At 52.5% G+C, this 56,091-nt stretch carries 57 protein-coding genes (3 of these 57 cut by a window edge); 25 read left to right on the top strand and 32 right to left on the bottom strand.

Going from position 1 to position 56,091, the window contains the following annotated elements; all coding sequences use genetic code 11:
- Together C7T94_RS09400 and C7T94_RS09395 are read left to right on the top strand one after the other, a co-directional pair.
- Positions 1-348, top strand: the end of a protein-coding gene (locus tag C7T94_RS09400; protein ID WP_107215100.1) for a DUF4374 domain-containing protein. Its footprint begins 873 nt before the window's first position; 348 of the gene's 1,221 nt are visible here — the last part of the coding sequence; its start codon lies beyond the left edge, outside the window; it ends in the stop codon at positions 346-348.
- A gap of 32 nt (positions 349-380) precedes the next feature.
- Complete coding sequence (locus C7T94_RS09395) at positions 381-1,646, top strand: PepSY-associated TM helix domain-containing protein (protein WP_107215099.1); 1,266 nt, start codon at positions 381-383, stop codon at positions 1,644-1,646.
- A gap of 428 nt (positions 1,647-2,074) precedes the next feature.
- On the opposite strand, the gene treY is transcribed toward C7T94_RS09395, so the two are convergent.
- Both treY and treZ read right to left on the bottom strand, forming a co-directional pair.
- Positions 2,075-6,028 (bottom strand): malto-oligosyltrehalose synthase, encoded by a 3,954-nt coding sequence (gene treY, locus C7T94_RS09390; protein WP_107215098.1) that lies wholly within the window; start codon positions 6,026-6,028, stop codon positions 2,075-2,077.
- Between the two features lie 2 nt (positions 6,029-6,030).
- Complete coding sequence (treZ, locus tag C7T94_RS09385) at positions 6,031-7,842, bottom strand: malto-oligosyltrehalose trehalohydrolase (RefSeq protein ID WP_107215097.1); 1,812 nt, start codon at positions 7,840-7,842, stop codon at positions 6,031-6,033.
- A 155-nt stretch (positions 7,843-7,997) separates the two neighbouring features.
- Here treZ and C7T94_RS09380 point away from each other — a divergent pair, with 155 nt between their 5' ends.
- The 3 genes from C7T94_RS09380 to C7T94_RS19345 all read left to right on the top strand — a co-directional run bounded on the left by C7T94_RS09380 (position 7,998) and on the right by C7T94_RS19345 (position 8,937).
- Entirely contained in the window at positions 7,998-8,405 is a 408-nt protein-coding gene (locus C7T94_RS09380; RefSeq protein WP_107215096.1) for a response regulator, read from the top strand.
- Positions 8,406-8,537: 132 nt separating this feature from the next.
- Positions 8,538-8,762: a DUF3606 domain-containing protein gene (locus tag C7T94_RS09375; protein WP_107215095.1), complete on the top strand. Its 225-nt coding sequence runs from the start codon at positions 8,538-8,540 to the stop codon at positions 8,760-8,762.
- The gene (locus C7T94_RS19345) at positions 8,734-8,937 is read left to right on the top strand and encodes a hypothetical protein (RefSeq protein ID WP_162618635.1); all 204 of its coding nucleotides are present in this window, start codon (positions 8,734-8,736) and stop codon (positions 8,935-8,937) included. The genes C7T94_RS09375 and C7T94_RS19345 overlap by 29 nt, the downstream gene beginning before the upstream one ends.
- Positions 8,938-9,014: 77 nt before the next feature.
- On the opposite strand, the gene C7T94_RS09370 is transcribed toward C7T94_RS19345, so the two are convergent.
- From C7T94_RS09370 to C7T94_RS09350, 5 genes are all read right to left on the bottom strand, one after another.
- Positions 9,015-9,446 (bottom strand): Hsp20/alpha crystallin family protein, encoded by a 432-nt coding sequence (locus C7T94_RS09370; protein ID WP_107215094.1) that lies wholly within the window; start codon positions 9,444-9,446, stop codon positions 9,015-9,017.
- A gap of 149 nt (positions 9,447-9,595) precedes the next feature.
- Positions 9,596-9,799 carry a hypothetical protein gene (locus C7T94_RS09365; RefSeq protein WP_107215093.1) on the bottom strand — a complete coding sequence of 68 codons (204 nt, stop codon included), beginning with the start codon at positions 9,797-9,799 and terminating at the stop codon, positions 9,596-9,598.
- An 86-nt stretch (positions 9,800-9,885) separates the two neighbouring features.
- Positions 9,886-10,215 carry a hypothetical protein gene (locus C7T94_RS09360; RefSeq protein ID WP_107215092.1) on the bottom strand — a complete coding sequence of 110 codons (330 nt, stop codon included), beginning with the start codon at positions 10,213-10,215 and terminating at the stop codon, positions 9,886-9,888.
- 159 nt (positions 10,216-10,374) lie between these two features.
- Positions 10,375-10,902, bottom strand: a complete 528-nt coding sequence (gene idi, locus C7T94_RS09355; protein WP_239494971.1) for an isopentenyl-diphosphate Delta-isomerase — start codon at positions 10,900-10,902, stop codon at positions 10,375-10,377.
- Positions 10,883-11,749: a phytoene/squalene synthase family protein gene (locus C7T94_RS09350; RefSeq protein ID WP_107215090.1), complete on the bottom strand. Its 867-nt coding sequence runs from the start codon at positions 11,747-11,749 to the stop codon at positions 10,883-10,885. The genes idi and C7T94_RS09350 overlap by 20 nt, the downstream gene beginning before the upstream one ends.
- A 128-nt stretch (positions 11,750-11,877) precedes the next feature.
- On the opposite strand from C7T94_RS09350, the gene C7T94_RS09345 reads away from it, so the two are divergent.
- Positions 11,878-12,762: a MerR family transcriptional regulator gene (locus C7T94_RS09345; protein ID WP_107215089.1), complete on the top strand. Its 885-nt coding sequence runs from the start codon at positions 11,878-11,880 to the stop codon at positions 12,760-12,762.
- A gap of 15 nt (positions 12,763-12,777) precedes the next feature.
- Here the strand turns inward: C7T94_RS09345 and C7T94_RS09340 are convergent, their stop codons facing one another.
- Positions 12,778-13,137 (bottom strand): response regulator, encoded by a 360-nt coding sequence (locus tag C7T94_RS09340; RefSeq protein ID WP_162618634.1) that lies wholly within the window; start codon positions 13,135-13,137, stop codon positions 12,778-12,780.
- Entirely contained in the window at positions 13,130-14,707 is a 1,578-nt protein-coding gene (locus C7T94_RS09335; RefSeq protein WP_239494970.1) for an ATP-binding protein, read from the bottom strand. Before C7T94_RS09335 ends, C7T94_RS09340 begins: the two co-directional genes overlap by 8 nt.
- Positions 14,708-14,838: 131 nt before the next feature.
- On the opposite strand from C7T94_RS09335, the gene C7T94_RS09330 reads away from it, so the two are divergent.
- On the top strand, positions 14,839-15,075 hold the full coding sequence (locus tag C7T94_RS09330; protein ID WP_107215087.1) for a hypothetical protein: 237 nt from the start codon (positions 14,839-14,841) through the stop codon (positions 15,073-15,075).
- Positions 15,076-15,138: 63 nt separating this feature from the next.
- Here C7T94_RS09330 and C7T94_RS09325 read toward each other — a convergent pair whose 3' ends face one another.
- Positions 15,139-15,510, bottom strand: coding sequence for a response regulator (locus tag C7T94_RS09325; RefSeq protein WP_107215086.1), 372 nt, complete (start codon positions 15,508-15,510; stop codon positions 15,139-15,141).
- Positions 15,511-15,832: 322 nt separating this feature from the next.
- Between C7T94_RS09325 and C7T94_RS09320 the strand changes: the two genes are divergently transcribed.
- Together C7T94_RS09320 and C7T94_RS09315 are read left to right on the top strand one after the other, a co-directional pair.
- On the top strand, positions 15,833-16,243 hold the full coding sequence (locus C7T94_RS09320) for a DNA gyrase inhibitor YacG (protein WP_107215085.1): 411 nt from the start codon (positions 15,833-15,835) through the stop codon (positions 16,241-16,243).
- Positions 16,244-16,325: 82 nt separating this feature from the next.
- Positions 16,326-16,619: a SemiSWEET family sugar transporter gene (locus tag C7T94_RS09315; protein WP_107215084.1), complete on the top strand. Its 294-nt coding sequence runs from the start codon at positions 16,326-16,328 to the stop codon at positions 16,617-16,619.
- On the opposite strand, the gene C7T94_RS09310 is transcribed toward C7T94_RS09315, so the two are convergent.
- Complete coding sequence (locus tag C7T94_RS09310) at positions 16,616-16,849, bottom strand: hypothetical protein (RefSeq protein WP_162618633.1); 234 nt, start codon at positions 16,847-16,849, stop codon at positions 16,616-16,618. The genes C7T94_RS09315 and C7T94_RS09310 overlap by 4 nt on opposite strands.
- Positions 16,850-17,084: 235 nt before the next feature.
- Here C7T94_RS09310 and C7T94_RS09300 point away from each other — a divergent pair, with 235 nt between their 5' ends.
- Entirely contained in the window at positions 17,085-18,389 is a 1,305-nt protein-coding gene (locus C7T94_RS09300; protein WP_107215081.1) for a PAS domain S-box protein, read from the top strand.
- 38 nt (positions 18,390-18,427) lie between these two features.
- Here C7T94_RS09300 and C7T94_RS09295 read toward each other — a convergent pair whose 3' ends face one another.
- The gene (locus tag C7T94_RS09295) at positions 18,428-18,817 is read right to left on the bottom strand and encodes a VOC family protein (RefSeq protein ID WP_107215080.1); all 390 of its coding nucleotides are present in this window, start codon (positions 18,815-18,817) and stop codon (positions 18,428-18,430) included.
- Between the two features lie 306 nt (positions 18,818-19,123).
- On the opposite strand from C7T94_RS09295, the gene catB reads away from it, so the two are divergent.
- The 3 genes from catB (at position 19,124) to C7T94_RS09280 (ending at position 21,652) form a co-directional block, all read left to right on the top strand.
- Complete coding sequence (gene catB, locus C7T94_RS09290; protein ID WP_107215079.1) at positions 19,124-19,750, top strand: type B chloramphenicol O-acetyltransferase; 627 nt, start codon at positions 19,124-19,126, stop codon at positions 19,748-19,750.
- A 198-nt stretch (positions 19,751-19,948) separates the two neighbouring features.
- On the top strand, positions 19,949-20,950 hold the full coding sequence (locus tag C7T94_RS09285; protein WP_107216040.1) for an SDR family oxidoreductase: 1,002 nt from the start codon (positions 19,949-19,951) through the stop codon (positions 20,948-20,950).
- Positions 20,951-21,058: 108 nt separating this feature from the next.
- On the top strand, positions 21,059-21,652 hold the full coding sequence (locus tag C7T94_RS09280) for a DUF4142 domain-containing protein (protein WP_107215078.1): 594 nt from the start codon (positions 21,059-21,061) through the stop codon (positions 21,650-21,652).
- Between the two features lie 212 nt (positions 21,653-21,864).
- On the opposite strand, the gene C7T94_RS09275 is transcribed toward C7T94_RS09280, so the two are convergent.
- The 5 genes from C7T94_RS09275 to ligD all read right to left on the bottom strand — a co-directional run bounded on the left by C7T94_RS09275 (position 21,865) and on the right by ligD (position 28,853).
- The gene (locus tag C7T94_RS09275) at positions 21,865-23,406 is read right to left on the bottom strand and encodes an FAD-dependent oxidoreductase (RefSeq protein WP_107215077.1); all 1,542 of its coding nucleotides are present in this window, start codon (positions 23,404-23,406) and stop codon (positions 21,865-21,867) included.
- A gap of 32 nt (positions 23,407-23,438) precedes the next feature.
- Positions 23,439-24,245 carry an SDR family NAD(P)-dependent oxidoreductase gene (locus tag C7T94_RS09270; RefSeq protein ID WP_107216039.1) on the bottom strand — a complete coding sequence of 269 codons (807 nt, stop codon included), beginning with the start codon at positions 24,243-24,245 and terminating at the stop codon, positions 23,439-23,441.
- A 5-nt stretch (positions 24,246-24,250) separates the two neighbouring features.
- Complete coding sequence (locus C7T94_RS09265) at positions 24,251-25,408, bottom strand: zinc-dependent alcohol dehydrogenase (RefSeq protein ID WP_107216038.1); 1,158 nt, start codon at positions 25,406-25,408, stop codon at positions 24,251-24,253.
- A 115-nt stretch (positions 25,409-25,523) separates the two neighbouring features.
- A complete protein-coding gene (locus C7T94_RS09260; RefSeq protein ID WP_204353255.1) occupies positions 25,524-26,102 on the bottom strand; it encodes an arylesterase in 579 nt (192 codons plus the stop codon).
- Between the two features lie 3 nt (positions 26,103-26,105).
- Positions 26,106-28,853, bottom strand: a complete 2,748-nt coding sequence (ligD, locus tag C7T94_RS09255) for a DNA ligase D (protein ID WP_107215076.1) — start codon at positions 28,851-28,853, stop codon at positions 26,106-26,108.
- A 172-nt stretch (positions 28,854-29,025) separates the two neighbouring features.
- Between ligD and C7T94_RS09250 the strand changes: the two genes are divergently transcribed.
- Together C7T94_RS09250 and C7T94_RS09245 are read left to right on the top strand one after the other, a co-directional pair.
- The gene (locus C7T94_RS09250; RefSeq protein WP_107216036.1) at positions 29,026-29,529 is read left to right on the top strand and encodes a low affinity iron permease family protein; all 504 of its coding nucleotides are present in this window, start codon (positions 29,026-29,028) and stop codon (positions 29,527-29,529) included.
- Between the two features lie 104 nt (positions 29,530-29,633).
- Complete coding sequence (locus C7T94_RS09245) at positions 29,634-30,275, top strand: hypothetical protein (protein WP_107215075.1); 642 nt, start codon at positions 29,634-29,636, stop codon at positions 30,273-30,275.
- Between the two features lie 163 nt (positions 30,276-30,438).
- On the opposite strand, the gene glgX is transcribed toward C7T94_RS09245, so the two are convergent.
- From glgX to C7T94_RS09225, 4 genes are read right to left on the bottom strand one after another with little or no spacing between them, the layout of a single operon-like run.
- Entirely contained in the window at positions 30,439-32,574 is a 2,136-nt protein-coding gene (glgX, locus tag C7T94_RS09240; RefSeq protein ID WP_239494969.1) for a glycogen debranching protein GlgX, read from the bottom strand.
- 3 nt (positions 32,575-32,577) lie between these two features.
- A complete protein-coding gene (locus C7T94_RS09235; RefSeq protein WP_107215074.1) occupies positions 32,578-32,865 on the bottom strand; it encodes a hypothetical protein in 288 nt (95 codons plus the stop codon).
- Between the two features lie 43 nt (positions 32,866-32,908).
- Positions 32,909-33,586, bottom strand: a complete 678-nt coding sequence (locus tag C7T94_RS09230) for an MgtC/SapB family protein (protein ID WP_107215073.1) — start codon at positions 33,584-33,586, stop codon at positions 32,909-32,911.
- A 5-nt stretch (positions 33,587-33,591) separates the two neighbouring features.
- A complete protein-coding gene (locus C7T94_RS09225) occupies positions 33,592-33,945 on the bottom strand; it encodes a hypothetical protein (protein ID WP_162618632.1) in 354 nt (117 codons plus the stop codon).
- A gap of 369 nt (positions 33,946-34,314) precedes the next feature.
- Here C7T94_RS09225 and C7T94_RS09220 point away from each other — a divergent pair, with 369 nt between their 5' ends.
- Positions 34,315-34,584: a hypothetical protein gene (locus tag C7T94_RS09220; RefSeq protein ID WP_107215071.1), complete on the top strand. Its 270-nt coding sequence runs from the start codon at positions 34,315-34,317 to the stop codon at positions 34,582-34,584.
- Positions 34,585-34,615: 31 nt separating this feature from the next.
- Here C7T94_RS09220 and C7T94_RS09215 read toward each other — a convergent pair whose 3' ends face one another.
- A complete protein-coding gene (locus C7T94_RS09215) occupies positions 34,616-35,263 on the bottom strand; it encodes a response regulator (protein WP_107215070.1) in 648 nt (215 codons plus the stop codon).
- Between the two features lie 340 nt (positions 35,264-35,603).
- On the opposite strand from C7T94_RS09215, the gene C7T94_RS09210 reads away from it, so the two are divergent.
- Genes C7T94_RS09210 through C7T94_RS09200 form a run of 3 tightly spaced genes read left to right on the top strand, consistent with a single transcriptional unit; the run spans position 35,604 to position 39,338 of the window.
- The gene (locus C7T94_RS09210; protein ID WP_107215069.1) at positions 35,604-37,382 is read left to right on the top strand and encodes a carbamoyltransferase family protein; all 1,779 of its coding nucleotides are present in this window, start codon (positions 35,604-35,606) and stop codon (positions 37,380-37,382) included.
- Positions 37,324-38,295: a glycosyltransferase family 2 protein gene (locus C7T94_RS09205; protein ID WP_107215068.1), complete on the top strand. Its 972-nt coding sequence runs from the start codon at positions 37,324-37,326 to the stop codon at positions 38,293-38,295. The genes C7T94_RS09210 and C7T94_RS09205 overlap by 59 nt, the downstream gene beginning before the upstream one ends.
- Positions 38,292-39,338 (top strand): glycosyltransferase family 9 protein, encoded by a 1,047-nt coding sequence (locus C7T94_RS09200; protein WP_107215067.1) that lies wholly within the window; start codon positions 38,292-38,294, stop codon positions 39,336-39,338. The genes C7T94_RS09205 and C7T94_RS09200 overlap by 4 nt, the downstream gene beginning before the upstream one ends.
- On the opposite strand, the gene C7T94_RS09195 is transcribed toward C7T94_RS09200, so the two are convergent.
- The 8 genes from C7T94_RS09195 to C7T94_RS09155 form a co-directional block, all read right to left on the bottom strand.
- Positions 39,244-40,272 carry a glycosyltransferase family 9 protein gene (locus C7T94_RS09195; RefSeq protein WP_162618631.1) on the bottom strand — a complete coding sequence of 343 codons (1,029 nt, stop codon included), beginning with the start codon at positions 40,270-40,272 and terminating at the stop codon, positions 39,244-39,246. The genes C7T94_RS09200 and C7T94_RS09195 overlap by 95 nt on opposite strands.
- A gap of 47 nt (positions 40,273-40,319) precedes the next feature.
- Positions 40,320-41,804: a D-glycero-beta-D-manno-heptose 1-phosphate adenylyltransferase gene (gene rfaE2 / locus C7T94_RS09190; protein ID WP_107215065.1), complete on the bottom strand. Its 1,485-nt coding sequence runs from the start codon at positions 41,802-41,804 to the stop codon at positions 40,320-40,322.
- Positions 41,776-42,375 carry a D-glycero-alpha-D-manno-heptose-1,7-bisphosphate 7-phosphatase gene (locus C7T94_RS09185; RefSeq protein ID WP_107215064.1) on the bottom strand — a complete coding sequence of 200 codons (600 nt, stop codon included), beginning with the start codon at positions 42,373-42,375 and terminating at the stop codon, positions 41,776-41,778. Before C7T94_RS09185 ends, rfaE2 begins: the two co-directional genes overlap by 29 nt.
- Positions 42,365-44,278 carry a glycosyltransferase gene (locus tag C7T94_RS09180; protein ID WP_107215063.1) on the bottom strand — a complete coding sequence of 638 codons (1,914 nt, stop codon included), beginning with the start codon at positions 44,276-44,278 and terminating at the stop codon, positions 42,365-42,367. The genes C7T94_RS09185 and C7T94_RS09180 overlap by 11 nt, the downstream gene beginning before the upstream one ends.
- Positions 44,275-45,225 (bottom strand): glycosyltransferase family 4 protein, encoded by a 951-nt coding sequence (locus C7T94_RS09175; RefSeq protein ID WP_107215062.1) that lies wholly within the window; start codon positions 45,223-45,225, stop codon positions 44,275-44,277. The genes C7T94_RS09180 and C7T94_RS09175 overlap by 4 nt, the downstream gene beginning before the upstream one ends.
- Positions 45,222-45,485 (bottom strand): hypothetical protein, encoded by a 264-nt coding sequence (locus tag C7T94_RS09170; RefSeq protein ID WP_107215061.1) that lies wholly within the window; start codon positions 45,483-45,485, stop codon positions 45,222-45,224. The genes C7T94_RS09175 and C7T94_RS09170 overlap by 4 nt, the downstream gene beginning before the upstream one ends.
- A 282-nt stretch (positions 45,486-45,767) precedes the next feature.
- Positions 45,768-46,004 carry a hypothetical protein gene (locus C7T94_RS09160; RefSeq protein WP_107215059.1) on the bottom strand — a complete coding sequence of 79 codons (237 nt, stop codon included), beginning with the start codon at positions 46,002-46,004 and terminating at the stop codon, positions 45,768-45,770.
- A gap of 91 nt (positions 46,005-46,095) precedes the next feature.
- A complete protein-coding gene (locus C7T94_RS09155; protein WP_107215058.1) occupies positions 46,096-46,509 on the bottom strand; it encodes a response regulator in 414 nt (137 codons plus the stop codon).
- 351 nt (positions 46,510-46,860) lie between these two features.
- Here C7T94_RS09155 and C7T94_RS09150 point away from each other — a divergent pair, with 351 nt between their 5' ends.
- The 3 genes from C7T94_RS09150 to C7T94_RS09135 all read left to right on the top strand — a co-directional run bounded on the left by C7T94_RS09150 (position 46,861) and on the right by C7T94_RS09135 (position 51,821).
- Positions 46,861-47,067 (top strand): hypothetical protein, encoded by a 207-nt coding sequence (locus C7T94_RS09150; protein ID WP_162618630.1) that lies wholly within the window; start codon positions 46,861-46,863, stop codon positions 47,065-47,067.
- Positions 47,068-47,329: 262 nt separating this feature from the next.
- A complete protein-coding gene (locus C7T94_RS09140) occupies positions 47,330-50,233 on the top strand; it encodes a CheR family methyltransferase (protein ID WP_239494968.1) in 2,904 nt (967 codons plus the stop codon).
- A gap of 61 nt (positions 50,234-50,294) precedes the next feature.
- Complete coding sequence (locus C7T94_RS09135) at positions 50,295-51,821, top strand: PAS domain-containing sensor histidine kinase (protein ID WP_162618629.1); 1,527 nt, start codon at positions 50,295-50,297, stop codon at positions 51,819-51,821.
- 4 nt (positions 51,822-51,825) lie between these two features.
- Here C7T94_RS09135 and C7T94_RS09130 read toward each other — a convergent pair whose 3' ends face one another.
- Complete coding sequence (locus C7T94_RS09130) at positions 51,826-53,550, bottom strand: alpha-amylase family glycosyl hydrolase (protein WP_107215054.1); 1,725 nt, start codon at positions 53,548-53,550, stop codon at positions 51,826-51,828.
- A 28-nt stretch (positions 53,551-53,578) separates the two neighbouring features.
- The gene (locus C7T94_RS09125) at positions 53,579-54,229 is read right to left on the bottom strand and encodes a response regulator transcription factor (protein WP_107215053.1); all 651 of its coding nucleotides are present in this window, start codon (positions 54,227-54,229) and stop codon (positions 53,579-53,581) included.
- Between the two features lie 629 nt (positions 54,230-54,858).
- Here C7T94_RS09125 and C7T94_RS09120 point away from each other — a divergent pair.
- Entirely contained in the window at positions 54,859-55,383 is a 525-nt protein-coding gene (locus C7T94_RS09120) for an RNA polymerase sigma factor (RefSeq protein ID WP_107216034.1), read from the top strand.
- 16 nt (positions 55,384-55,399) lie between these two features.
- Positions 55,400-56,091: the 5' portion of a DUF421 domain-containing protein gene (locus tag C7T94_RS09115; RefSeq protein WP_162618628.1), read on the top strand. The gene runs 1 nt beyond the window's last position; 692 of the gene's 693 nt are visible here — the first part of the coding sequence; it begins with the start codon at positions 55,400-55,402; only part of the stop codon is in view: it crosses the right edge, with 2 bases visible at positions 56,090-56,091.
- Positions 56,089-56,091, top strand: partial view of a DUF421 domain-containing protein gene (locus C7T94_RS09110; RefSeq protein ID WP_107215051.1) — the 5' end (the start) only. It continues 693 nt past the right edge of the window; only the first 3 of its 696 coding nucleotides appear in the window; the start codon lies at positions 56,089-56,091; its stop codon lies beyond the right edge, outside the window. Before C7T94_RS09115 ends, C7T94_RS09110 begins: the two co-directional genes overlap by 4 nt.

Genomic DNA, 56,091 nt, shown 5'->3' with positions numbered 1-56,091 from the left:
TCCGGCGGCATGGTCATTACAAACTGGCTGTACATCGGCAATGACAATTTTGTGGTCACCGCCATTGAGAAAGCGCAGCGGGGCGCTTACACCGTTGGCAACCGCATCGGCATTCTGAACGTGGCCAACAAAACTTTTAAACTGGCAGCAGGCATGCCGGCTCCCGATCAGATCAGCAGCATTTCCGCGAACAACTATACGCCGAAAAACGGTCGCACGGCATACGTAGGTGTTAACATGAAAGACGGCAGCAGTTATGTGTACAAGATCGACGCTGCCAACCAGACGGCCGCCAGGGGCCTGAAAGTAGAAGGCGGAACCATCGCAGCAATCCAGTTCCTTAATTAGTTGCCACCCCAATAACCAGCACAATTGCGAACATGAACAGCAAGCCTGTAAAGAAGAAAAGCAAGGACTCCCTGTTTACCAGGGTTAACAAATGGCTGCACCTTTGGCTGGGGCTCGCCTCGGGCGTTATTGTCCTGATCGTGTGCCTGACCGGTTGTATCTGGGTCTTTAACGAAGAGGTTACCAGCCTGCTCGAACCCGAAACAAACGTAGTCAGGCAAAACCGGCCGGTTATCATGCCCTCCCGGCTTTACGAAACCGCTGCAAAGCTGTATCCCGACAAAACGCCGGCCTACGCGCAATACCAGCAGGGCCGGGCAATCACGCTTAACCTGAAAGGTGCCGGGGAACAGGGGCGCCGCGGTGGCGGCACAACGCTGAAGATCAACCCGTACACCGGGCAGGTGGTCAGCGTTACGGAGCGGAAAAAAGGTGAGGTAGACTTCTTCCGTCTGATGCTGAACGGGCACCGTTTTCTGTGGTTGCCACCGGCCATCGGCCGGCCCATTGTCAACTACGGCACGCTGGTGTTCGTCGTGCTGCTTATCACCGGCCTCATCTGGTGGTACCCTAAAAAGTGGAATAAATCCACCCGCGATAAAAGTTTCAGGATCAAATGGGGAGCCTCATTCAAACGGGTCAACCTGGACCTGCACAATGTGCTCGGGTTTTACGCGCTCATATTCCTGCTGTTTATTGCGCTCACCGGTATGGTGTATGGCATCAGCTGGTACAGCAAAGGCTTGTATTGGGTAACCACCGGCGGCGCTACACTGAGCGAGTTCAAGCGGTTTGAGTCAGATTCGCTTCAGGCGGGCCGGCACTATACGCCTCAGCAGGCTATGGACCTGGCCTGGCAGAAGGTTATTACCAGGCATCCGGAGTCTGAGGGCTTTTATTATACGTTTCCTGACACGTCAAAGGCCAGCTTAACCATCGGCGTCACCGTTTACCCAAGTAAAGGACAGTTTTACAACAACCGGAGTTACACTTTTGACCAGCACACCCTGCAGGAATTTAAGCAGAAAGGCATTTACGGAGAAGCTTATGAAAAGGCCTCGGCAGGCGGCAAACTGCGCCGTATGAACTATGACATCCATGTCGGCAGCATACTCGGTTTTCCGGGTAAGGTGCTCGCTTTCCTGGTCACGCTCATCGGTGCCAGCCTGCCTGTTACCGGATTTCTGATCTGGTATGGCCGCAAATTTAAAAAGAAGAAATCAGAGAAAGGACCGCCGGCCCAGCGCAGCGCCCAAGGCCGGCCAACTGCAAAACAGGTAGCCGAACCCGTCATCTAATTACGCAAAACCGATACGGGCCGGCAGCAATGCCGGCCTTCTTTTATTGTGCGGAGCACCCGATGTGACCAGAATACCAAACGCAACGCCGGCGCTTCCAGGTACCGGCAAAATAAAACCCGGGAGCGGTAAAAAACCAGTCCCGGGCTATGGCCTTGCGGCCAACCAAACAATACGAGCTGATGGAGGGCCTAATCATCCATCAACACGCGATGTTCAAACACCATGCCACGGGCACCAGTTATCAGGCAAAACCAAAAATAACGCCTGTGAACACTGCAGGTGATAAAGGAGCACCCGCCCCGCCCCAAACTGATTTTCCGGAAATTTCATCGGCTACAGTTCAGTCGTACTGGTCTGCATCCCGACCTTTAAAACGTACATATCCCCGGGCCGAACCCGTCCTGGTCTTTTAAGCGCCAGGGCAACTAGCCAATTCGACCGTACCGTCTGGCCAGCACAGCAATGGCCCTGGCCAGGTCAGCGTCAAGGCTGCCCGGACTAAGCCGCCATTTCCAGTTCTTACCCGTACTTCCCGGAAAGTTGATGCGTGCACTTTCGCCCAGCCCTAAAATATCCTGTACAGGAACAAGCGCAAGCCAGGCAACCGAAGCATAAGCCAGTTCAATCAGTCCCCTGACCTCTTCGCCGCCGGCTTGCCTCAGGTAACTGTTTAGCTGTTCGCGCTCCTTTGTGCCCAGGCTGTCCAGCCATCCCTGGCTTGTATTGTTATCATGCGTGCCGGTATAAACCGCGAGGTCCCTGGTACCGAACTCATGGGGCAGGTGGTCATTCAGTCCTTCCGCACCAGAAAAGCCAAACTGCAGAACCTTCATTCCTGAAAGCCCCCAACGGTCGCGCAGGGCATAAACGGGTTCATCTATTTCGCCGAGGTCTTCGGCAATAAAAGGCTGGTTCGGAAACCGGAGCTTGAGTGCGGCAAAAAGATCATCGCCAGGACCTTGCTGCCAGGCACCCGCGCGGGCATCGGGCGCTTCGGCAGGAATAGACCAGTAAGCTGAGAATGCACGGAAATGGTCCAGGCGCAGCACATCAACCATGGCCAGGTTGGCAGCAATGCGATCCATCCACCAGGCATATCCCAGCGTTTTCATGGCTTGCCAATTAAATACCGGCATGCCCCATCGCTGACCGCTGGCACTGAAAGCATCGGGCGGAACGCCGGCAACTTCTTTCGGCGTGTAGTCTTCATTCAGTTGAAAAAGGCCGGGATTCACCCAAACATCGCATGCATTGCCGGTTACATAAAACGGCAGGTCACCGATCAGCGCAATATGCCGGTCGCGTGCATAGCGGCGAAGTTCGCCCCACTGTTCAAAGAAAATATACTGGCACCAGCTGAAAAACAACAGGCGGTCGGCGTGTGCCTCGTGGATGCCTCCCAGTGCCACAGGATCCCGGCGCCGCAAATCGGCCGGCCATTCGGTCCATGAAGGGCCATGCAGTTCGCGCAAGACCTCAAAAAGTGCAAAATCACTTAGCCAGGATGCTTTCTCTTCGCAGAACTGTTCAAAAGGTGTTCGGTCTGCGCCTTTTTCTTTCCAGGCAAGGAAAGCGGTTTCCAGTGCAGCGCGCTTACGGCTGTCGACCTCGTCATAGTCGATGGGGCCGTCCGCTTTGTCCGCTGCTTCGTGCGCATGCGGCAGCAGGCCCCGGGCATGCAGCGCCGCCAGGTCGATCAGGAGCACGTTGCCGGCAAAACTACTTACGCTGCTGTAAGGAGAATAGTGGTCAGCACGGTCAACGGGATTAAGCGGCAGGACCTGCCAGTATTGTTGGCCCGCCTCGTGCAGCCAATCTACAAATGTACGTGCAGAGGCACCCATATCTCCGATTCCGCCGGCACCAGGCAGGGCATTCAGCGGAAGCAGCACGCCGGCTCCACGGGCTTTTTCGTTGATTTCGATCACGGCCAGCGGCAGTTCCCGCCCGAAGATTGTCTGCAGGTCGGTCTTCTCACCCAAATTGATGGACTGGCCTGACAAATAATTAAAAGCAGTAAGCGGACGGAAAGGCAGCTCCAGATAGGTATCAGCCAGTTCGGCGCCCGCCGGATCGAATTCCTGGCCCTGCACAAATGCACGGTGGCAAAGCGGAACCAGCACCAGGAAGTGCCGTTGTCTGAAACTTCTTCTGAACGCAAAAAAATCGGTAGCATGCGGGCCGCGCAATTCAACCGGCTCAAACGAGGCCAGGTGAAAAAAGTCTGGGAAACGGCGCCTCAGTTTTGACAGGATGGCTGTTAGCCTCACCTTTATCGCTCCGTCATAGCGGCGTTTCCAGAGTTCAACCGGCGCTGCATCTGACAGCAGGGAGGCGTGCAACGTGTAATCCACCGCACTGCGGTTGTCGGGATCGACAAAACTGAAATCCCAGGCTTCCCTGCCCTGGTAGATGTCAGGAATGCCGGGGCTGAGAAATTTGACCAGTACCTGGCTCAGGCTGTTCAGCAAACCAAGGTCCTGGAAAAGACGAACAGTTGCCCGTTCTTCTTCAGGCAGCTCTTCCAGCCGCTCAGGCAGGCTTTCGATCAGTTCAAAGATCCGTGCTTCATACTGTTCATCGGGTTCTGCCCAGTCTGAACTTACCTTTCCCTCGCGCAGGGATTTCTGCATTGCCGCTTTCAAACGTTCACGGTAGCCTTCGGGCGCAACGCCCGGTAAAGGCAATGACCCCAGATAAGTCTGGTAAAGGAAATACAGGTCCTCGCGCCGTATGTCGGCTGCCGCACCCCGCGCATTCACCCATTGTGCCCATTCGTCGGGCAGGGTCGAAATGACCAGCAGGCGGCTGCGGAAATCCTCACCCCTTTTCGTATCGTGCGTGGCGGTAGCGTTCATGGTTGCCGGCCATTCGGCCAGGCGCAGTTTCATCTCTCTGACAAACTCTCCGCTCCTGATGCCGAAGAAACCAGGCGAGTCGCCGACCTCATTATGGGCTATAAACCGGGCGAAGTCATACATCAGGGTATCTTCAATGCCCTTGGCCATAACCGGGCCACTGAACTGCATGAGCCGTTTAAAAAATACACTTGCCGCTGCGCTGTTGTCTGCCTGTTCCAGCATATCTTTTGCCCAGGCAGCGGCGGCCCTGCTTTCCGGATCCTTTTCCAGAACAGACAGCAGGGCAGAAAATTCCGTGCTCTGTCCGTTTTCGTCAAAATAATACCGGTATCGCGGCAGGTCTGTCATTAGCGCCGTAATGTGGGCGGCAACTTCCTCACCATCTGCACCGGCAGCCACCGCCAGCTTACGCAGCAGGCTCACTTCGCCCTGCATATGTTCACTTAAAATGAGGCGTTTTTTTTCCCGTGCTTTGAGCTCGGGGCTGCTTGGTTTCCCGGTAAAGCGGTCGTAAAGGGCATTGACCTGTCCAAGCCCCTCCCGGTCAGTGAGCAGGTTGTTCACCATGGCAAGGAAATCATAACCGGTGGTTCCCTCCATGGGCCACTTTGGGGTCGGTTCGTTTCTTGCCAGGATCTTTTCAATCACGATGTAACAATCCGCGCCGCAAGCCTCACGCAGCCATTTCAGGTAGGTACCCGGATCCTGCAGGCCATCGGCATGGTCAATCCTGACACCCTGGATGAGCCCGCGTTTAATGAGCTGCAGCAGGTACCGGTGATAGTCGTCAAACACCTTACGGTCCTGCATGTTCAGGCAGATCAGGCTGTTTACAGTAAAAAACCGGCGGTAATTGATATTTGCGGCCGTTTCCTGCCAGTTGCAGGGACGGTAATACTGCAAGCCAATCAGTTCAAGCAGCAGCCGGGTATTCTCATTAATGGTTTTCAGGCTCGACGCCCCGGCAGATTCAGGGTCGAAGTTCTCGTCCCGCAGCCGGACGAGCGTTTGCTGGTTAACAGGCCAGCGTTGTCCGCCGGCTTCAAGCATCAGCGCCCCATCCTGTAAAACCAGCCCGACTTCGCCATTGGCCGCGGCCACTTCCAGGTCAGCGCCTAGAAAAGGAAGCATCAGTTTCTCCTGTTCAAAATCGTCGAAAAAGAGATCAAAGTGTTGTTTATACGACGACGCATTCCCGTTTTTGAGCACATCGGTCAGCCAGCGGTTTTCTGCTACATAGGCCATGTGGTTCGGCACAAAGTCCTGTATCCAGCGCATGCCACGTTCGTGCAGCATGCCTGCCAACTGCTCCAGCTGCGCCTCGGTTCCAATTTCAGGCGAAATGGTCAGCGGGTCGGTCCCGTCATAACCGTGCGTACTGCCCGGTGTCGCCGTGAAGATCGGCGATGCATAGACCGTGTCCACACCGAGCGAATGCAGGTAGGGAATTTGGGCGATCAGGTCTGTAAAAGTAAATTCTTTGTGAAACTGGATTCTGTAAGTTGTCGTTGGACGCATGTTTAGTTCGTTAAGATAACCAGGCTCAGGGCCGGAAGGTGAATAATGTCGTCAGAACGCCTCGCGTCGGCACCAGCGCCGCCCCAGCGTATGTCATCAGAGCACAGTAACAGATTCAATGCTGCCTGGTCTTCCCGCTCGTAAGCACAAGCTTCAGTAGAAAAGTTAAAATAAAGCTCCCGTATACCGGCCCCGTGCTCGTAGCGGAGCAACAGCAGCTGGCGGGCCTGGTCATGCCTCACTGATAAGGCATTCCGGTCTGCCTTGCTGAAAACCTGGTCGGTTTTGCGCAGCCTGATTAACGTCTTATAATAGTCAAGCATTCGGCCATGGTCGCCGGAGTTATTGAAGGTAAGTTTACATGACGTGAAGGTCGACGCTGCTTTCGGGTCTGGCGGCTGCTGCCCTTCAGCAAAGCTGAACTCTTCGGCGCGGCCTTTTCGAACCGCCTCTACGAGTTCTTCGCCCTGGTGATCCATAAAATACAGGAACGGCCGGTCTTCGCCGTATTCTTCACCCATAAAAAGAAGGGGTACAAACGGTGAAAGTATCGTAGCTGCCGCCATGAGCTTGGCTTTATCTGGACCATACAGGGCAACGCTGCGCTCGCCAAACGGGCGGTTTCCTACCTGATCATGATTCTGGGAAAACACAACGAACCGATTGCCGGGAATGCCCGCGGTGTGTGTGCCGAACATCCTATCGCGGTGTGCAGAATAGCCTCCATCAAAAACGTAACCTGAACTGAACGCCTTGGCCAGATGCCCGAGCCCTGAAAAATCACTGTAATAACCTTCGCGCGGCTCGCCGCAAGTAACCCGCAGCGCATGGTGGAACTCATCGACCCACTGCGCGTCCATACCATAACCTGCCTGATCAAGGGGCTCGACAAAACGGCGGTCGTTGAGGTCACACTCTGCGATCAGGTGATAACTCCGCCCCGTTGCACTTTCAAGGTTGAGAACGGCCTCTGCCAGGCTGGCCAGAAAATGTTTGGGGCCGAAATCGCGGATGGCGTGAACTGCATCGAGCCGCAGTGCGTCAATGTGGAAGGAAGACAGCCACATGAGGGCATTTTCAATGAAATATTGCCGCACAAAATCTGAACCGGCATCGTCCATGTTCATCGCCTCGCCCCAGGGCGTGGGATACTTGGCAGTTGTGTAGGGCGCCAGCGAAGTAAGAACGTTTCCTTCAGGCCCGAGGTGGTTATACACCACGTCCAGGATCACAGCCAGGCCACGCTCATGGCAGGCATTAACCAGGCGTAGCAGGCCCTCCGGCCCGCCGTAGCTGGCCTGAACCGCATACGGAAATACGCCGTCATAACCCCAGTTGCGCTCGCCCGGAAAAGCCGCCACCGGCATGATCTCGATGGCCGTGACGCCCAGCTCAAGAAGGTAATCAAGCTTACGCTCTGCCGCCTCAAAGGTCCCCTCGTCGGTAAAGGTACCGGTATGCAGTTCATAAATAATGTATTGGCTTAATCCAGGATTGGACCAGGCGTGGTCGGTCCAGGCAACGGTGTTCAGATCAATTGCGCGCGAGGCCCCCAAAGGGCCTTCCGGCTGAAATTTCGCGGCCGGGTCGGCAAATGCCTTGCCATCGACCAGAAAACGGTAATCTGTTCCGGGCTGCAGTTCTGATGTGGTCAATTTCCAAACACCTCGGTCTTGTTTTTCCATTGGCAGCACTGCGCCGCTTGCCTCGAGCTCCAGGCTAACCTCCGCTGCGCCGGGCGCCCAGAGCCTTGCCGTAGCCATATTCTGTTCAAAGCTAACCCCAAAAGCAGGGTTGAAAGTGGTTTCGTTCATGTGCAACGATAACACCCGCAGCAGGATAAAGGTTTACGCCCCCGGGCATATTCCACCCTAAAAAAACACGCATTAAAATCCCGGCCCCGGGCAATCAGGGCTATTTGCATTTTGTTTAATATTTTATCATAAAAACTTATACATTTGAGAGCCTAATGATTCCTTTGAAGACCGTCGCGGTGGTCGATGACCGCGAAGACAACCTGGATGCCATACAGTCGATCCTGTACCTGGCAAACTATCGCGTTTTCGCCTGCCAGTCGGTCTGTGCCTTTGAACAGGGCCTTACGAAACTCCGCCCCGACCTGATGATCATTGATATCCACCTGGGCCCCGAAGATGGCCGCCTGCTGTGCCGCAGACTGAAACAGCAGCCGCACCTGGCACAAGTTCCGGTCCTGTTGCTCTCGGCCCGGCCGGGTTTTGTCGAAGCAGAATTGAACAATACGGTGCCGATGCCTTCCTGGAGAAGCCTTACGACATGGATAGCCTGCTGGCACTTGTTAAAGAGCTGGCCAGAGCCGCACACTGACCCAATCGTATTTCTAAGCAACACCTGTTGATTTCGTCGATTTTCGGTACCTCTTACGGGTATTTGACCCCATTGCCTACTTCAAAAACAGGTACTTCACCCAAAACATTCTCAGGCGAGTCCGGTTTATTCATATACAGTATTAATCTAACCAAATAATACCATGAAAACATCGGTCAGAGACACAAGAAGAGCTCCGGAGATGGTCGACATCTCGGACGAAACGGCCAGGCAATACTGGTCAAGGCGGTTAAAGGTAAGTGAAGAAACCCTGAAATCTGCCGTCAGGGCCATTCATCAGCTCGAATTTAGCAAACTTGAAGCCTATCTGAAGAATACCCGGTTTTTATCAAGACTAAATGGCAGCGCTAACCTGGGAGGGCATTGAGATGGAAATGAAACAAATTCAGCTTACCGGCTTTGAACAGCCGGAGGAGAGCAACCGTCCGCATTTAAGGCTGCTGAAAGACGAAAAAAAAATTGGCGCCAGGATCAAATTGCTTGGCCGTATCGAAAACCTGAGTTGTTATCAGGCTAAAAACGGACTCAGGCAACTGCTTTAAGCAATTGAGCCTGCAAACAAAAACCGCCCTGCCGGGCGGTATGTGATTTGAAACTTCTTAACATTTCTGCGACGGGATCAGCTGATCTCGATGCGTCGAGTCATTTGTTTTGCCTCTTCCTTCTTCGCTACGCGGATATCAAGGATTCCATTTGCGTAACTTGCTTCGATGTTGCTGTCATCGGCCGAATCAGGCAATGCAAACGACCGGACAAAGGAAGTGTAGCTGAATTCTCTCCTGCTGTAACTTTCCCTGTCGCTTTTTTCTGATTGTTGTTTTTCTACTGAGATGGTCAGCAACTTGCGGTCAAGCTGGATATGAAAATCTTCTTTGCTTAAACCGGGCGCAGCCATCTCAATGTGGTAACCATCTGCGGTCTCGGCTACATTGACCGCAGGTACACGTGCAATCAGGCGGTCAGAAAAAAATGAATCATTAAATACGGACTCAAATACATCGCTGAATCCATTGATAGCGGGCTTGTTGCCATTAAATTTGATCAGTGACATGATATTTCCTCCTTTAATTATAGTTGATTAAATCGGGTTGTTTCAAATCAAGACCAATAAATCAAGCTGCATGCCAGGGCATGCAGCCCGGTATACAGCCTGATTTTTTTTCAGCCAGCGCTGAAAAACTGTCAGCAGGAATGACAAATTTATTCCCTTGCGGTGGTCTCGCCATCAGTCTTCGCCGTATCTGCGGTATCTGACGTGGTTGCGCTCGTGTCTGAACGCGTAGACGAAGAATCGCCGGTCGGTCCTGTCAATGTCGGACTGCTGCTTTGCTGATGACCATCCTGGCTGCATGCTGCCAGGCCGGATACCAGCAGGGCAGCTAATAAAAAGTGTTTTGTTTTCATGGCTTTTCGTGTTAGGCAGGTACCCCTGCCTTCAACTAACGCCTGCGGGACCAAAAAGGTTGAAAAAGATTCGCCGGCCTGCTGACTTAGTTGCCCGGTTTGGCTGAATCCTGAACAATGGCATAACCGCGGTTCTGTTTGACCAGGACCAGTTTATGAAAGGTAAGCTGTTCCTTTAAGATGTCAGCTGCACTGATCAGGGTATAGGTTGCCGGTTTTACTGCTTTGTTGACCAGCAGCGCCGGTTTGTACGAGATTCGCAAGCCCAGTTGAACCTCGATACGGTTAACAACACTTGCAAGTGTTTCGATTTGATAGACCCGCATATTCAGCCGCTTTTCAAAAAGCGCAGCAGAATGGGCAGGAGCAGACAGGCCCGGCAAGGCCAGGAGCAAAAGTAGCGTAGCGAATCGCATATAAAAGATGGTTTTTGTGTAAACCAGCAAAAGGCCTGATCAGGCCGGGATAAGCTTCTCCTCTTGCGGGCGATAATCGAGGTTCATAACAGAAAAGACCCGCAAATGTTTGCGACATCTCTAAATTTTATAAAAAAAACTGCAGAGGTCCCGAAATGCTTACATCAGTCTTAACCAAACCGGAAAAGCCGCCTTAAACCAATAGGTATAATGATCGGGGTTAAGCTGGAGGTCTTCGTACAGGAGGCCTGTATCCATCCATTTCCATTCTGCCACCTCATCCGGATTGAGAACCGGGCTGCCTGTATAGCGTCCCGTCAGCACATGGTCGAACTCGTTTTCGGTCATTCCCTGGTCGAGGGAGGCGCGGTAGGAAAACTTGAAAGCCGGGCTGAGGCGGCAGGTGAAGCCCATTTCTTCCTGAAGCCTTCTGTTTGCTGCCTGCAGCACATCTTCGCCTGGCCGCGGATGGCTGCAGCATGCGTTCGACCACAAGCCCGGCGAATGGTATTTATTTGCCGCACGTTTGTGAAGCATCATCTGGCCATCTGAATTGAATATAAAAATAGAAAATGCGCGGTGAAGCCTGCCTTCCCTGTGCGCCTGCATTTTCTCCATCACGCCGATCTCCTGGTCCTGTTCATCGACCAGAATCACATGCTCAACCTCACTTGTCATCTGCTGCATAATTTATCTTATAGGATACACCGGGACGTCGCCTGATCAGGGCATAACACATGATCACCATTTTATGGACGTTGGCAACCCTGATCCTGGAACTCAAAATTCGCTGCGGAGGCAGCCGCCTGATCTTTTCAAACAGGACCTTATAATAAAGATAAGCCAGATAGACGCCTGGCCGTGCACCGGCGGGCAGTTGTTCAATGCCAACAAGCGCCGCATCAAAATCGGCCAGGATATCGGCTTCGATCTGTTTTTTTTCAGTTGCCGAAAAACCCTGCAGGTTTACTCCGGGAAAGTACGTGCGGCCAAGTTTGTTGAAATCTGCCCCCGCATCGCGCAGAAAATTAACTTTCTGGAATGCAGCGCCCAACCGCATGGCCGGTTGCCTGAGGCGTTCGTACTCCTGGTCGTTGCCGTTTGTAAACACCCGCAGGCACATCAGGCCCACTACCTCTGCGGAACCGAAAATATAACGTTCGTACAGTTCGCGTGTGTAGCACTGTCCATCCAGATCCATCTCCATGCTTTCGAAAAAACAATCCACCAGTTCTTTGGGAATCCCATAGGCATTGACCACCCGCTGGAAGCTGTTCAAAATAGGATTTAACGATATCCCATCGCAAATGGACCGGTCTGTCTGTCGCCTGAAATCAGCCAGCAGCTCAGCCTGATCAAAGCCCTGGAAAGAATCGACAATCTCATCAGCCAGCCGCACGAAACCATAGATAGCATACACCGGCTCACGCATCGGTGCAGCCAGTAGCCTGATTCCAAGCGAAAAAGAAGTGCTGTATGCATGGGTGGTCAGGCTGCTGCATTTTTTACTGACCCGGTCAAATAATGCTTTCATGGTGCGGAATTTCGCATATTCTCAAAATCTACTTGCTTCAAAACACAATAATGCAGATTTTTGTTTAACTTTCACAAAAAACATTAAGCAAAATAGTTGTAACACGTTGCAGCTGTTAACTATGGCCCATGACCTCCGAACATTATACCATTAAAGATCTGGAGCGCCTGAGCGGCGTGCGGGCGCACACGATCCGTACGTGGGAACAACGTTATGGTTTGTTTACGCCCGGCCGTACGCCTACAAATATCAGAAGGTACTCGGCAGATGACCTGAAGAATATCATCAACATCAGTCTGCTGAACCGTTCAGGATACAAGATATCGGTGTTATCTGCCATGACACAGGCAGAGCGCGAGCGGCTCAGCGCAGAGTTGCTGCAACTGGAGGATAAACCGAAACAGCACGACCAGGATTTACTACTTGCTTTGCTGGAAATGGATGAGCGGCATTTTGAAGAAACAATGAACCGGCTCTCGGCATCGCTCGGTTTTGAACAGACCATTTCATCTGTCGTTTTTCCGTTTTTCGAAAAGATCGGGCAGTTGTGGCAGGCGGGAACGGTAGATCCCGCGCAGGAGCATTTTTTTTCGAACCTGGTCAGAAACAGGCTGGCCGCTGAAACCTTGAAGCTGCCGCCCAACTACAGCAATGAAGAAATGGTATTGTTGTTCCTGCCGGCCGAAGAGCTGCATGAGCTTGCCCTGCAATTTTACAATTATTCCTTCCGGTTACGGGGATACCGCACCTGTTACCTGGGTGCAGCACTCCCCTTTGCTTCTGTTGAGCGGGCTGTAGAACTGCACCGGCCTGGCATCATCGTAACCGGCCTGACTACCGCCCTCAGCGTTAGCGATGAGCAGGCCTTTACTGCTGCGCTTTGCGCAGTGGCGCCCGCAGCGCGAATATTTTTTACAGGGCCGCGGTTTGGCTCAGGCCATGCGTTTCGCGAGCCGAATGCTTTTTCAACCAGTGCCCTGGTTGAATTTCTGAAATTAAATCCGGCCAACTGAGAAGGGCATTCTGCATTAACTGGCTTTCTCACTGATCTGCTGTAGCAGTTCGTCCAGATTGAAAGGTTTGCTTACAAACCCGTTTGCCCCTTCCCGTTCCGCAATTCCCTGGCCTTCCCTGCTGGCCGAAAACAGGATAACAGGAATGGAAGCGGTAGGTTCCTGTGCCCTCAGGCTTCTCAATATTCTGTCGCCCGAAATAACAGGCATCCAGATGTCAAGGATGATCAGGTTCGGCTTGCGGCTAGCCGCTTCAGAAAGCACATTGACACTTTCCCGAACAGCGATTACTTCATAACCGGCATCTTCCAGGAAAAGCTCCATCATTTCCAGGATGCCTTCATCGTCATCACATACGAGTATTTTTTTATTCATGACCCGCCTCCTTTCCTTCTGCATATACAGGCAAGGTGAAACTGAAAATTGATCCTTTGCCCAAGTCGCTTTCTACCCATAAGGTTCCGCCATGATTCTTGATAACCTGTTCGCAGATGTAAAGCCCGATGCCCATGCCCGGAAAATCTTTCTGGATTTTGTCTACCCTGAAAAAGCGTTCGAAAATATGCTTTTGGTCTGCCGGACTGATGCCAAGGCCATAGTCCTTCACCGAAAGTTTTACAAAATCGCCCACCCTGGAAATCCGGATCTCGATGCGCTGCTCATCAGGTGCATATTTGATGGCATTGCCGATCAGGTTGCTGATCACCTGCACCAAGTGCGATTCATCTGCATACACATCGGCATCTGAACTTCCTTCCAGGATGATGTTGTGCCCGGGCGAAGCGGTCTGCATGCTTTCTGCCACGCCGGCCACGAGTTCATCGAACGGAACACGGTCCTTGTGCAACTGGATATAACCGCTCTGAATTTTAGACATGTCAAGCAGTTCAGAAAGCAATTGGTTCAGCCGGTCTACCGCCCCGGAAAGTTTTCCCACCAGGCTGCGTACCCGTTCAGGCGAACCGGCCGGAAGGCTGCGCGATAAAATCTGCGTATATCCCTGTATCGTGGTGAGCGGGGTGCGCAGCTCATGACTGGCTATCGTGAGGAAATCGTCTTTGCGCTGTTCGATTGACCGGCGTTCTGTGATGTCTTCTATGGCCAGGAGAATGCGGTCTTTATACTCTCCTTCCAACTCCACACGGTGTGCATTGAGCAGCATCAGTTTCCGGCCTATATGCGGAAATTCATGATCCACCTCATAATTGAGCACCGGGTTGTTGCTGGGCAGAATCTCTTCCATTAAACGCCGCAGGTGCGGAATGTTCCACTGACCGTTGCCCAATTCATACAAGTTGAAGCCTTTGGTTTCGTTGATGGTAACCTTAAACGTGTTGAGGAAAAAGTTATTAACGCTAAGAACATTATAATCTTTATCCAGCACCACGAGGCTTTCGCGAATGGTCTGTACGATACTCTGCATGTACTCTTCACTTTCGCGGAGTGCAAGCGTTCGTTGCTCCAGCCGTTCTTCAGCTTCCTGGCGCTGAAACTGGAGATCAAGCTCAACCTGCCGGCGCCGGGTTACATCATTTTGAATGCCAATAAAATGCGTAACAACGCCGGTCTCGTTCTTAACGGGCGAAAGGTAAAGCTCATTGTAGAACAGCATCCCATCTTTATTGTAATTCCTGATCTCGGTAACGAGGTGCTTTCCTTCCCGTATCGCTTCAGCAATGCGGTGGCGTTCTTCCTGGTTACGGTCTTCGCGCTGTAAAAACCGGCAATTCCGGCCCATGATCTCTGCACGGCTGTAGCCGGACAGCTTTTGAAAAGCTGAATTGCAATAAATGATCGGATTGTCGGGCAGGCGGTTATCGGTAATAACAACACCGACATTGGCCGCGTCGAGCGCTTTAGGGAACAGGTGTTCTCCTACATCTTGCGACGCTAGTATGGATTTAATTTCCTGGTTATTCAATTCTCCCTGATTTGTTTTATCCACAAACGAACAGACTAACGTTTTGTTTGGCATACCCGCAACGGATATATTAAAAATTTAAAAATAAACGCCTGAACCTCAAAACAAAATAGCGGGCCGGGTTGTTGTCAATAGACAAAGAAAAGGATAAGAAGATGCAAGTTAACAGCACCCCCGCCGGTTTCGTCGTTGAAGCCAAAATTGACCACCTCCCCGAAGAACTCGTCGTATCAATAGACAGGTCATCAAACGAGACCGCTTACAATTGTTTTCTTGACGACAGAAAGCTGGCTGTTCTCTACAAAGATCCGTATGGTATCTGGATTCAGCGTTGGGGCCGCCTGGACGCCTATAGCCTTTCTTCACTTTCAGCTGCGCTGGAAGCACATTAATGAGGCGCACTTTACCCAAATTTATTCGCGTCAGGTTGTTTGCAGCCTGACTTTTTCATGCTGCTATCCCTGCTTTAACAAGCGGTCAATTGTTTTGACCAGCGTTGCTACCGAATACGGTTTTTGAATGAATGCCTCGGCCTTGCACCCGTACTCGGCAAGGTCGCCTGTGTCTGGCACCGCAGACATCATCACAACAGGGATGTGTTTAAATTTTTCGCTGTCTTTAAGGAATTTGCAAAGAAACCAACCGTCTGTATCCTGAAGCATTACATCTAACAGGATCAGGTCGGGCCGCGCTGCAAGCTTCACTGGTAAGTCCAGGCCATTGTCCAACACGTCGACAGTATAACCGACCAGTTCGAACAAGGTTGTCAGGGAATCAAGGATCCCTTTATCATCATCTACTATTAATATCCTCTTCACTGAATCCATGTCTTAAAAAGCTTTAGCCGGCCTTAATGTTTGTCATTTAACAAACATACAGGGAGTAAGCATGGTTTGAAAGGCCCTGCTTGCCTGTGTTGACCCGATGTTAACGGAAATAATACACGCATTCGAGCCGTCTTTTGTATTTTGCCGGCTACCAGATAATCAGGATATTAACTTGATCATTCGCAACACCGGGCTCTGGCAACCGGAATGCCAGGTTGGTTCGCTTCCCGGTGCTGTCAGGCAAACGGGATTTACACCCAGCATTTGAGCAGAAAATAACGCCGGATAATGGACGTTATGCTTACAAACCGCTGTAACCTGCATGAACCAGATACCTGAAAAAAATTGTCCGCACTGTGGCGCCCCGCTTGCCCAACGTACACACTCCCCCTTTTGCTCAGCACAATGCCGCGCTGCCGGCCCGGAAAACGCCGGCAACTCGCCGGCACTGGCTACAGCGCTTTCTGCGGTACATCAAAACTACCTGCTGTTAAAACGTTTTTTTGAAACGCCGGCCCGGGAGTTGTTCCGCCAGATCGTTCCCGAGCATGAATTGTTGGACAAAGGTTTCCGCCCGGAATTTTTTACGAGTATCTGCATCGACGCCCGCGGCACGGTGACACATTACTGTTTCGAGTTTGGCTGGTCAAAAAACAAACCCGGACAACTGGAATTATCAGTGGAGACAGACAGGCCGGGGGCGGTAAGGGACGTTATTTCTTATCCTTTCTAATAAGCCACCGCCTGATGTGCCTTGAAGAGCAAGCCGGACGGTAAACAAAAACTGCCTGCCCGCCGTTGCACCATAAACGGTTATGGAACAATATGCGATCTATATCGGCATGGCCTCTGGCATCTGTACAGGCATATCTGCGCTCCCCCAGCTGGTCAAAGTTATCCGGACACGGAAAGCCGATGATATTTCGTACTGGATGTTGTCGATTCTGGTCGCCGGTCTCGCGGGATGGGTCTGGTACGGCACCATTCGTGGTGATTATCCGTTGATCATTACCAATGGCTTCGGTTTCCTGGTTAACAGCATGATCATTTTATTTGCAGCAAGGTACCGGACTGCCGGCAAAAAGCACGGAAGCAATACCCCGGTTTAGCCGGGCTCCTGACGGACGAGGTGCTGTTCTACCTGTTTAATTACAAGGGCACCATCCTCCACTTCGTGTTTTCCCTCCCGAAGGTATTTCCAGCCATCGGCCTCCTTACGCAGCGTCGCCACAAGTTTATCTTGTACACGAAGGTCAAAGCTCTCCGGTCCGGTAGGAAGAACATCGGCTTCTACCGCAGAAGTGGCGCTGACTGCCAACTGAATTTTAAAAGGTTGCATAGTATTCTTGCTTTTTGCCTTTGTATACATGTTTTTCAGCAAAAAAGTTTTACACAACAGCGGTCTGCTGTGCGCAAGCTATATGTACACAAGATAGGGCCTGCAACAGGCAGATTAAAACGAACACCATTTGACCGTTCCTGGCGGTCAAGCGCAATTGTTTAACTATATTCGCCGCCGATAGCGCTTCGAGCCATTCCCCTTTAATGGTGAGCGGCGCATCAGCCCAAGAAAAATGATATTGGTTAAAAAGACTCATCCGCTGAACCGACTCTGGACCCGGTACAAACATTACATCTCTACTTCTCTCGAATCGCCCGGCACCAGCGAACCTGAAAAACTCGCAGACTGGCAAAATGGGCTGTTCGCCGCGCTTGTTGTATACGCCCTGCCGATCAGCCTGATTGCCCTGCTGCCCAGCATGATCCTTGAATTCCGCATGAACAATCTGGACGTGGTCCTTTTCGACATCCTGGCTATTGGCAGTTTTGGCTGCCTGGTTATAATGAAGAAACTGTCGCTCATGGCCCGCAAAATAATTACGACGGTACTGGTGGCTTTGTTTTCGCTGACCCAGATCACGCTGTTCGGCCACATCACAGTCGGTTTCGCCTACCTCTTCGGCCTGAATATTTTTATTGGCTTTCAGTTTCGCCTGCGGCATGCCCAGTTGGGTATCGCAATTAGTTTTCTGATCGGTTTGCTTCTGGCCATGAACCGGCATTACCTACTGATACCCTTGCCGCAACTACAGAAAATTTCTGCTGAAGACCTGCTTATTGCATCATTCAACCTGCTGTTTTTAAACCTGATCGTGGTGGTGCTGATCCACAAGACACAGAAAAGTTTCGAGGAAAGCATGTGGCAGCGCAGCTCCCTTTACCAGGAACTGCAAAAAGAACTGTCTGACTCTGAATGCCTGAACAGGAGACTTGCCGAATCTGAAGATCATTACAAAACGCTTTTCTTTGCAAGTCCTTTACCTAAAATGATCGTAGATGCCCGTTCACAGCAACTGCTTCAGGTAAACCAGGCCGCTCTGAACAGTTACGGCTTCAGTGAACAGGAGTTATTGTCTTTGAGACTGCCTGAGATTACCGCTCCGGCAGAACATGCCGCTGATCCCGGCGAGGTCTTGTTGAACGGGTCATCAAGGGTCCGAAAAAAAGACGGGGAGCTGAACTTTGTCGACTTGAGCAGCCGGGAAATTCTCTTCAAGGGCAGGCCGGCCTTATTGGTCATTGCGGCCGATATGACCGAAAAAGTGAACCACCTGACTGCAATAAAACGGCAAAACGAACACCTGCGGGAAATTGCGTTCATGCAGGCACATGTGATCCGTTCGCCGCTGACCAAAATAATGTCCCTTACTGAATTGCTCGCAGCTGAACACCGCGGCCATGAAAATGAGATCCTGGCCAGCCATCTTCAGGAATCGGCCCTTGAACTTGACCGGGCGGTTCGCGAGATCATAGGCCGAAGTCAGCAGGTTCTGCGTGAAAGCAGCGGAAACGACCTGCCCCTGGGCAATGAAAGCTGATGAATGTTACCAAAGGGGCGCTGCAACAGCGCCTGCGGTTAGGAAAGCGGCTGGTACAACTGGATCCAGTTGCCGCAGGTATCGTCTAGTACCGCAGCGATCACATAACCGTTGTTTGTGGGTTCAGACCTGAACTGCACACCCAGTTCGGTCAGGCGCTTGTATTCGGCAAAAACATCTTCCACAACAAAGGCCACAGCTGGAATTCCTTTACCATAAATACCCTGCTGATACCGTGACGCTTCTTCGCCAGAGTTGGGTTCGAGCAGCAGTTCGGTACCATCTGGTTCGTCTGCCGACACGAGTGTGATAAATTTGAAATCACCCATCTCCATGTTCATCTTGACCTGAAAACCAAGCTTGCCTGTATAAAACGCGGCAGCCTGATCCTGGTTGTTTACAAATACACTGGTTAATTTAATCTTCATGTTTCCCGTTCTTAATTCCGGCCGGATTTGGCCCCCCTGTTATTCAGGCAAAAGTAAGCGCACGCCGGCAAACAAAACGATTAGAACCCGAATTTTTTTCGATTACCGCCGAAGATGGTAAAAAAACCATCAGCCCCACTCCCGCTGCTAAGCTTTGCAAATCCCATACCTGCGTTTTATATTTGTCTTCTCATGGAAATCGCAGTTAGATAAAACACCTGTTTCACCGGTCTGGTGATGGCCCCCGCCCGGGGCCTGTGCGCGCCTGCGCGGCAATTTTTAACAGCTGTTTTAAACTAAAATTTAATGAAAAACTTTTTTGAGAGTCCTTTTCGCGGCAAAATCATTGCCGAACACGTTACCAATCCCAACATTATAGCCGGAAAATACAGTTATTATTCAGGTTATTACCATGGTCACTCCTTCGACGATTGTGCCCGTTACCTTTTTCCTGACCGGGCTGACGTTGACAAACTGCGTATCGGCAGTTATTGTTCGATCGGTACCGGTGCCTGTTTTATCATGGCCGGGAACCAGGGTCACCGATACGACTGGGTTTCGGGTTTTCCCTTCTTTTATATGCATGAAGTACCTGAATTTTCAGGCAGCGCCAACGGCTTTCTGCCGGCGGGCGACACCATTGTTGGTCATGATGTATGGATCGGCGCCGAGGCAATGATCATGCCGGGCATTACCATCGGGAATGGTGCCGTAATTGGCAGCCGGGCCCTGGTAACCAGGAATGTCGAACCCTATGCCATCGTTGGCGGGAGTCCCGCCAAAGTGATTCGGCAACGCTTTTCTGAACAGGAAATAACCTGGCTGCAGGAAATGGAATGGTGGTCATGGCCGCCTGAAAAACTGCAGCGGGCCATGCCGTTATTGTGCAGCAACGATATCGCAGCGCTTTACCGCTTTCACCTGTGGCGATGATACCAACAACAAACAAGACCTCACAGCAGGTCTTGTTTGTTACACCGTAAGTGTACTGACGCCTTTTTAATGCCGCCGGGCTTCTTAATCTGGCACGGTCAGGACAGGCTTACTTCTGTGGCAACTACGTTTTTGACAGGATGTGAAAACCAAGCTGCCTGCCACCGGTTATCATTGAGAAGATTTAATACACCTGCCATGAAAATCAGTAAAATTACAAGAAGAGAAGCCATTGGCGGTCTGAGTGCCGGCATTGCCGCCCTAACCGTATCGCCCGCGCTGGCCGCGTCAGGACTGCCCGCGGTGGGCGAGGTACCCGAAGAACTCATCGACCCGAAGACCAAATACCCGGCTCCGCCGTTCAAAGATCAGAAACAGCCCTGGCCGGGGCTTGCCGGCAAAATGGATCCCGTACCCGACCATGGTGAAAAGACTTATAAGGGATCCGGGAGATTGGCTGGCCGCAAAGCATTGATAACCGGCGGCGATTCAGGAATGGGCCGGGCGGCTGCCATCGCTTATGCGCGCGAAGGTGCGGATGTGGCAATTAACTACCTGCCAGACGAAGAACCAGATGCAAAAGAGGTCGTGGCCCTGATCAGGGCAGCCGGCCGTAAAGCGGTGGCCATTCCTGGCGATATCCGCAGTGAATCATTTTGCAAAACCCTTGTTGAACGGGCGGTCAGGGAACTCGGCGGACTGGACATCCTGGTTAACAATGCAGCCAGACAACAGGCCAACCGGTCCATTCTTGACATTTCGGCCGAGCAGTTTGACTGGACCATGAAAACCAATATTTATGCGCCCTTTTGGATTACAAAAGCCGCCCTGCCCCATCTAAAGCCTGGTGCTTCCATCATAGCAACGACCTCGGTTCAGGCAACTGACCCCTCGCCGGAACTTTTTGATTATGCCCAGACCAAGGCAGCAAATACAAGTTTTGTGCGTTCACTTGCCAAACAACTGGGACCCAAGGGCATTCGGGATAATGGCGTAGCACCCGGGCCAATCTGGACACCCCTGCAGGTCAGCGGCGGCGCCACACCCGAAAAGCTGAAACAGTTTGGGGGCGATACACCGCTGGGCAGACCCGGACAACCGGCCGAGCTTGCCTCCATTTATGTGCAGCTGGCCGCCAATGATGCCAGCTACGCAAATGGCCAAATCTACGGGGCGGCCGGCGGCGGCGGACAGCCTTAACACGCAATCGCCTTGTAGCATCCTGCCGCCAGGCCAACGCAACAGAACTGCAAATAACATAAAACATTCAGGGCCCTGGCGCTGTTCGATTAAGAAAATTACCTAATCATGAAAAAATTAATGTACATCGGCATGATTGCCACTGCGAGCCTGGCCTTCACAGCCTGCAACTCAGAAGGCAAAGACGCCAAAGAAACATCAGACAGTCTGAACGAAGCAAAAGACACCAGCAGCAACACGGCTGAAACCGGCGGTATGGCAGCTCCTCAGGACGACGCAGAGTTCGCTACAGCAGCGGCAACCAGCGGCATGGCTGAAGTCGAATTCGGCAAACTTGCCCTTGAGAAGTCCACAAATGCGCAGATTAAGGAATTTGCAAACATGATGGTTAATGACCATGGCAAGGCAAATGCTGAACTGGAGAAGCTTGCAATGGCAAAAAATATTACCCTGCCTGCAACACTTGACGAAAAACACAAGGAAAAACAAGCCGACCTGACCAAAGCTACCGGTACTGATTTTGACAAAAAGTACGTGGATGCGATGGTAGAAGGACATGAAATGACGCTTGACTTGATGCAGAAGGAAGCGAAAGACGGAAAAGATGCTGATTTGAAGGCCTTTGCCGGAAAAACCAGCACCACAGTGGAAGCACACCTGAACATGATCAAAAAGATCCAGGATTCAATGAAAAACAAATAATCCGTAATACGGCAACAAACCGCCTCATCATGTATGGGGCGGTTTTTTTTTGCCGTTGGGCCATTGCCGCTGGGCCTGAAATGCCGGGGTCACCGGGTTTTATTTGGTCTGCAATATAGAACCCGGATCGTGTTCACATCCATAAAACCTAAAAACCACGCCGGCTGCCAGCGTGGTTTTTAGGTTATAACAAAGTTTATATGATGAGCCAATCAGCTGTCAAGGCCGATCTGTTTCAATGCCTTCTGAGGGGGCCCGGTAATGACACGTCCCTGCAAATCATACCGGCCTCCGTGGCAGGGGCAGTCCCAGGTTTTCTCAAGCGGATTAAAATCTACAATACAGCCTGCGTGCGTACAGGTCGGACTCAGGGCCGTTACCTTACCGGTTTCGTCTTTGTAAATGGCTATTTTTTTCCCATCGTAAGAAACCACTTTACCCTCGTTCACACCAAGGTCTGCCAATTCCGGAAGGTCTTCTGCACGAAAGCGGTCGGCGATGAAGTGGTAGGCCACATCGGCCTGTTCCTTCACAAATTCAGTAAAGCTGGCCACAGGTTTAACGCGACCGGGATCAAACAGGGCTGCATACGGGTTTTGCTTGCCAAGAATCAGGTCGCTGACAATCATCCCCGTCAATGTACCGAAGATCATGCCGTTGCCATTAAAGCCTGTTCCTGTAAAGATGCGGTCGCCCGACCCCGGCATAGCGCCGATGTACGGAAGTCCGTCAACAGATACATAATATTGAGATGACCAGCTGAAGGCTATCTGGCCGATGCGGAAGTGTTCAGCTACATAATCACGCAAGGTAGCCAGCGACTGTTCCGGGTCGCCATGGCCGGTCTTATGGTCCTCGCCGCCGGCGATCAGGTACTTCTGACCATCTATTTCATGCGTGCGCAGGTAATGATAGGGCTCCTTCATGTCATAGATCAGCGCCTCAGGATAGTTACCATCTGTGAGCGTAACCCCAATAACGTAGCTGCGGTAAGGCGCACATTTAAAGCTAAACTGGTTTATGCCGGGCGGCAGGTGGGTGGCGTACACAAAGTGGCTGCACCCATAGGTTTCCTCACCACAGCTGACCAGGACTTTTTCATCTTTAACCTCCGTGCCGGTTACCAGTTTTCCGTTCGCAAGCTCTCCTCCAAGTTCCTGGTAAGCACGCACCAGGCCCGCCAGGTATTTTAATGGATGGAACTGCGCCTGGTTCTCATAACGGATGGCCCGCTCAAACGGAATGACCGTCCCGTTTCCGGCGGCCTCTTCCACGATGACACCGGCACGCTGCGAAGCGGCGAGCATTTGGTCGAGTTCTTTGGTTTCCTGCTCATCCTGCGAGAACAGAAAGGCGTCTTTATGCTCAAAATCACAATCAATGCCGTACCGGGCAGACAGCGTTTTGATTTGATCCATAGCTTCGTTTCCCGAACGGGCCAACAGGGCTGCAGCCTCTTCACCAAAATCAGATTCTACTTCGGGATAGGTCGCATCGAAAAAATTATTGAGGTGTGCGGTGGTGCCGCCCGTGGTACCGAACCCCGGGCTTGCAGCTTCGAGTACCAGGCATTTTTTTCCCTGCTGCTGCAGCAGCAGCGCAGTTGTCATTCCTGAAAGACCTGCGCCGGCAACGATCACATCGTAGTGTCCGGCAATGCTGGAAACAGCCGGTACTTCAGGAACGCCGGTCGTTTGCCAGGCGCTGACACGGCTGCCATCGCGGGGGGTCTTGCTGTTTGTGTTGTCTGTCATGTTGATGTTTTGGTTAGGCGTTAAAAAAGACCTTATTTGTCGTCTTTTCTTTCTACCGGTTTTTGCTGTTCATTCATGGCATGGGCCACGGTGCTGTCAGGCATGAAGTTAGACATGCCCACCTGCATCTTATTTTTGAGGCCCGAAATGACTTTGTCTTTGCCTGCCATCATTGCCTCGTAGCCGTCTTTTGCGACATCGGCGGCGTCAGACAAAGCACTTTCATCCTGAAGCATTTTGCTGTCGAGCATTTCTGCCTGTTCAAAAAAGGCCGTATCTGTAGGTCCTGGCATCAGGGCCGTTACCGTTACCCCGGTGCCCTTCAGTTCTTCCCTGATGGCTTCGCTGAACGAGAGGACAAATGCTTTGGTGCCATGGTAAACCGATTGCCAGGGACCAGGCAGTTTACTTGCTATCGATGCAAGGTTAAGAATTCTGCCGCCTTCGGCCTGGAGCATTTCGCGGAGAAAAAATTTCGTCAGCACAACCAGCGATGAGATGTTAAGCTCAATCATGGCCAGTTCGCGTTCCAGGTCTGTATCTTTGAATTGGCCGTATAAACCCTGGCCTGCATCGTTAACCAGGACCGATACATTCAGCCCCTGCTCCCGGATGCGGTTGCACAGATCGGCAGCATTTCCCTTTACAGAGAGGTCGGCCGGAAAGTTCTGCACCGCCACGCCGAAAGATTCAAATTCTGTTTTGACACGCTCCAGATCGGCTTCATTCCTTGCAGTCAGGATCAGGTTATGCCCGTCTCGGGCCAGGAGTTTGGCCAGCTCATAGCCTATTCCTGAAGTGGCGCCGGTAACCAGCGCATAGTCCACTGTTGGTTTCATAACATTCATGGTTTTAGGACGACCTTGACACAGTCATCCTGTTTTTCGTTAAATAATTTATAACCCGTGGCCACTTCGGTGAGCGGCAGTGTGTGCGTAATGATGTCGTCGAGCGTAACCCGCCCTTCTACCACCAGCGAGATCAGGTGGTCTATATAGTTTAGTACCGGGGCCTGTCCCTGTTTAATGGTAATCCCCTTATCAAAAATTCGGTGCAGCGGAAAATTGTCATAAGGACTGCCGTACACGCCCATAATGGATACTGTACCCATACGGCGCACGGCGCGGAAACACGTTTCGAGCACTTTAATGCTGCCTTTTTCGAAATTGACGGTGGCTTTGACCTTGTCCATAAACGAGCGCTCAGGCTCGAAGCCAACTGCATCCACGCAGACATCCGCTCCGCGGCCGCCGGTCATTTCGCGGATGGCTTCTACCACGTCAACGTCATTTGGATTCAAAATATCAGCCTGGTTCACCTCCTGCGCTTTTTTCAGCCGGTAATCGAGCGGGTCAATGGCAATGACGCGGCTTGCGCCATTGATCCAGGCGGCTTTTTGCGCCATCAGCCCAACGGGGCCCGAACCAAATACGGCGACCACTTCGCCGCCCTTCATCTGTGCCCAGTCTATGGCCGACCAGCCGGTTGGAAAGATATCGGTGAGGAACAGCGCCTGCTCATCGCTGATGCTGTCAGGAATGATCCGTGGGCTTACATCGCCGTAAGGCACGCGGACATATTCTGCCTGGCCGCCGGAATAACCGCCATACAGGTCTGTATACCCGAAAAGCGCGGCGCCTTTTTCGTCCATCAATCCGCCGTCAGGCCCATAATGTTTGTGGTTGGAATTTTCACAGGCCGGCGAAGCGCCATGCTGGCAGAAGAAACATTGGCCGCATGCAATCGGAAACGGAACGACCACCCGGTCGCCAACCTTTAAATTGCTCACGCCCGATCCCGTTTCTGCAACAATACCCATAAATTCGTGCCCCATAATCATGGGCGATTTCTGCGGTACTGCCCCGCTCAGGATATGCAGGTCTGAACCACAAATAGCTGTTGAGGTAACTTTGAGGATAATATCCCGTGGATTTTCAATTTTCGGATCTTCTACGGTATCGCAACTGATCTGACCAGGTTTGTGAAAAACGGCTGCTTTCATAATCTTAGGTTTACAGGTACAGCGCTGCATTGCCATACCTCTCTCTGCAACAGGGCCAGGAGCCATGAAGTTTTCAAAACCTCAAAAAACAGCGATGATAAATCCGTTCGCCCCCCTACTTCAGCATGGGTTTAAGCTTTTTCCAGACAGTGGCGGCGATGACCCTGTAACCGGCTGCGTTCGGATGAAGACCATCTGGCAGGTTCAGTTCGCGGTGACCGACCACATCCTGCAGCAGGAATGGTACGAGCTCAGCCTGCTTGATTGCAGCAACCTCCCGGTACACTTCGCGGAAACCGCCGGCCAGCGATTCGGGAACCCAGGGCGGCAATTCCATGCCAAGCAGTAGTGTTTTCAGGGCTTTATTGGCACCCTCGGCCCGGGTAATCAGCTCCACAAGATTCTGACGGGTTTTGCTGGGATCGTACCCCCTGATCATGTCGTTTGCGCCCAGCCCCAGCACAAAAATATCGACCGGTTTACGCAAAAATGTGTCAAGCCGCAGCAGGGCGCCCGCCGTCGTGTCGCCGCTCAGCCCGGCATTGATTATGCTGCAGTCCAGGCCCTCGCGTATGGCTTCAGATTTTATAAGCGCGGGGAAAGATTGCGTCGCTGGGTGGACAAGGCCGTAACCGGCTGTCAGGCTATCGCCAAAAAAAAGAATGTTTTTCACATTGGGTTCTAAATAGGCCATCAGTTAATCGGCCCCGTCTTCTCCTGCCCTGGATGCCAGTTGCTTGCTGATGATCTTCTGCAGGTCGATGCCTTTCCCGAGTACAGGTTTAAAAATATCGCCTTCACTGCGCATCCTGTCAATGGCATTCTGGATTGTAAAATCTTTCATTTTCAGGCCCTTTTTCACTTCATCCCAATGCAGGGGCATGGAAACGGTTGCACCGGGCTTGGGCCGGACCACATAAGGTGCCGCTATGGTTGCATGCGGCCGGTTCTGCAGAAAATCAATATACATTTTACCTTCCCGGTCGCGTATGGCACGCTCGATACTGGTGTACGCCGGGAGCTCCCGGTGAACCAGCCTGGCTATGACGCGTGAAAACTCTTTCGACTGCTCATAGGTGTATTTGCCGCCAAGCGGGATGTAAATGTGCAGGCCGGTCGAGCCGCTGGTCTTCGGATACGATGGTATACCCATGTCTTCTAAAATGGTATGCGTAACACGTGCCGCCTCGATTACCTGGTCAAACGTATTCTGATCGGGATCGAAATCGATCATACACCAGGTGGGCCGGTCGGGATTTTTGACCGTACTGCTCCAGGGGTTCAGTTCAATGCAACCCGAATTGATCATGTACAGCAAAGTCGCTTCGTCGTTTGCAATGAGGTATTCCTTGTCTTCGTTATCTGCATCGCTGTGGTATGCGTAGGTAGCCATCCAATCAGGCACTTTGCCTTTTACGTTTTTCTGGTAAAAACTTTTGCCGTGTATTCCGTTCGGAAAGCGGTTCATGGACTGTGGCCGATCTTTCAGGTAAGGCAGAATAAAGGGCGCTGCCTGGTAGTAATAATTCAGCAAGTCACCTTTTGTATACTTCTCTATTGGCCAGAATACTTTCTTTACATTGGTAAATTTCAGCTCGTGGCCACCCACCTTCTTTACCTGCGTGGCCTCGGTTGGATTGAGCAGGGTCTTGCGGCTTTTCTTCGGGCCGGGTTTCACATAACCAGACAGCTGGGCATTGCCAGCAACAATAGAGCCGGTATCTGTTTCCTTTTCGAGAACGACTTCGCTGGCGGTTTTGTCGGTCCGCATGCCCTCAAAAGATGGGTGACGCATAACCCCGTCGCTTGTCATTTCAGCAAAGCTGACCTCACAGATTAGCTCGGGTTTAAGCCAGGTTACGGTCGCCTTTGGCGGATTGGGCCGAAACCGGCTCGGCTTGTTTACATCGGGCTCTACCGAAAAAGGCGGATGGTCGATTTGCAGGGGCTCAAACTGTGCAAGCATGTCTGTCTGCGTCTTTACAGAAAAGCCCGTCCCGATTTTGCCGGTATAGACAAATGATTTTCCCTGGAAAACGCCGACAAGCAATGAACTGAAGGGTTTGCGGGTGTCTTCATTTCGGGTATACCCGCCTATAACCACTTCCTGGCGCCTGTTTGCCTTAATTTTCAGCCAGTCCTTTGTGCGGTCGCCTGTGTGGTAAAGACTGTCTTTTCGTTTGGCCATGATGCCTTCCAGGCCCATCTTTCTGGCCGCCTCCAGGAACTCGATACCCGAGGTTTCAAAATCACGGCTTACCTGGATCAGGGAGTTTGATGGGGCAACCTCATTCAGAATAGCTTTCCTGGTAATAAGAGGCAGCCCGGTCAGGTCAAGGCCGTTGTACCACAGCAGGTCGAAGACATAGAAAAGCAGGCTGCCGTCAGCCTCACTGCGCCAGTTCTGAAGTGCGCCAAAGTTGGCCCTGCCGTCATCGCCCACCACCACGATCTCCCCGTCAACAATCACATCTTTGTCCCAGGCTTTCATAGCCTCATATACAGGATAAAATTTTTCATTGAACGACTTGTCATTGCGGCTTTTCAGCTCCAAAAGTGAGCCTTTTCTGAAACCGACGGCCCGGTAGCCGTCCCACTTTACCTCATACAGCCAGCCGGGATCATCAAAAGCCTGGCCCACAAGCGTTGCCAGCATGGGTGAGAGTTTGGTATAAAACGGGCATTTTGTTGCTTCTTTAAGGAGTTTTTTAAGATCACTGCCCGCAAGGGGGGCCGACCGGCTGTTCTTTTCGGCAGTTTTGACCAGCTTGCCTTCTGCCTCGGGTAATGTGCCGGTTTTATCCTTCAGCTTTTTCTTTACTTTCGCGGCGGGCTCAGACGCGGTTGGCTGACTTTCTTTTGTGTCGGCCCGCTTGGTGATCTGGTCCATGCTCAGCCCTGACAATGCGGACTTGTCTTTTAAGGTGATGTCGTTTGTGTTTGCGTACCGGTCGGCCATTTTCATGAGCAACCAGCCATTTTCTCCGCGTCCATGTGCTTTAATCAACGCAAATTCGCCTTTCAGTTTCTTGCCCTTCAATATGAATTTGATTTTGCCGGCATGAAGCTGGTGCAGCAGATGTTTCTGCTGCGTTTCAAGGTCAGCGTTGTCTTCTTCGGCAGCCTCATAGGTTCCTTCGTCCCAAACCATCACGGTCCCCCCGCCATATTCCCCTTTCGGGATGGTGCCTTCAAAAGTCCGGTAATCGTAAGGATGATCTTCAACCATCATAGCCAGGCGCTTGACCTCGGGATCGAGCGAAGGGCCTTTGGGAACTGCCCAGCTTTTTAATACACCGCGCATTTCAAGCCTGAAATCATAATGCAGGTGTGATGCGGCATGTTTTTGGACAACAAATCGCAGCGTTTTCCCGGCCGGCTCGCCGCCGAAAGGCTCGTCTGTCTTGTCCTTTGACCGTTTGGCACGATACTCTTTTAATCCCATGGCGTGTTTTCTTCTGCTGAGAGAACAAGGCAGGTGAAACAAAAGTTTGTTGCACCGGTATAGCAAGGCATTTGTCGAAACAGATACAGGTATTTACCGGGGCCGTGATGTAATTTTTACCCGGCGTAAAAATCAAATTGTACGCAAGTCTGTTTGTATACGAAACGTTATTATGAAAAAGCGCAGCATCTTCGAAAGCCTTGCCAATAAGATCACGACCCTGGCAGGCAGCCCGCCGGCATTTACCATTGCACTGCTTATTGTTTTGGCCTGGGGAATCAGCGGGCCCATCTTCAAGTATTCCGATACCTGGCAACTGGTCATCAATACCGGTACAACCATTGTTACTTTTCTGATGGTTTTTCTCATTCAAAAAACCCAGAACAAAGATGCCAAAGCCATTCAGCTTAAGCTGAACGAACTGGTGGCAGCCAGTCGGTATGCCAGCAACCGGATGGTGGACATTGAAGATCTGAGCGAGGAAGAACTGGATGTGCTGCACAAATATTATAAAAAACTTTCTGATGAAGCAGAAGAAGATGATGACATCCATAAATCGCACTCAATAGATGCGGCTGAGCAGGTACAGGAGGTAAAAAACGCAAGGAACGACGCCTTGCAAAAAAAGGAGCCGGACGCTGAACGAAAAAGGCCGGGCCCAACAGCCGAACGTTAAGCCTGCACCTGCTTTAAACTTTTGCCCTACCGCCGGGTTATCTTACCAAGCATGCCGTATGCCCGACCGGGCCTGCGGTGGTCACAACTTAAATAAATCAAGATATGAACCTGAGCGACGACAATGGCAACCGCGGACCCGGATCTGACCGCGTGCCTGAGCAAACAACGGGCGCAGAAATGAATGCGGTAGAAAAAGTAACGCTCGATACCGCCGGTGCAGCAAGTTCTTTTTATGAGGTGGTGCGGGCCAGATTGCTCGACGTAAACCGCTGGGGTGAAATGGCCAAATTGCCCATGTCGGCCTTTAAACTTTTCGATGATGCTGGCCGTGCAGCCGAGCGGCCCGCGGCTCAAGGTGATTTTATCCGGATCGATATTCCCGGCCCGGGCATCCGAACTGGTGAGGGCTATGACTGGGTCTTGATCGAAGAGCTGGCAGAAGACAGGGAAGCCGATAGCGAGGTCACCACACTCCGCGTGCGTCCATCCGCCCATCCGCTGGGAGCAGGTGAAAATACTGCGCACTTCCTGAAGGATACCGCAACCTCGACCTTTCAGGTAAAACGCATGGCCAATGAAGTAACCGCCGAAGAACATGGCAGAAATGAAGTGGCCAACCTGGAAACGGGCGATATCATTGATAACATCAGGAATGCCTTTGTAGGGTTTGGTGCCAAACTTGGTTTTTCCTACCCGCAATGGAAAAGCCTGGTAGCAGGTCTTCTTGATACAGGAAACAAATAAACCTTTAACGAAGCCGCTGTCTGCAGGCAGCCGGACCGCGTGTCCCGATGATCAGCCTCTAATGGAACATCCGTATTTCTATCGAAATGAGGATGTTCCATGATAAGTTATTTTATCTGCAATGAGCGCTGTTGAAAAAATGATTCCTTGCGGGGCAGCTTTCTTATTTCTCGCGCGAACGGAAAACCAGGACGCAGTGAGGCGGACAATTGACCGATTGCTGCCAGGTCAGTGCCTCCTGTTCTTGCGGTTCAAGACTGGCAAATGCGAGCTCCCAGGAACGTTTATAAGCCCGCCGCGGGAACGTAACATTAATGGCCTCATGCGAGGCATTGAAGATCAGATACAGTGTGGCCGCCGCCATGTCATGATTTGAGGCACGCTGGGTCAGGAAAATGCAGAGCGTTTTGCGGTGCGCTTCGTGCCAGTGTTTGGTCTTCATTTCACCGCCTTCGGGTGTAAACCAGGCTACGGTCCTTGCGTCCGTGCTGGATGCACGGTCGCCCATGATCCAGTTGTCCTGGCTCAATATCGGGTTATCGCGTCTGAAAGCCAGCAACGCGCGTGTGAAGGCATACAGGTCGTGGTCCCGGCGTTCCCAGTCGAGCCAGGAGATTTCGTTGTCCTGGCAATAGGCGTTGTTATTGCCGTTTTGTGTTTTGCCGCACTCGGCCCCCGCGGTCATCATCGGGGTGCCCTGAGAGAGCAACAATCCGCACAGCAGGTTTCGCTGCTGGCGCCTGCGCAGGTTTAGCACCTGCTCGTCTTCGGTCTCGCCTTCGGCGCCGCAGTTCCAGGAAAGGTTCTCGCTTTCGCCATCCTGGTTTTCTTCGCCATTGGCTGCATTGTGTTTCTCGTTGTAACTAACCAGGTCATACAGGCTGAAGCCGTCGTGCGCAGTGATGAAATTAATGCTTGCGCTGGGCATCCGCGAATCGGCCTGATAGAGGTCCGGACTGCCCAGAAAACGGCAGGAAACCTCGCCAATCGTACCTTCATCGCCCCGCCAGAACCGCCGCCAGCAATCGCGGAACTTGCCGTTCCATTCGCTCCAACCCTGGGGGAAATTACCCACCTGGTAGCCACCATCGCCAACATCCCAGGGTTCGGCAATCAATTTAACCTGCGATATCACGGGATCCTGGTAAATAATATCCAGGAATGCGCTGTCCCTGCTTACATCAAATTGCTCGCGCGCGAGTGTCGAGGCCAGGTCGAATCTGAAACCATCTACATGCATTTCGGTGATCCAGTAACGAAGGCTGTCCATAATGAGCCGGAGTACATTGGGAACAGTCGTATTGAGCGTATTCCCTGTGCCGGTATAGTCGCGGTAATAGCGTGCCTGTCCGGGTTCCAGCCGGTAATAACCGTGGTTATCGAGCCCTCGGAAACATAAGGTAGGCCCCATGTGGTTGCCCTCGCCGGTGTGGTTATAAACGACATCCAGGATGACCTCTATCCCCGCTTCGTGCAGGCGGCGCACCATTTCCTTGAACTCGGCCACTTCAGAACCTGGTTCAGAGCCTGATGCATAGCGGCGGTCGGGCGCAAAAAAACCGATCGAATTGTAGCCCCAGTAATTGCTCAGCCCTCTTTCATGCAGGTGGTGATCAGACACGAAGGTGTGCACAGGTAACAGTTCAATCGTATTAATGCCGAGATCCCGGAGGTAACCGATCATGGCGGGATGCGCGATGCCGGCATAGGTGCCGCGCAACTCTTCGGGTACATCGGGGTGCAGTTGGCTCAGTCCTTTTACATGTGCTTCGTAGATCACCGAACGCTCCCGGGCAAGGCGGGGCATGCGGTCATTCTGCCAATCAAATTGCTGGTCAATAACTACGCATTTAGGCATAAAAGGTGCGCTGTCTTTATCAGAAAAGGTCAGGTCGCCCGATTCGTGACCCAGCTCATAACCAAAAAGCGCATCATCCCATTTCAGCTCTCCCGATATAGAGCGGGCATAGGGGTCCAGAAGGAGTTTGTTCACATTGTAGCGCTCGCCCGCTTCCGGCTGGTACGGCCCCTCGGCACGGAATCCGTACAATTGGCCCGGACGCAGATCCGGAAAATAGCCATGCCAAACACCGTGTGTGAATTTGTGCAGCGGAACGCGAACACGCTCAGCACCGCTGGCCGCCTCATCGAACAGGCAAAGCCAGACGCGGCTGGCATTTTGCGCATACACGGCAAAATTAACACCGCCGCCATCCCAGTTGGCGCCCAGTGGATAGTCTGATCCTGGCAGCTGCGCCAACTGTTCATCGTTAGCCTGCAGCATGGAGTCGTTGTACATAAGTTAGGATGAGGCAGTCTGAAGGTACATGTCTATTTCACGCCCAATAGCCAGGAGCAGGTTTCGGTCAATCACCAACGGGGGGTTTTCAGGGAACGCCTCCGGATCGTAGAGCGGCAGGTCCCCCAGATCTGTCGATGCCAGGGGGGCCTCTTGCCAACCACCATCGTTCTGGCTGAGTAATGCAGCGATCTTTCCGAAATAAATGACCTGGTAACCGGCCTCAACCGGCAAGATGGTCAGTGTTACCTGATCGTGCAGATAAGGTACATGTATGTTAAAAGCGTTCATCAATCCTTTATAAATGTGAATACACTGGCATACCCGCTTCGGGTTACCATTCAATTTTGCGCACACCGCCAAGCTGTGCGATCTTCTCACCCACTGCGGCGAGTTTTTTCTCGGGCGAAAATTTTCCCAGCACGATCTGCAGGCTGTCTGGTACGCCATTGCCGGGCACGATACTTAGCTTTTTGATGTCCAGCTGTGCGCCTTCCAATGCAGCCCTGATTTCGTCCAGGACGTTGTCACGCATGTCCAGTTCTACAGAAAGCACAGTCTCTGACCTTTTGCCGAAATAATTTCTTTCAAGCCAGCTAAGACCGAGCAGGACAGCAAGAAAAAAGATCGTCGCTGCGACGGCTGCCAGGTACATACCGCCGCCGCAGGCCAGGCCGATCGAGGCTACACCCCACAAACCAGCTGCAGTGGTAAGTCCGCGAATAACCTGTTGCTTAAAGAACAGGATTGTACCTGCTCCAAGAAAGCCTACGCCACTAATGACCTGGGCTGCAACCCGCGAGGGATCCAACTCAACGCCTTCATAGACAATAACATCTGAAAAACCGTAGGCTGATACGATCATAGCAAGCGAAGCGCCCAGACATACCAGGGCATGGGTTTTAAGACCGGCGGCCCACTCCTTTCGCTCCCGCTCAAATCCAATGATTGCCCCAAGCAACACCGCCAGTCCGAGGCGGCTTAACAGGTCGGCCAATGTCAGTTCGGGCATCTTATCTATTTCTCCTCTTCGTCAAGATCCTGGCCTTCCAGGCCCATGTCGTCGTCAAGGTCGCTGTCTTCGCTGAGATCCGTATCTTCATCTTCATCGTAAGCGCCGTCATCACCGGCAACTTCAGCGTCAGTCAGTGGGCCATCCCCGCCGGCAATTTCTTCGTCAAGACGGGTTCCTTCGCCATCAGCATATTCCACCTCGCCGGGTGTATATTCATTTTCTTCAGCATTTGTTCCGGTCACATTGCTGTTGCCGTCGTCGTCGAGCTGTTTTTCTTCGGCCGGGGCACGGCCTACCTGGAACTGATCCATGTTTGGAATTTCCTCTTCAGGGTTCTGTTGTGATTCGTTCTGCATGACTGTCATGTTTTGAAGTTTATCGGTCCGGGCGGGTTACCGGCACCGGCCGCAATCTGCAAATACAACCGATCAGCGCCGTCAATTGTTCTGGTCGATTTCCGGATCAGGTAGTTTTACGCTTCCCAGGACCGTGACAGGCCGGACCGATCATGGCAGAACTATCAGCAGATGCGATCGGGCCAGCACGGGTACTTGCCGCCTGGTCGGCGAAGTACGCCTTTAAATCTGAAGCAAAACCTTATCTTCTATGATGTGTTCATACACAAAGCGGCCTGATATGATCATACCTGGCATTTGGGCGTCGCATTTCTGACCGCCATCATCGTATTAACCCGGTACAAATAAAATCACCTTAAAACACAGCACATGGAAAACTCAGAGAAGTCTGGACAACCCGGAAAACAACCGGTAGGCCGGCAGGCAGACGACCTGCGCACAGACGACGGGCACATTCGTGACGGCGCCCGTGATGAAAACAGTATCCGTCAAATGCAGGAAAATGCAAAAAAAACGCGCTCGGACGAACAGGCAAGGCAATCGGGGTCTGGGGAAGAAGACCGCAGCGACAAAAGTTTTGGTTTAGGAGACTCATCAGCTATCGACAACGGCGAAAAAAACACCGATCAGGATTCCTGACGCTGCCGGAACGATATGCGCAGGGGGCGGATCAAATCACATAACCGGTTGTAATCGCAAAACGGATAAGTGCAGCTGTGTTCCTTGTGTGCGTTTTTTCGAGCAAGGTCTGACGGTGCCCTTCCACGGTCCGCTTGCTGATGTTTAAAATTCCGGCCATTTCCTGATTGGTCATTCCTTCGCTGATCAGCCGGAGAATTTCGAGTTCCCGGCCAGAGAAATCAATGCTGTCCCCATCAACCAGGCGCACGGCGGGTTTTCCCAGGAACTTATCGATAAAATAATCGGCAAGTGTAGAACTAAGGTAGCGGAAACCGGCATTAACCTGAGCAATGGCAAAAATAAGCTCTTCTGGTCCTACGTCCTTCAACAGGTATCCGTCAGCACCGGCCTGGAAGGCGTCGGCGATGTATTTCTCACTGTCCATCATGGACAGAAAGATAAACTTTCCGGAATAATCGGCCTCGCGGCACTTGCGCACCAGGCCCAATCCATCCAGGTTGGGCATGCTGATGTCGGCCAGAATAATGTCTGCTTTTGCGCCCTCAGCAATCAGTGCCCAGGCTTCCAGGCCATCGCTCACATCTGCAAGTACGGCGAATCCTTTATGCTCCTCTAAAATTGTCCGAATACCATTGCGTACAATGTTATGGTCTTCAGCAAGTATAATATTGATCATACGACTATGTATAACAGTGACCCTGGTAATGGCCGGATTTACTTAAAACTTCCGCTCATGTATCATTTCTGCGGCCATCATTTCTAACACAGCTGTCTTCCAGGTGTTTTTATGGTTCAAATAATGCGTAGTTGACCACCTGGGGCGTACATCACATCGGGCGCCGGCAGCTACAGTTCAACTGAACACCTCAGCTGCAGCTCAGAACGCCCACATGTTCTCCTCAAGGGTCTGATAAGCGTGTAAACTACGTCTGACACAAAGCCAAGTACTGAAAAACAAAATACTCAAATCGTTCGGGTGCCGGGCTGCGTTAGGTTACCAAACCTAAGTTTCCACTATGTATACACTCGGCATCAACGCTGTTTTTCATGACTCTGCCGCCTGTCTGGTTAAAGATGGGGTGCTGCTTTCGGCAGCTGAAGAAGAACGCTTTACAGGCTACAAGCATGGCAAGCGTCCTATTCCTTTTTCGACGTATGAACTTCCTTACCACGCCATTGCCTATTGCCTGGAACAGGCAGGCTTGCACCTGAGCCAGGTCGATCATATAGCCTATTCGTTTAACCCGCAACTTTGTATGGAAAAAGGACAGGCAACGCAGTCGGAGATTACGATTCCCTTTTTCCCGGACAAGGATATGGACCCGGCCCGCAAGCGGGCGTTGTGGGAAAACTTGTTTCTGTCGTCTATCCTTAATGCGCCCGACCACCTCGTTGACGGTTACCCGCACCACCTGCAGAAATTTTTTACAGGCAGCAGCACGGGCGACTGGGAGTGGCATTTTGTAGACCACCACCTTGCGCATGCGGCAAGCGCTTTCCTGCCCTCACCCTTTTCGCATGCAGCAGTTATGACACTTGACGGGCGCGGCGAGAACGTAGCGACCACCTATAGCCTTGGGGCCGGCATCGGCCTGACCGGCATTGCGGAGGTGCCCCTGCCCCACTCGCTCGGTCTGTTATACGAGCAGGTGACCACGTATCTCGGCTTTCTGCACTCTTCTGATGAATACAAAGTCATGGCCCTGGCCTCTTACGGTAAGCCCGAATACCTCGCGGCTTTCCGCGACTTGGTTCAGGTAGGTCGTGACGGGCAGTACACGATCAAACAAACACCGCTCGAGCAGTTATTCGGCCCGGCCCGCCTGCGTAGCGACGAATTTTCGGCAAAGCATTTTAACATTGCCCGTTCCCTGCAGCTTGTACTAGAAGAAAGCGTGCTGGAGCTCAGCAGCTGGCTGCGCGATGTAACCAGGGCCGAAAACCTTTGTCTTGCCGGCGGTGTAGCCCTGAACTGCGTACTGAATGCCCGACTGCGGGATGAGAGCGGCTTTAAAAACGTCTGGGCCCAGCCCGCCTCGGGCGATTCGGGCACCGCGCTTGGTGCCGCACTCTGGATAGACAACAGTACGCGGACACCGGCCGACAAGGAATTTGTCATGGAGCATGCTTACTGGGGGCCTGAATATACGGACGATGAAATCGAAAAACTGCTGCAGTGGGCCAAAGTTCCTTACCGTAAAATGGACGATGTAGCCACCGAGACGGCAGAGATCCTGGCGGCCGACAAGATTATCGGCTGGTTCCAGGGCCGCATGGAATTTGGGCCCAGGGCGCTCGGCAGCCGGTCTATTCTGGCCTCGCCAATCAGCCCCGACATGCAGGCCCGACTCAATGAGGTGAAGGACCGCGAAGATTTTCGACCGGTTGCGCCCGTGGTGCTGCAGGAAGACGCCGCTGAATGGTTCGAAGGAGCCGTCGAGTCGCCATTCATGCTGTTTGTGAACCGGGTAGCGGCGGGCAAGGAAGACCTGATCCCGGCCGTGCGGCACGTAGACGGAACAGCGCGTATTCAGACCGTCAATGCGCAGCAGCACCCCGAATATCATGCATTATTGAAGGCGTTTAAACAGAAGACGGGGGTGCCGGTTTTGGTTAACACCAGCTTCAACATTCTTGGCAAGCCGATCGTCTGTACGCCGAAAGACGCTATCAGTTGTTTCTGGACTTCGCCGTTCGACGCCTTAATTATGGGATCATTCTTAATTGAAAAAGCCAATGCAAATAAAAGTATCGGTAGTTATACCAACTTACAACAGGACGAACTTATTGCTTAACTGCCTGGACAGTCTTAGAAAACAGCAGCTCGACAAGGCCCTTTTTGAGGTGATCGTTGTCAGCGACGGGCCCGACCCAAAAACAGAGGCAGCACTAAAGACCTATATCAACAAGCAGCCGGTCAATTTCCGGTACCTGCACACATCTGTAAAAAAAGGGCCGGCGGCCGCGCGTAATCTGGGTTGGCTGACCGCCCGCGGCACCCTCGTCGCTTTTACCGACGACGACTGCCTGCCCGATCGCAACTGGCTCAAACACCTGGTACGTGCCGCCACAACCGATGAACCGGCTGCCTTTACCGGTACCACCATTGTGCCGACAGGCTGGCGCGTCAGCGACCATGCATTGAATACCAAAGGGCTGGAAACAGCAGAGTTTATCACCGCCAACTGCGCGGTCAGCAAACAAGCCCTGATCCTGACAGGCGGTTTTGATGAGCGGTTCGAAGTGGCGTGGCGGGAAGACTCAGACCTTCAGTTCCGCCTCCTCGAACACAGCATCGGGATCAAAAAGGTAGCGCCTGCCGTTGTGGTACACCCCGTTCGCAGCGGCCGTTTTGGCCTGAGCCTCTCCGAACAAAAAAAGGGCATGTATGATGTCCTTCTATATAAAAAGTATCCTGCGTTTTACAGACAAAAGATACAGCCCAGGCCGCTCTGGTTTTATTATGTTGTCAACGCGCTCTGGGTCGTGCTGCTGATCAGCGTGCTGAAAGCTGAGTGGACTGCGGCCGGGATTGCCGCCGCCGGGCTTGGCCTCCTGTTGTTCGGTTTTGCTCTGAAGCGGCTTTACCGCACGAGTAAGACGGCTCGCGACATAGCCGAGATGCTGGTCACTTCCCTGGTCATCCCGACACTCTCAGTTTACTGGCGCATGGTCGGGAACATCCGTTATAAAACCGCATTGTTATGAGCGCCCAGAGCCCGAAACCTTTTCGCATCGGCATATTCCGTGCCTTGCAGCTTGGTGATCTCTTGTGCAGCATTCCTGCCATGCGCGCGTTAAGGCAGGCGTACCCAGCAGCCCGGATCGAGCTGATCGGCCTGCCCGGCGCGCGGGAACTGGCTGGCCGCTTTCCGCATTACATTGATGGTTTTGTCGATTTTCCCGGGTACCCGGGCTTGCCCGAGCAAACTCCTGATGCCGCGCGATTCCGGCAGTTCGTTTCAGAAAAACGCGATCCACCTTACGATTTGTTGCTGCAGATGCAGGGCAACGGCAATATTGTAAACGATATGCTGCAGCAGCTCGCCCCCACGCGCCTGGCAGGTTTCTGTCAGGCAGCAGCACTGCAAAACGAAAATTTCCTTTTCTATCCCGCCGACATTCATGAAACTGAAAGGCACCTCAGCCTCATGGTACATTTGGGTATTGCCGCCAAGGATCCAGATATGGAGTTTAACGTCACCGCCGCAGACCGCCGCCATCTGACCACCCTGGCGTTGCCCCTTGTCAAGCCTTACATCTGCGTGCATCCCGGCTCGCGGGGGGTCTGGCGGCAATGGCCGCCCGTATATTTCGGCGCCATGGCCGACCTGTGTATCAGCAACGGTTTTAAGGTAGTTTTAACCGGGACAAAGGGCGAGCACAGCATCGCTGAAGAGGTAGCAGGCCACATGCGGGGCCAGGCTTTCAATGCCTGTGGCTTAACTGACCTGGGCACACTGGCCGCATTGCTTGAAGGCGCCGCCGGCCTGCTCTGCAATTGCACGGGTATTTCCCACCTCGCTGCGGCGCTTCGCGTGCCAAGTGTGGTGATCAGCATGGATGGCGAACCCGGGCGCTGGGGGCCCAGAAACACAGAGCTGCACGAAACGATCGACTGGACCACCGGTCCGGGGATTATCAGGGTGCATGCCGCTATGGGGCGGCTATTCGACAGAGCTGGCCAAGTTCCGCGACCACCGTTTCAGGATGAGGAGGCGGCAGCTGTTCCTGGTATAACAAACCGTTAACATAGGCAACCACCTCATTGCGGCTGGGCGCGGTTTCAGGCGAATAATAAAACACCTTATTGACTACCTTCCAGGGCGTGTGCTGGGGATTTGTCCTGGCATAGAGCACACAGACAGGTGTACCGAGTGCGGCTGCCAGGTGTACGGTGCCGGTATTTACGGTGAGCACCACGGCTGCGCATTCGATAAGCGCAGCAAGCTCGTCGACAGCCAGTTCACCAGCCAGCGTTATCGCATCGGGGGCCGCGGCAGACAGTACATTTAGCTCCTTTCGCTGCCCGGCTGTTCCGCACAAGACAAGGCTATACGCCCCCGTTGCGTGGAGCAGGGCAAGCAGGTCAGACCAATAGTCCGGCGAAAGGCCTCGCCTGGATTCTGACGCCTGCGGGCTGATCAGCAGCAAGGGCTTTTGACTGTCTTTTACCTTTGTTTTCAATACAGCATGCATTTGCCGCCGCGCGGCATCAGAAACGCTGGCAACCAGGTGGTCGTCTGAAGGCTGTGCCCCAATTGCAGCCACCAGGTCAAGGTCGCGGGTAACCTGGTGCAGAATTACGGAATAGGGCTCTTTGTCGGGCAGCCAGTTGGTGAGTAGCCCGTAAGGATTCTCGCGGCAATAAGCCAGCCGACGTGGTATGCCGGCCAGGTAGCCCAGCATGATGCAGGGCATGGGGTTCTGGCTGTAAACAGTCAAAACCACACAGCCATCATAGTTTCTTTCGCGAAGGCTGTTTACCAGGCCAAGCACCGAATCGGCACCGGGGTCGCGGTCGAAAAACTTCTGCCAGGGCAGGTCGCAAACAATCACTTCGTCAATAAAAGGATTCAGATGTGCAGCGGCGGCGCCTTTTTCAGAGGTCAGCAGCGCCACATGACAGCCGAATGTTTCCTTCAGTGCCCGGATGGCCGGTGAAGACATCAGTACATCGCCCATGTTATCGGGCCTGATGCATAGTATACGCCTGCAGGCGGCCCACGAACCTAGGTTCCCGTTATCCATCCGCTTTTTAATTGGGTACCGGCAATTTTTTTGATCACAGCTGAGGTAGACCGGCCGTTCACGACGGGTATGAACGCAATTCGACTGCCCAGCTGGTCAAGCACTGCCTTTTCAGGCAGCACGGCGTTTTTGTAATCGCCGCCTTTAACGAAAATATCGGGTTTCACCAGGCGGATCAGGGCGCAGGGTGTGTCGTCTTTGGGACTGCCGAAGGGGATAACAAAGTCCACGCAGGCCAGTGAGCTGAGTACTTCCAGGCGGTCAGCAAGTTTGTTCACAGGCCGGTCGCTTCCTTTCAGCCGCCTGATGCTGTCGTCACGGTTCAGGCCAACGACCAGCACATCGCCCAGTTTCCGGGCCTGCTGCAGGTAACGCACATGGCCGCTGTGGAGAATATCAAAACACCCGTTTGTAAAAACGATCTTTTTACCGGCAGCCCGCTCGCGTTCCAGCAATTCCAAAATAGCCTTTTTGGATAGCTCTTTCTCCTCCCCGGCTTCGAGCGAAAGCAGTTCTCCGGGGGCGCAGCACGCCGTACCAGACTTCTTGAGCACAACGGCGGCCGCTTTTGCGGCCAGATCTGCTGCTTCAGCCGGCGTGGCACCCGAAAGAAGCGCCAGGGTTACAGCACCGGTAAAGGTATCGCCGGCACCGCTAACCTGCGGGCGCTCAACCGGGTATGCCGGTATGGCTGTGCCGAACCTTCCGTTTTCAAATACCAGGCAACCCGCTTCATCCAGGGTCAGAAAGATCAATTCTGCACCGGTCTTATCAAAAAGCTCCCGGCCAGCGGCCTGAAGTTCAGCTGCGCGGTTTCCGGTTACTGGTCTTCCCAGCAAAGCTTGCGCCTCATCGAAATTTGGTTTGAGCAAAGCCGGGCGCAGGTCTCTGAACCGCGTGGCATCCTTGCTGTCTACGGCAAGAAATTTATGCTCATATTTTTGCAGCGCGGCGAGCTTCGATGCAACAGCCGGTACCAGGCAACCTTTGCCATAGTCTGAAAGGATCACACCATCGTAATCAGACCAGACGCCCGCGATGACCTGCGAAAGATGCCCGGCGGTCTGTTCATCAAGCGGAAGTTCACATCCCTCATCGAGGCGCAAAAATGTTTGTCCGCCAGAGGAAAAACGTGTCTTGGTAATTGAGGCGCGACCCTCGTCCATACAAAGCACGTCGGTGTCAATACCGCGTTGATTCAGCATGGCACGGATACGTCTGCCCGCGTCATCGTCGCCAATCACCCCGGCAATGGAGACGGTTGCGCCAAGTGCGGCCACGTTCGCGGCAAGGTTCGCCGCTCCGCCCAGGCAATACTCGCGGTCTTCGGCATTCAGTACAGGTGCGCTTACTTCGGGCGCCAGCCTGCGGCAGCTGCCGCTTACGTAGACATCAAGCATGACATCGCCAATGACCAGCAGCCGCAGGCCGGCGAAATTATGCAGGTATTCTTTCAGATTTTTCATTTGCCGATTTCATTTGTTCAACAATTTTGATAGCCGCCTCGTCAATGCTGGCAGCGCTGATCTCGGGACTGCGGTAAGGCCCGGGCAACCACTCGGTCTCGTTTCCATTGTCAATCAGCACCGAACGGCACCCGGCACGGTGCCCCGCCTCCACATCATTCAGGATATCGCCGATCATCCAAGACCGGCTCAGGTCAATCCCGTGTTCCCGGGCCGCACACAGCAGCATGCCTGGCATGGGTTTACGGCAGCCGCAATCCACATTATAACCGCGAACGCTGCCATCGGGATGGTGCGGACAAAAATAAAACCCCTCGAGCCGCACGCCTTGTGCAGAGAGCAGCCCGCTCAGACAGGACTCGACGCCGTTCAGGGCCTCAGGCCTGAAATAACCACGCGCCACACCTGACTGGTTGGAGACCACGAACAGCCTGAAGCCTGAGGCTGCAAGCAGCTTCAGGCCTTTAATGATATGATCTGCCAGCGTTATTTTGGCCGGGTCCACGTTATAAGGCACATCGTTAACCAGCGTACCGTCTTTGTCAAGAAATATGGCAGCTTTAACTTCCATACCTGCGCTTCTGCATGCTATCGGCGGCCGCTTCAGTACCCAGCTTTACGGGCATCATTCTGATGGCCTGACGTGCTGTTTCCCGTTCCTGCTCAGGTTTGGCCATGAACAGATGTTTCTCTACAAGTGTGCACAGCAGGTGCACCAGGTGCAGGTGCAGTTCCTGGATGCGTTGTGTACTTTCTGATGGTACGATCAGGCTGATATCTGCAAGCTTTGCTGCGGCGCCCCCGTCTTTACCGAGCATGGCTATGTTTTGCATGCCGGCCGCGGTGGCGGCGCGCATGGCACGGAGAATATTTTCCGACCGTCCGCTGGTGCTGAGAACGATCAGAACATCGCCTTCCTGTCCGTACGCTTCTACCTGCCGTTCGAAAACCCGGTCAAAGCCGAAATCATTCCCCCATGCCGTGAGAATGGAGGTGTCTGCCGTCAGCGAAATGACGGGAAGGCCCCTTCGCTCCGGAATTTCGAATCGCCCGACCAGCTCGGCGGCCAGGTGCTGTGATTCGGCCGCGCTGCCACCATTGCCGCAGACAAGGATCTTTCTGCCCTTGCGCAGACAGGAACTCATAATGGCCGCGGCTTCTGCCACAACCGAGGAGAGGGCTGCCGATGAACGGTAAAAGGTCAGTGCTGCCTCGTACAGTGCTTCCTGTACTTCCGCAACGTCATCCTCGGTATCCTGCATAGCCGTCTTGCCCAGCACACGCTGGTAAACGCCCGACACTTGCAGGGCAACTTTCTCCCAGGTAAAATTGCGGTTTACCCGTTTAATGGCTTCTGCGCCCATTTTCAGGCGCTTTGCATCATCACCCAGCAGGTCGGTCAGCCGTCTGGCCAGTTCATGCGGACTATTGTGCGTGACCAGGTAACCGGTTTTTCCCTCCTGCACAGTGTATTTGATTCCGCCTACGTTTGCCCCGATTACCGGAGTTCCGCAGGCCATGGCTTCGAGCGGCGTGATGCCGAACGGTTCATACCAGGGTGTGGTCACAAAAATATCGGCGGCATTGTAATACATGCTCAGCTCACGCCGCTGCTTGCTGCCCTCAAATACCACCTGGTGCGTTACCTGCAGGTCGCGGGCAATGGCTTTCAGGCGAAGCATTTCGGCATCGTCTGTCTGGCCGCCTACGACGATCAGTTTGAGTGCCTTGTTACCGGTTACATGCGGCAGCGCCCTGATCACGTTATCGATTCCTTTACGCGGCACCATCCGCCCCAGCTGAAGGATCACCTGCTCATCGTCAGCAAGCCCCAGTTGTTTGCGTGCCACTTGTTTATCGACCGGAAAAAACTCTTCCGGGTTAAATCCGCAGGGAACGATCTCGATCTTTTCTTCAGCAGCACCGTAGAGGTTAAGCAGGTCTTCTTTGTCTTGAGGACATTCGGCAATGATGAGGTCTGCCTGGCGCACGAGTTCCGCTTCGATACCCAAGCGCTCTTGCGGGAACAGGTCCTGTTCTTTCTGGTGCAGCCTGCGCACCTTGCCCAAGGCATGAAACGTGATCACGAAGGGAATACCGAGGGCTTTTTTCAGGTCTATGGCTACCATGCCTGACATGAAAAAATTGGCATGGACCAGCTGATAGTCCAGGTTTTCCTGAACCATGAAGCTGCGCATGTTCGTGCTGAAATCTGCCATTAATCCGAAAAGCTCCTCTTTTGGGATCACGCGTTTTTCACCTGCCTCTACATGGATCACCCTGATGCCAGGTTCCATAGAAACAACCTGCGGCTGGCTACTGTCTTCCCAGCGGGTATAAATGTCGATGGCATACCCCATTTTTGAAAGATGCAGTGCCAACTGACCTACATAGACGTTCTGGCCCCCACCATCTTTGTGGCCAAGACTGGCCAAAGGCGAAGCATGCTCGCTGATAAAGGCTATCCGTTTCATATACTCTTGATTTTAGATCTTTCAATTACCTCGGTAAAAAGGCTGTTCCAGTCGCTGGCAAACCGCTCTATCGAAAATTTTTCCCGGGCCACCTGTTTTGCATGGTCGCCCATTTTTTCTGCCTGCGCAGGATATTCAAGCAAAAATTTCATTCGGTCAATCAGGTAATCCACATCCGTGTGAATGTAACCTGAATACCCGGATTCGATCGTGGTAGCAAGCTCGGTGGTGGCCAGGCCAACGATTGGAAGGCCACACATCATTGCTTCACAAATGCTCAGCCCGAGGCTGGTGTAACGGATCGGGTTAAAAAAGAAACGGTAACCTGAAATGAAAGCAGGCAGCTGGGGGTGAAGCACTTCGCCTAGGCCGAGGTTTTCGGTACCCATGCCAACCAGATCGAGTGGTACCTGTGCGGCAACCCTTTCAAAGATGTCGGCACCAAGCATCCGGCCACGCGCAGACAAGTTGTTGATCACCACGATGCCCCGGTTCTTTTTTTCGATCACCGGCAAGTCAGGAACCAGGACGCCATGAGGAATAACACGTGTCGGATAACCTTGATTGTTCCACATGAGGGCATTAAAATGCGTAACATGTACCACCGTTACCGCAGGGTCTTCTACCGGATGCCGTTCGTCTGCAGGATGCTGCCAGGGCGGATCGTGCTCAATGAAAATTTTGGGGAGCGTTTTCTGTTCCGGCGAAAGGACCTCATGCTGGTCTTCCAGGTAGTTTTTTTCCGTCTGAAACAAGATCAGGTCAAAGTCAGCATTCCTGACCTCGGCTATAGGGATCTCATGCACATTTGCACCAAAAGGGAATGTCGTGCCACGACCATAGTATCCTTCTTCCTGACGGCCGTTTACGGGAATATAGATATCCCACGGACCTTGCGAAAGGTAAAACAGGTAACTGCCGTGAATGTGCCAGGTAAAGATCTTCATAGTGCAGAGCCTCCGGTGCTTTCGTCGACATCGAAATCCTGTTCGGGCTTGTCAGTCTCAGGCTCGCTGCCCTCCAGCTTGTCGCCTGACTCAGGTTCGCGTTCTGGTTCTTCGCTGTCTGGTGTCTCGCCTTCTTCAGGTGAGCGGGAATCGTATTCTTCGCCCGGCCCGGGTCCATTTAACGGATCAGGCCAGGACAACTTCGAAGCAGATTCAGCACCACCACCGGCGCCTTGTTCAGGGATATGTTGCGTTTCCATTTGTAGTAATTTTAGGATATGATAGGAACGTTTAACCCGGGGGAACGTTTCGTTCGGACAGAAAGGGTTTTTTCTCGAAACACAGCCTAAACGCTTTAGTATGCCTTTTTGCGTAGTTTACAGGGCACCAAAAGCCGTAAAAGACGCAAGCGTTTGGGTACTTGTTGCGCCAGTGGAGGCCAATGAATGTCTGGGGACTGTTGCGGGGTTAGGCCGATCCGGGAAGGGGATCAGGCAGAGAAATAAAAAAGGCGCGGCCCGGAGGCGCGCGCCGAAAAGACTTTAGTCATGACCCTGCGTCTTGACGATCTTGTTATAAATGCCCAGCAGCAGGAAAGGTGCTGCCCACTGGCCAATAAAGAGTGCATTGTGCTTATGGCCCATGCATTTAAGTGCAAGTGAGACACCCATTGAGCCAAGTGCGGCCCATAAATAAACGTCTGAGGGAATTTTAGCGGTTTGATCTTCGATCATTTCGGCCAGCCGGCCTTCTTCGTGTTGACTGTTTCCTGTTTCCATGGTGATGCTTTTAAGTTTAAATTACCACAAGGAAAACGACACATTGTTTCGAAAACATTGAAAAACGGGTAGTTGCCACCCGCTTTCCGGATCAGAATAGCTGTCGCTTTCCGGCCAGCACTTCCCTGACCTGGCAAAGCAGATTTTTCAGGTCAAAAGGTTTCTCCAGAAAACGGTCGCAGCCATAGCCACCTATAGACATCAGCAGTCGGGGAAATGCCGAATAGATGATTACAGGCAGCGTACGCGTACTGCTATGATTTTTGATCTGGCTGCACAGCTCACCGCCATTTGTCAACGGGAGCAAATAATCGAGCAGCACCAGGTCGGGACAGAACTGTTCTATGGCCGGGATGATATCGGTCGTCTCAGACAAGCACGCCAGCTCCAGGCCCTCGTCAGCAAACAGTTCGCTCAGGATTTCTGACAATGCAGGGTCATCTTCGACCAGTAGGATGCGCGGCGGGCGGCCATGCAGGTCAAAAAGTGCTGGTTCTTCGGGCATAGGCAGTTCAGTGAACAAATTTACTTTTAATCCTGCCCATAAAGCCAGCCGTTCTACCTGTTTTTACGTGTTGACTACCCAATGTACAGCGATTCCCACGTTCGCGAACTGCCGGCCTTTTAAACAACCGGGGAATAATTTCGTTCTTTAAAAAAACGAACCTGTGCATTCACCAACCGTTTTGTGAGATTCTGCCACATCGCCTGCCAGCGATCTGCTCGATGCGCGGCCGCTGACGGCTTGTTTGCCGAACGCGGCGGCTTTTTGAAAACCTGCACAATGGGCTGGGCCAGTTGCTGTACGCCACTAAAATCGGCCTTAGGCGTCTGAACAATCAAAAGATCGGTCGCGATGAACAGGCCTGGAAACGCAGCACCATCCAGCTGGAAGAACTGGTTGGTCAGGCCATGCGGGAAACCCGGCGAACTGCACATGCTGCAGGAGCTGGTCATGAACGTGGTGAAACATGCCCGGGCGAGCCGGGCCGACCTCAGTTTGGATGTAGATGAAGACCGTTTGCAGAACGCGTTGCAGACAACGAAAAAGCCTCAGGAATGATTCTTCAACCCGCGGCATTGGGCTGAGGTCGATTGCAGGAAGGGTTGCGCTTTTAGACGGCAGCCTGACAATTACCTGTCCCGAAAAGGGCGGTACCCGAATCCTCATCCGGTTCCCGCTGGCAACAGTGGGACAGACAGGCAAGTACGTACCAAACGCTTCGAGACCTGCACAGCTAACAGATCTGGAAACAGATGGCGGGCAGCCGGCTTTTTATGGTTAGTTTTACGGTCCGCAACACGAATAAATCCACATTACAGGCGTGACAAAGAAAACAGAAAAAATTAAGCAAGACGGCGCAGTCAAAATAACGAAAGGAAAATCTTTTCCCATTATTGGCATCGGGGGCTCGGCGGGTGCAGTCGCCTCCATTGAAAAATTTTTCACACACATGCCTGCAGATAGCGGCATGGCTTTTATCATTGTCATGCACCTTGCCGCAGACCACCAGGGGCAGCTGGCGGAAATTTTCCGGAACTTTACACCCATGCCCGTGCATGAGGTCGCCGATGGCGTGCAGGTCGAGCCTGACCATGTCTATATTATTCCGCCCGACCGGGACCTGGGCATACACAATCGCAAATTGCTCCTGCTGGGCGCTTCAAAACCAAATGGGTACAGGCAGCCTATAGACTATTTCCTGCAAAGCCTTGCTGATGACCAATGGAACCGCGCAGTGGCCATTATTTTCTCTGGAATGGGCTCGGACGGCGAAACGGGAGTCAGAATGATCAAAGAAAAACTGGGAATGGCCATGGTCGAGGATCCGGAAGGCGCACGTTACAGCAGTATGCCTAATGCTGCCATTGGAACGAACCTGGTCGATTACGTGCTCTCTCCCGAAGAAATGCCCCTCAAACTGATCCAGTATGTAAATCATCCCGTCCTCTCAGAAGAGCCGTCAGAGCAGGCCCGAACCGAGATCAGGAACAGCACTTCTGTTCAAAAAATCCTGATGCTGCTGCGGTCGCAGACCGGGCATGACTTTTCTTTGTATAAAAAAAGCACAATTATCAGGCGAATTGACCGCCGGGTGGCTTTTCATCAATTGCCCGACTACGTTCACTATGTCACCTATTTGCGTGAGAACCCGCCCGAGACCGAGATCCTTTTCAATGAGCTGCTCATTGGTGTTACCAAATTCTTCCGGGATGCGGCAGCATTTGATTCCCTGAAAAACCGGATTACACAACTCCTTCCCCATAAAAAGAGTGGAGAGCCGGTACGTGCGTGGGTAGCGGGATGTTCGACCGGCGAAGAAGCCTACTCGGTGGCCATGCTGCTTATTGAATGTGTTGAAGCACTGAAACTGCCCAGGCAGCCTAAGATACAGGTCTTTGCTACCGACCTGGACGGTGCTGCTGTTGAACACGCACGGCTGGGTATTTACCGTGGCAACATCGTAGCCGATGTGTCGGAACAACGGCTGGCTCGATTTTTTATCAAAGAAGATGAAGGTTACCGTGTCAAAAAAGAATTGCGCGAAATGATCGTTTTTGCCCAGCACAATCTGATCAAAGATGCGCCTTTTACCCGGGTTGACCTGCTCTGCTGCCGCAACGTGATGATCTATCTGACCGGAGAATTACAGCGCAAGATCATGCCGATCTTCCATTATTCGTTGGTTAACAAGGGTATCATGTTTATGGGTCCGGCAGAAACCATTGGTGGTTTTACAGAACTCTTTGCTGCTGCCGACCCGAAGTGGAAAATTTTTGAAAGGAAAGAAGGCAGCGCGACGCTGAACAAGATGATCGACTTTCCTTTCCATATCACCCGGCCGAACGCAGCCGTATCGCGGGCGGAAGAGACCGATTACCGGCCGAAAAAAAATTCGGTGGCTGATGCCTTTAATAAGATCGTGCTTGATCAGTTTACACCCACATCCATCTTACTAAATGACCACGGCGACATTCTCTACAGCAGCGGAAAGTCGGGAAACTTTTTGCAGCTGCCCCGCGGTGAAGCGGTCATGAACATTCACAAAATGGCCAGGGAAGACCTCCGCTATGTGCTCGGCAATGTGATACACCAGGCCCATGTGCAACGCGGGCTTGTCAGCATCAACGACGTGAAAACTAAAGAAGGCAATGAGGTCAGGCTGCTGCGCCTGCATGCAAGCCCGCTGGAAGATTCAGGCATGCGCGGTTTGATGCTGCTTGTAATCGAAGACCTCGGACCGGTAAAAAAAACAAACCGGAGACCTGGCAAGCCTGAAACTTCCAGCCGGCAGATCGAGGAAATGGAGAAAGAGCTGGTGTACACGAAACAGCAGCTTCATAGCACCATCGAGCAGATGGAGACCTCGCTCGAGGAGCTGAAATCGACCAATGAGGAACTGCAAAGCACCAACGAGGAACTTCAGAGTACCAACGAAGAGTCGCTCACAACGAAAGAAGAAATGCAGTCGCTTAACGAGGAACTGATGACGGTGAACGTGCAGTACCAGGCTAAAGCCGAAGAGCTGGGCCGGCTGAACAACGACATGAAAAACCTGCTCGACGCCACCGAGATCGGTACGATCTTCCTGAACAATGAGCTGCAGATCCTGCGCTTTACGCCTCAGATCAAGAGCCTGTTCAACATCATACCTGCAGATATCGGAAGGGCACTTTCAGACATCGTGGCAAATTTCGACTATGCGCTGCTCGAAGAAACGTCCCGCGAGGTAATCAATAAGCTCAACACGAAAGAAATAGAAATAAGAACCCGTAACAACGAATGGTTCAGGGTAAGGGTGATGCCGTACCGCACGACCGACAATTTTATCTCGGGCGCTGTGATCACATTTACGGCAATTACGTCTTACAAAAAAATGGAGTTTCGCATTGACTCGCTGCGAAACTATGCAGGAAGCGTGATGGCACAGTTGAAAATGCCGGGAGCGGTACTCGATTCGCGGCTCGCGGTGACCTGGGCAAATTTGTATTTTGTGCAGATGTTTACGGAAGCAGCGCAGCCTGGCGGGAAATTTGACGATCTTGTAAAGAGATATTTTCCTGAAGCCGATGCGGTTGCACTGCGAAAGGAGCTGTTAGAAGCGACGCTGCCCTTACAAATGAAACTGCGCCAGGGCGGCACTGTATTTAACTTATTTGCAAACCCGTTTGTGAATGAAGAGTTTGCCGGGCCGGTTTTTTATACAATCATGATAGAGGAGGAATAAGGTGAAAGACCCGAAAAAAAATGCGGCGCAGAAAAACCTCGGGAAACTACAGTCACAAACCATGGCCGTACCCAACAAATTCGCTCCCGATTCTTCGCTGGCCGATCAGGAACGGGTTGCGCACATGTTCCAGGAACTGCAGACCTACCAGGTCGAGCTGCAGATGCAGAATGATGAGCTGATGCTGGCCAACGAGCAGCTCGAACTCCAGCAGCAGCGCTTTGCGGGCATTTACGATCTGGCGCCCGTAGGTTACATCATTACCGGGCTCAAGGGTGAAATAGAAGAGCTCAACAGTGCAGCCGCAGACCTCTTTGGCCGTACAAAGGGCGAACTCATTGGAAAACGCCTGTATAACCTCATCTTCGAAGAGGAGCGTAATGTCTATTACCTGTTCCTTAAAAAATTAGTTTCTTCCGGTGTCAAAGAAAATTGCCAGTTCCGGGTGCAGACCCAGGGTAGAGGCCAGGTCTTCGTACAGGCAGAAGGCATTGTTATCCGGGCGGTTAACCAGTGTTACATTGCCCTGACCGACATTACCAGTACCATACTTGTAAAACAGGATCTAATGAAGACCAGCCATCGGCTTGCACTTGCACTGGACGCCTCAAACTCCGGCGCCTGGGAACTCAATGTGTCAGACATGACGTTTGTGTTTGACCAGATCCTTGCTAGAAAATTGGGCGTAATACCACAAAAAAGTATTGACTTCCAGGTTGTTGCAGCCATGCTTGATCCGGCAGACCGGCCCAGGTTCGAGCAGGACTGCAAAACTGCATTGTTCGACCTGCGCATTGATGCAACGTATTGCTTTGATTGCGATCTGCTCGCGGGCCGATACATCTGGGTAAACGGGAGCCTGGGAGAAAACTTTGGGGGGCAGCAAATACTGAGTGGGATTATGACTGACGTGACCGAGCAGAAAGCGCGGCAGACACAGGAGGAAAAAGTTGCAGGCGAACACCTGCGCGCCCTCGTTATGGCAAGGCATGCCGCCGAGGAAAAAGAACGGAACCGGATCAGTGCCGCATTGCACGACAGCGTAAGCCAGTTGCTCTATGGAATTCAGATCAAGCTGGGGCAGGTTACCGGCAAGAAATCAGAAGCGGCATTAAAAGAGATCAAACAATTGATGCAGCAGGCGATCAGGCTGACCCGCAACATCTCGTTCGAACTGGCCCCCTCCATTCTCATCGACTTCGGTCTGCCTGCAGCCGTCGAAGAACTGGCCACAAGGCTGTCGAATGCCGGCCTGCAGATTCGCGCCCGCCTGGTGGGGTTTAACAGCCGGCTGTCGCCGGCACTCGAAACGAATATATTCCGCGTTGTACTGGAACTGGTGAACAACTGCATCAAACACGCCTCGGCAACTCAGGTCGACATCATGCTCAGGCAGACCAGCGCAAAGATTGAAATTTACGTTACCGATGACGGGACAGGTTTTATAACAACATTGCATGAAGCCCGGGTGCCGGGATCAGGCCTTGATGGGATTGATAACCGCATTGGCCTGTACGGCGGAAACATGCAGATCACACGCGCCGTAAAGACCGGAACAACCGTGCGTATTGAAATCGACAATACCTGACAACCTATTGCGGTTTTCCCGAAATGTACCATACGGAACCAAAAGCAGGCAGTGCTACGCTCCCATCCGTTCCGATAGCAGCTCTGGCCAACGAAAAAATTTGCTTGCTGTCTTTAAAGAGGCTTGCCGAGCCGGGCACACGTACTTCGACGGGCTGATCAGAAAAATTGTGCAGCGTCAGCAAGCTCTGCCCGCCCTTAAGATAACGCATCATCAAGACAGCGCCTGAAGCGAGCGTCTCTGCCCTCCACTCCTGCCTGAAAAAGCCTGCGACTTGTTTTCTGCTGCGAATCATGGTTCTTACCTGGTTCAGCAAAGAGTTTGGTAGCAATAACTGTTGCTGAACATTGAGTTTACGATAACCATAAGGCCCCTGTGCAATAACAGGGCGCACCAATGAATCGGCGGCCGAAAAACCGCCCTGGCGGCTGCTATTCCACTGCATGGGTGTACGAACAGATAGCCGCTCCTTCAAAGAAAGGTCATCTCCCATACCGATCTCTTCGCCATAGCGGATCACCGGCACTCCCGGAAGGGAAAACAACAGGCTGTAGGCCATCGCAACGCGCGCCGGGTTACCCAGCATGGGCGCAAGCCTGCGCCTGATGCCGCGGTCATAGAGCTGCATATTCTTCCCGGGGCCGAAATGTTTGTAAACCTGGTCCTGTTCCCAGTCGGTCAGCCGGTCCAGGTCAATCTCATCATGGTTGCGCAGAAAATGAGCCCATTCAGTACCATTGGGTTTCTCCCGAAACTTCTCCAGGGCTTTGACATAAGGGCCCGCATTGCCCTGCGAAAGTGCAAAAAACAGGTACTGGTTGGCGTAGAAATTGAACATTAGGTTCATGCGTTCGCCTTTTTCACCGAAGTAGTCTTTATTTTCTTCTTCAGTTACATTTGCCTCGGCGAGCAAGAGCACATCGGGTTTAACCGCCCTGGCCGTTCCGGCCAGCCGGTCCAGGATCTGGAACAAATGGGCCGGTTTGGCGCTGCCCGTGCGCGGCACGTCGATAATAAACGGTACGGCATCCATGCGAAAACCGTCGAGGCCCTGAGCCAGCCAGTAACGGATCACTTTCTCGGCCATTTCCAAAACCTCAGGATTCTCATAATCCAGATCGGGCTGAAACTTGTAAAAACGGTGAAAGTAATATTCTCTGCTCACGCTGTCAAAAGACCAGGTTTCCTTTTGAACTCCTGGAAAAACCATACCTTCATCAGCATCATCAGGCCGTTCTTTTGAAAAAACGTACCATTTTCTGAACCGGGATGTACGGCTTTGCTGCGCCTCTTTAAACCAGGGATGTTCGATAGATGTATGGTTGAGCACAATATCCATAATGACGCGTATGCCGCGGTTGTGGGCTTTTTCGAGAAACATGCGGAATGCCGCGCGATTGCCAAGACGCTTGTCAATACCGAAAAAGTCGGTTGCGTCATACCCGTCGTCTTGCCCCGGACCGGGTTGAAAGGGGGCCAGCCAGATCACATTGACGCCCAATGAATCAAGGTAACCAAGCCGGTTGGTCAGACCCACGAAGTCACCGAAGCCATCGCCATTGCTGTCCTGGAAAGTTTTCACATCGAGGGCGTACATAACCGGATCTGCCAGACCGCCCACAGCCTCAGGAAGGCGGTCAGGTTTTTGTCTGCAGGCGCCAAGCGCAAGTATGGCATACAACAACAGACCACATGAGGATGTTGCGGCCAGGCGAAAAATAGCTTTCATATGTAAAGAATTGGCCCTGAGGCTGGTTTCAGCGGAGGTATCCGTTTTGAAGTGCAAACCGAATCAGACTGGGCGTGTTTCTGCAACCGGTCTTATCGAGCAGGCTTTGCCGGTGCCCTTCCACCGTGCGGCGGCTCAGAAACAGGGAGTCTGCCATTTCTGAATTGGTACGGCCCTCGCCGATCATGTTAAGAACTTCAAGTTCACGCTCAGAAAATTCAATCTGCTCACCCGTTCCGTTTCCGTTCAGGAAAGATCCGCGCAGCAAACGATCAATGAGGTGGGTAGTGAGCTCGGCGCTGACATACCGGTGCCCGTTAAAGACATGCCTGATGGCGAACTCCAGTTCATCGACTGATGAATTTTTAAGCAGGTAACCGCTGGCGCCGTTTCTGAGGGCATCCATCAGGTGCTGCTCCGTATCGAGCATGGAAAGGAAAATGATTTTCAGACGCGGATACCGTTCGGATGCCGAGCGCGAAAGATCAATACCATTCATGCCCGGCATATAGAGATCTGTGAGCAGCAGGTCAGCCTGGCAGCCAGCATCGAGGAGGGAGATGGCCTCATGACCGTTCGATGCTTCTCCTATAACCTCAAAATCGTCAATTTCGTCTATGAGGGCTTTTAATCCCTCACGGACCACCAGGTGATCCTCAGCGAGCAGAATTTTTATCATTTTTCAGTTTCCATTCTTTTTATTGTATCGTATTTGGTTCGGGCAGAAGTTTCGTCATAGGTATAACCAAAATCTGGCGCCTTGGTTTTAATTGCTTTGTATCGGGCGATTTTCCGCAGCAGATGCTACCGCCAGACGGGCATAAAGCGCGGCGACATGTCGCTGTGTGCAAGCAGCGCCTGAAAATGAGCAGGGTTCTAACGAAACATGCCGCATAGATCAGGTATTTCGGGCTTCATAAAACGTATTTAGACCGCAACCAGACAGACGTGCGCTTGTTTATAAACAGAGCCGTTGCGGGCTTCCACAGCGAAAATATGATCATGCGTAGAGCAATACCGTTTTATCCTGCAAATCATACAGTTTTAGCAGGGTCAGGAAGTCTGAGGGCTACCCCCAGCCGCATGATGGGCAATTTGGAAGGCATAAAACCGGAAGAATTGCCGGCAGCTTTTGGGTTTGTTTCGGGAACAGTACCGTTACGGCTGAGGCGAAGTGCCCGATGGGTTGCCGCACTTACCCGATTTATGCCGGATTATTACGGGAACTCTGTTTCTGGCCGTTCAGCGGCCTGCGTTTTGCGTGATCAGGGTGTCTGCAATGGTGCAGCAACCAGCTACCCTAAATTTATGAACACCTCCTCCCTGTTTGAAAAAAAGGTCTGTTCTCACATGGCCCTGTTGCGGGCCTTCGCCATGAAGTTTACCCACAACCTGGACGACAGCGAAGACCTTGTACAAGAAACCATGATCAAAGCCATTGGCAATGAAAAACGTTATGATCCGGGTACCAACCTGCGCGCCTGGCTTTTTACGATCATGAAAAACACCTTTATCAATACGTATCGATCGAAGACAAGGCAAGGCGCGCTGATCCAGCAGTGCGAGGACCTGAGTGATCTTTCACTGGCCGGATCGGCTTTTGAGAATGATGCCAACTGGAAATTTGTTCGTGAAGACGTGCGCCTGGCTTTCGGGCAGTTGCCTAAGGTGAGCCGGCTGGCATTTTTATGGCATTTCCAGGGCTACAAGTACCACGAGATCGCTGAACGGCTGGGCGTTCCGATCGGGACCGTTAAAACCCGGATACATCTGGCCCGGAAGGCGCTGAAGCAGCAGCTGGCGGTTTATAAAGATGAATACCATTTACGTTAATCAACAAATAAGACTTATGCAATCAACCGGACAAAGCGCAGGCGGTGGTTTCTCGCGTTTCCTTATTGGCGAAGCACCGCCAGAGTTTCTGCTCGAGATCATTTTAAGGGCTGGTATCATGTATATTCTGCTCCTGACGGTGCTCCGGCTAATGGGCAAACGAATGGGTGGACAGCTCACCATCTCTGAACTGGCGGTCATGCTCACCCTCGGGGCAATCGTTTCGCTTCCCATGCAAACACCCGACAAAGGAATTTTGCAGGGCCTGTTGGTGCTGGTATCTATGCTGGCCCTGCAGCGAGGCTTTACTTTAGCGGGTATACTCAGTCCCGGAACCGAAAGGATTACCCAGGGCATTGAACAGGTGCTTGTACGGGACGGTATGCTTGACATGGAAAAAATGAAGGGCGAAAACATTACGCAGCACCAGCTTTTTGCCGTACTGCGGCAGCGGGGCATTAAACACCTGGGCGAGGTGTCGCGCGTATACATAGAGGCCAGCGGCCTGTTCTCCATCTACAAGGCGCCGAAGCCAGCGCCGGGTCTTTCCATCTTTCCTGACCAGGAGCGACCGGGACAGGCCCTTCATCAGGATGGCAACCTGATGGTTTGCAAAGCCTGCGGTGCAACTGCCGGCACGCCGCATACGTATGGCCAAAGCTGCCTGAATTGCTATAACATTAACTTTGAACCCGCTATTGCCCCATG

It is taken from the genome of Pedobacter yulinensis (assembly GCF_003029735.1).
GTDB classification, from domain to species: Bacteria; Bacteroidota; Bacteroidia; order Sphingobacteriales; family Sphingobacteriaceae; genus Pedobacter; species Pedobacter yulinensis.
Note: the sequence above shows the minus strand (reverse complement) of the source record. Positions and strands in the feature narration are given on the sequence as shown.

Bases quoted from the DNA above. Each gene is read 5' to 3' on its own strand.
- C7T94_RS09365 (WP_107215093.1), bottom strand. From the start codon at position 9,799: ATGAAAACAAAACACTTTTTATTAGCTGCCCTGCTGGTATCCGGCCTG.
- C7T94_RS09225 (WP_162618632.1), bottom strand. From the start codon at position 33,945: ATGCAGAACGAATCACAACAGAACCCTGAAGAGGAAATTCCAAACATG.
- C7T94_RS09150 (WP_162618630.1), top strand. From the start codon at position 46,861: ATGAACAGGCCTGGAAACGCAGCACCATCCAGCTGGAAGAACTGGTTG.
- C7T94_RS09230 (WP_107215073.1), bottom strand. From the start codon at position 33,586: ATGCCCGAACTGACATTGGCCGACCTGTTAAGCCGCCTCGGACTGGCG.
- C7T94_RS09295 (WP_107215080.1), bottom strand. From the start codon at position 18,817: ATGAAGATTAAATTAACCAGTGTATTTGTAAACAACCAGGATCAGGCT.
- treY (WP_107215098.1), bottom strand. From the start codon at position 6,028: ATGCGTCCAACGACAACTTACAGAATCCAGTTTCACAAAGAATTTACT.
- C7T94_RS09120 (WP_107216034.1), top strand. From the start codon at position 54,859: ATGAACACCTCCTCCCTGTTTGAAAAAAAGGTCTGTTCTCACATGGCC.
- C7T94_RS09300 (WP_107215081.1), top strand. From the start codon at position 17,085: ATGATATTGGTTAAAAAGACTCATCCGCTGAACCGACTCTGGACCCGG.
- C7T94_RS09350 (WP_107215090.1), bottom strand. From the start codon at position 11,749: ATGAAAGCATTATTTGACCGGGTCAGTAAAAAATGCAGCAGCCTGACC.
- C7T94_RS09245 (WP_107215075.1), top strand. From the start codon at position 29,634: ATGAACCTGAGCGACGACAATGGCAACCGCGGACCCGGATCTGACCGC.
- C7T94_RS09135 (WP_162618629.1), top strand. From the start codon at position 50,295: ATGGCCGTACCCAACAAATTCGCTCCCGATTCTTCGCTGGCCGATCAG.
- C7T94_RS09215 (WP_107215070.1), bottom strand. From the start codon at position 35,263: ATGATCAATATTATACTTGCTGAAGACCATAACATTGTACGCAATGGT.
- C7T94_RS09285 (WP_107216040.1), top strand. From the start codon at position 19,949: ATGAAAATCAGTAAAATTACAAGAAGAGAAGCCATTGGCGGTCTGAGT.
- C7T94_RS19345 (WP_162618635.1), top strand. From the start codon at position 8,734: ATGGCAGCGCTAACCTGGGAGGGCATTGAGATGGAAATGAAACAAATT.
- C7T94_RS09130 (WP_107215054.1), bottom strand. From the start codon at position 53,550: ATGAAAGCTATTTTTCGCCTGGCCGCAACATCCTCATGTGGTCTGTTG.
- C7T94_RS09345 (WP_107215089.1), top strand. From the start codon at position 11,878: ATGACCTCCGAACATTATACCATTAAAGATCTGGAGCGCCTGAGCGGC.
- C7T94_RS09320 (WP_107215085.1), top strand. From the start codon at position 15,833: ATGAACCAGATACCTGAAAAAAATTGTCCGCACTGTGGCGCCCCGCTT.
- C7T94_RS09205 (WP_107215068.1), top strand. From the start codon at position 37,324: ATGCAAATAAAAGTATCGGTAGTTATACCAACTTACAACAGGACGAAC.
- C7T94_RS09175 (WP_107215062.1), bottom strand. From the start codon at position 45,225: ATGAAGATCTTTACCTGGCACATTCACGGCAGTTACCTGTTTTACCTT.
- rfaE2 (WP_107215065.1), bottom strand. From the start codon at position 41,804: ATGAAAAATCTGAAAGAATACCTGCATAATTTCGCCGGCCTGCGGCTG.
- C7T94_RS09315 (WP_107215084.1), top strand. From the start codon at position 16,326: ATGGAACAATATGCGATCTATATCGGCATGGCCTCTGGCATCTGTACA.
- C7T94_RS09220 (WP_107215071.1), top strand. From the start codon at position 34,315: ATGGAAAACTCAGAGAAGTCTGGACAACCCGGAAAACAACCGGTAGGC.
- C7T94_RS09125 (WP_107215053.1), bottom strand. From the start codon at position 54,229: ATGATAAAAATTCTGCTCGCTGAGGATCACCTGGTGGTCCGTGAGGGA.
- C7T94_RS09280 (WP_107215078.1), top strand. From the start codon at position 21,059: ATGAAAAAATTAATGTACATCGGCATGATTGCCACTGCGAGCCTGGCC.
- C7T94_RS09325 (WP_107215086.1), bottom strand. From the start codon at position 15,510: ATGGATTCAGTGAAGAGGATATTAATAGTAGATGATGATAAAGGGATC.
- C7T94_RS09195 (WP_162618631.1), bottom strand. From the start codon at position 40,272: ATGGGCGATGTACTGATGTCTTCACCGGCCATCCGGGCACTGAAGGAA.
- C7T94_RS09360 (WP_107215092.1), bottom strand. From the start codon at position 10,215: ATGCGATTCGCTACGCTACTTTTGCTCCTGGCCTTGCCGGGCCTGTCT.
- C7T94_RS09185 (WP_107215064.1), bottom strand. From the start codon at position 42,375: ATGGAAGTTAAAGCTGCCATATTTCTTGACAAAGACGGTACGCTGGTT.
- C7T94_RS09370 (WP_107215094.1), bottom strand. From the start codon at position 9,446: ATGTCACTGATCAAATTTAATGGCAACAAGCCCGCTATCAATGGATTC.
- idi (WP_239494971.1), bottom strand. From the start codon at position 10,902: ATGCAGCAGATGACAAGTGAGGTTGAGCATGTGATTCTGGTCGATGAA.
- C7T94_RS09310 (WP_162618633.1), bottom strand. From the start codon at position 16,849: ATGCAACCTTTTAAAATTCAGTTGGCAGTCAGCGCCACTTCTGCGGTA.
- C7T94_RS09395 (WP_107215099.1), top strand. From the start codon at position 381: ATGAACAGCAAGCCTGTAAAGAAGAAAAGCAAGGACTCCCTGTTTACC.
- ligD (WP_107215076.1), bottom strand. From the start codon at position 28,853: ATGGGATTAAAAGAGTATCGTGCCAAACGGTCAAAGGACAAGACAGAC.
- glgX (WP_239494969.1), bottom strand. From the start codon at position 32,574: ATGTACAACGACTCCATGCTGCAGGCTAACGATGAACAGTTGGCGCAG.
- C7T94_RS09210 (WP_107215069.1), top strand. From the start codon at position 35,604: ATGTATACACTCGGCATCAACGCTGTTTTTCATGACTCTGCCGCCTGT.
- C7T94_RS09250 (WP_107216036.1), top strand. From the start codon at position 29,026: ATGAAAAAGCGCAGCATCTTCGAAAGCCTTGCCAATAAGATCACGACC.
- C7T94_RS09380 (WP_107215096.1), top strand. From the start codon at position 7,998: ATGATTCCTTTGAAGACCGTCGCGGTGGTCGATGACCGCGAAGACAAC.
- C7T94_RS09155 (WP_107215058.1), bottom strand. From the start codon at position 46,509: ATGCCCGAAGAACCAGCACTTTTTGACCTGCATGGCCGCCCGCCGCGC.
- C7T94_RS09375 (WP_107215095.1), top strand. From the start codon at position 8,538: ATGAAAACATCGGTCAGAGACACAAGAAGAGCTCCGGAGATGGTCGAC.
- C7T94_RS09235 (WP_107215074.1), bottom strand. From the start codon at position 32,865: ATGAACGCTTTTAACATACATGTACCTTATCTGCACGATCAGGTAACA.
- C7T94_RS09340 (WP_162618634.1), bottom strand. From the start codon at position 13,137: ATGAATAAAAAAATACTCGTATGTGATGACGATGAAGGCATCCTGGAA.
- C7T94_RS09160 (WP_107215059.1), bottom strand. From the start codon at position 46,004: ATGGAAACAGGAAACAGTCAACACGAAGAAGGCCGGCTGGCCGAAATG.
- catB (WP_107215079.1), top strand. From the start codon at position 19,124: ATGAAAAACTTTTTTGAGAGTCCTTTTCGCGGCAAAATCATTGCCGAA.
- C7T94_RS09330 (WP_107215087.1), top strand. From the start codon at position 14,839: ATGCAAGTTAACAGCACCCCCGCCGGTTTCGTCGTTGAAGCCAAAATT.
- treZ (WP_107215097.1), bottom strand. From the start codon at position 7,842: ATGAACGAAACCACTTTCAACCCTGCTTTTGGGGTTAGCTTTGAACAG.
- C7T94_RS09270 (WP_107216039.1), bottom strand. From the start codon at position 24,245: ATGAAACCAACAGTGGACTATGCGCTGGTTACCGGCGCCACTTCAGGA.
- C7T94_RS09180 (WP_107215063.1), bottom strand. From the start codon at position 44,278: ATGAAACGGATAGCCTTTATCAGCGAGCATGCTTCGCCTTTGGCCAGT.
- C7T94_RS09265 (WP_107216038.1), bottom strand. From the start codon at position 25,408: ATGAAAGCAGCCGTTTTTCACAAACCTGGTCAGATCAGTTGCGATACC.
- C7T94_RS09275 (WP_107215077.1), bottom strand. From the start codon at position 23,406: ATGACAGACAACACAAACAGCAAGACCCCCCGCGATGGCAGCCGTGTC.
- C7T94_RS09170 (WP_107215061.1), bottom strand. From the start codon at position 45,485: ATGGAAACGCAACATATCCCTGAACAAGGCGCCGGTGGTGGTGCTGAA.
- C7T94_RS09260 (WP_204353255.1), bottom strand. From the start codon at position 26,102: ATGGCCTATTTAGAACCCAATGTGAAAAACATTCTTTTTTTTGGCGAT.
- C7T94_RS09200 (WP_107215067.1), top strand. From the start codon at position 38,292: ATGAGCGCCCAGAGCCCGAAACCTTTTCGCATCGGCATATTCCGTGCC.